Origin of the sequence: Thermodesulfovibrio sp. 3907-1M (assembly GCF_040450955.1) — a bacterium.
Classification (GTDB): domain Bacteria; phylum Nitrospirota; class Thermodesulfovibrionia; order Thermodesulfovibrionales; family Thermodesulfovibrionaceae; genus Thermodesulfovibrio; species Thermodesulfovibrio autotrophicus.
The window spans coordinates 500,001-557,671 of record NZ_CP144373.1 but is presented as its reverse complement, the minus strand read 5'-3'; the positions used below and the strand labels follow the sequence as shown (position 1 = coordinate 557,671).

Sequence of the window (57,671 nt, the reverse complement as noted above, 5' to 3'; positions counted from 1 at the left end):
TGTATGTTTCTTATTTTCTCTGCAATCTCCTCTGTTGCCTTAGCAGTTCTCTCAGCAAGCTTTCTCACTTCATCAGCAACAACCGCAAAGCCCCTACCCTGCTCTCCTGCCCTTGCAGCCTCTATTGCTGCATTTAAAGCAAGAAGATTGGTCTGGTCAGCTATATCCTTTATGGTAAGTACTATCTCTCCAATCTCCTGAGAGCTCTGTCCGAGTTCTTCAATTGTTCCTGCAGCAGATTTAATAGATTTTGCGATTTCAATCATTGCATTTGCAGCCTTTTCTACAGCGTTTTTGCCTTTCTGTGCTGTCTCGTTTGCCTGCTTGGCAGAATCAGAAGCAGAAGCAGCATTTTTTGCAACATCAATTATTGTTTGAGATATCTCTGTTGATGCTGATGCCATGTGATCAATGCGGGAAAGCTGCTCACGGGAATTTTTCTCTAAATTATCAGACTCCTTTGAAAGTGAAGATACTATTGAATTTGTGTTTTTAACAACATTCCTTATTTTACCAATAGTTTCTCTCAGGCTTACTGTAATTCTCTGATATATGTCTCCGATGAGATCACATTTACGGGATTCTTCCTGTCTTAAGTCTCCCTGCTCAAGCTTTGTAAAACATCCAAGGGCAGAGGACATGTTCTTTTCATAGGATTTATAGGAATAATAAAGTAGCGCGCTCAAACCTGCAAGGGCAACAACAAGAATAACTGAATATATAATTGAGTTTCTCTTTCTAACAATATTGACTTCCTCATTTGTTTTTTCAAATTCTTTTTTGTTCCTATCTATTGCTTTTAAGATACTATCCTTAATCTCCCTCCATAACTTTGTTTCTTCAACAATTTTCTGCGCTGCTTCCTCTTTTTTACCTTCCACAGCCAGTTGCTGAATCTCCATTTTCTTTGAATGGTCTTGCTGCCAAATCTGAGCTACTCTTTCCATATCCTTCTTTATTTCTCCTGTAGAAAGCTTTATAGCTTCTTCATTTGCCTTCATAAAATCCTGATGCGCCTTTTGATAATTTTTCTTTGCGGTCTCATCCTTTGGATTTATGAATACATTTCTCGTAGCCTGCCCTGTCTGAAGTCCCTGTGAATACATTTCATTCAATGCAATCAGAAGCATTACATCCTGTTTTGTTAATTTCTCTATTCGTTTCTGAAATCCCTTTTCATTAAAGTAGGAAAGTATAAAAAGCCCTACAAGTGCAATCAAAATCATTATATTAATAAACTGAAGCAGTCGTTTAACATTCATTTTCTGTCACCTCCAATAAAATTTATTAATTATACCATAAAAAATTTTTTACATGATAATACCAGGAATTACTCCAGTAACCAATATTAATCCAGCATTTAGAGCTATTGCCACCTTCAGATTGGAAGGAATTAGATATTTAGACTGAATCTGCTCCTGTGCATTAGAGAAAAACATTTTTACAGCTATCCTGAGATAATAGTAAGCGGATAGTATGCTGAATAGTATTCCAATAACAGCTACCCAGATATAGCCAGAGTGAATTACTGATTTAAAAACTAAAAACTTAGCAATAAATCCTCCAAAAGGCGGAATTCCAGCAAGTGAGAAAAGAAAAGCAAGCATACAGAGAGATAAAGATGGATTAAGGAATGAAATCCCCCTGTATCCTTCAATAGATTCTCCATCTGGAAGAGCTAAAACAACTGCAAAAGCTCCAATATTCATGAACGCATAAATAATCATATAGAAAACTATTGAGTTCAATCCTTCCTGAGAACAGGCAATTACTGCCAGCATTACATAGCCAGCATGGGCAATGGAGGAATATGCAAGAAGTCTTTTTATGTTGTTTTGCCTTAAGGCAAGAATGTTTCCCGTTGCCATTGTAAGAAGAGCAACAAATACAAGGGAAGCAAGCCATAGTTGAGGAGAAAAACTGAAAGATTCAAAAATCACCCTTCCTAATGCTCCTAATGCTGCAGCCTTGGGACCAACAGACATAAAAGCCGTGATTGTTGTTGGTGCACCTTCATAAACATCTGGTGACCACTGATGAAAGGGAGCGCAACCTGCTTTAAAAGCAAGAGCTGTGATTATTGCCACTGTTCCGATGTAGTGATAAATTGTGATACCTGAATTATTCTTCAAAAAATCCGATATACCGTAAAAAGTGGTTGTTCCCGCTACTCCATAAATAGCTGCTATCCCAAAAAGAAATATGGCTGATGCAAAACTTCCCAGAACATAATACTTCAATGAAGCTTCATTGGACTTTAAATCAGAAATAATAAAACCTGAAAGAAGATATAAACAAAGTGACATAAACTCCACTGAAAGAAAAAGAGGAATGAGATCCCTTGAAGAAACAATAAGCATCATGGCAAGTGTGCTTAAAAGCATAAGAAGGGAGTATTCGTAAAAAATACTATCCTTGATTTTTTCATATCTCATGGAAATTAGTGTGCAAAGAAAAAGACTCAAAAGAAAAACTAACTTCAGGCTCTGACTGAAGTTGTCTGCGACAAACATATTTTTAAAAGCAGTGCCATCAGCTCTGAATAAAATAAAAGAGGTGATAAGTGAAATTGTCATTACCATGATGCCTGTTATCTGTCTATTTTTTATGAATAAGCCTATCACAAAGTAGATGAGGAAAAGTATGGTAAAAACTATCTCTGGCAAAAGGGGCAAATATTGAGCCATTCTATTACACCTCCTATTTCATAGTGAGATTAACTGGATTTAGCAAAGAATCCAGTAAATGCTTGATTGATGTGTCTATAAAACTAAGCGGTATTGAGGGTTGAAATCCAATCAACAGCACAAGAAAAACAAGAGGAATAAACATGAGCACTTCCCTTAAGTTTAAATCATGAAGATGTTCTTTTATCTCTGGCTTGACCTCGTTAAGAACAACTCTGTAATAAAGCCATATCATATATGTTGCACCAAGAGCAATTCCCAGTATTAGTGGAGTACCTATATAAAAACTGCTTTTAAAAGCACCGAGCATAATAAGAAATTCTCCTATAAAGGAGTTTGTTCCAGGAAAACCAATTGAGGCTGCTGAAAAGAAGGTATAAAAAAGAACAAAGATGGGAACTGCCTTACCGAGTCCTCCATACTTTATAAGCTCTCTTGTGTGGGTTCTTTCATAAATTACACCTATGCACATAAAGAGTGCTCCAGTTACAATTCCATGATTAATCATCTGAAGTATCCCACCCTGCATGGCTGATGTATTCAGCGAAAAGATTCCGAGAGTGACAAATCCCATGTGGCTAACACTGGAGTAAGCAATGAGTCGTTTAAAATCAGTTTGCATGAGTGTTACAAAAGCTCCGTAAATTATGGCAACAAGCGATAAAACTTGCATAAAAAGCTTTAAACTCAGTGTGGCATCAGGGCAGAAGGGTATAGAAAATCTTACAAATCCGTATCCTCCAATCTTAAGCAAAATTCCTGCAAGGATTACGCTTCCTGCAGTTGGCGCCTCTGTATGGGCATCAGGAAGCCATGTATGGAAGGGAAACATTGGAACCTTGACAGCAAAGGCTGCGAAAAAGGCAAAAAATAACCAGTATTGGAACTCTAACGGAAGTTTGACCTTTGAGAGTTCAACCACATCAAAGGTTTTACCTGCCATAAAGTAAAGGCTTATAATTCCAATAAGCATAAGAACACTGCCTGCAAAGGTAAAAAGAACAAACTTTACAGAGGCATAAATTCTATTAGCACTTCCCCAGATTCCAATAAGTAAAAACATAGGAATTAGCATGGCTTCATAAAATACATAAAAAAGAAGCAAATCCATAGCACAGAAAACACCTATCATTGCAGTTTCCATTATGAGAATCATTGAGTAAAAAAGCTTTACTGTCTCCTGAATAGCACTCCATGAGACTGCTACACACAGAATGCTAATAATAAGAGTGAGCAATACAAAAAGAATGCTTATACCATCAACTCCCACTTTGTAATAAGCGTTTATTGCAGGGATCCAGTTATAAAATTCAACAAACTGAAAAGATGAACTGGATTTATCAAAATTAGTAAATATGGGAATTGATATTAATAAATTCATAACAGTTGTAAAGACTGCTGTGTATCTTACAGCCCTGTCATTTTTAAGCAGAATAATAATGAGAACTCCAATAAGAGGAAAGAATGTAACTATTGAGAGTATTGGATATGAAACTGTCTCAGTCATGCCTTACTCCTTTAAATAACTATTGGAATTAAAATTATCAAAATCAACATTATAACTCCTATAATCATGAAAAAGGCGTAATCATGGGCTTTTCCAGTTTGAATTATCTTGACTGTATCACTGAGTTTTATAGAACCTTTTGCCATTCTATCGTATGTTCCATCAACTCCTGAAGTATCAACAAGTTTTAAAACCCTTGCAATCTTTAACACAGGCTTTATGACCATAAACTCATAAGCCTGCCCGACTATATTATATTCAATCTTTGCAAGCACATTATTTGCAAACTTCATAAAAACTGCTGCTGCCTTTCTATAAAACCAGTCTGCATCAAGATTTATTGACCTTATCTCTGGAGGATAGATTCCTGAAAGCATCAATAAAGTAAAAGCTAATGCTGAAAAAGCAAGAAGTTGTGTCTGATCTATTACATGGGCTGCTGTATATGGCTCATAGTCAACTGAATAGGGAAGGATGGAATAAAGAGGACCTGGCATCACTCCTATACCAATGCATAAAAATGCTGCCAGTCCCATTGCTACAAGCATATGAGTTGGAGCTTCCTTTGTTTTTATCCCTGAGTCATGGCTGAAAAAAGGGAAAAATGAAACCTTCATTGCTGAATAACTAAACACTCCAGCAGATGCAAAAAGCAAAGCAAGCCAGATTATAATCAATTTATTTTCAGCAGCTGCTGAGATTATCATTGATTTACTAACAAAGCCACTGGTAAAAGGGATTCCTGAAATAGATGCTGCTCCCACAATACAGAAAATTGTTGTCAAAGGCATTGATTTGTACAAGCCACCTAAATCTGTAGCATTTATTTTTCCAGTGCGGTACAAAACAGCACCCATTGACATAAAAAGCAAAGCATCATAAAGAATATGACAGAAAGCATGGGCAACTGTGCCATTTAGAGAAAGTTTTGTCCCTATACCTATTCCTACCATCATAAATCCTACCTGATTTATGATGGTATAAGAAAGCACTCTTCTGAGATTATTCTCAATAACAGTATAGAAAAGGGGAAAAATTGCCATTACTGCTCCAACGTAAATTAAAATTTCCGTTCCATAAAAGGCTCTTGCAAGAAAATATACAGCTGTTTTTGTTGTAAAAACTGAGAGAAACACCGTTCCCGTCTCAGTGGACTCTGGATAAGCATCAGGCAGCCACGCATGCAGCAGTGGAAAAGCTGCATTTATTCCAAACCCAAGAAATATAAGCCATGAACTCAATCCATTCAAGCTTACATAATTGAAAAGCAAAGAGCGTGTCTCATGATAATGAATCATAATACCACCAAGAAGGAGTAAGCCTCCAAAAATATGAACCATTAAATACCTCATCCCGGCACCTACAGCTGCTTTGGTCCTTGCAGACCAGACAATATAGGCTGCTGCAAATGCCATGACTTCACAGAATATAAAAAGTGTTATAAAGTCTCCAGCAAAAACCGCACCCTGAGCACCACCTGCATAAACAAAAGCTGAGACCAGATGGAGATTATCCTTTACATGAAGGCTGTATATGGATGAAATAAAAGTTATAATTGCAAAGATATAGCCAAAGGCAAGAGAGAGTCTATCAACCCTGCCAAATATTAGCTCATACTCCAGTATTCTTACTTTCCAGTATATGCCTTCGGAAAGGTTGAAAAGGTATAAAACTATAAGCAATGGTAGAGCAATCATATAGACCTGCCTTGCCCTTCCCTTTAAAAGAGGAACTAAAAGAGAACCCACTATGAGTATCAATGCAGGTGGAATCAAATTAATCATTATAATAATCCTCCCTTCTCATAACAATGGGTCTGAGTATGTATTTTGCAGCCAGAACAAGTAAGATACAAGCAACAAGACCATAGGCTCCATAAAAAGATAGATACTCATCAAAGCCAAAGTAAGAATGTTTGTGAATAAAGGGGTCAATAATTATCAGGAGAAGGAGGAATAAAAAGAAAATAGTGAGAATTTTCTTTAAACCCTTGCTCATTTTTTTGTTTTCCATCACTTAGCACCCAGCATGATTATTGCTGCAAGATATATAGCTCCGAGAGTAAACACTATATAAAAAACCGTTCTATAAGGTGGAATTGGGTCATGCTTAAGAATCTTTTTATCACTTCCATTTAAACTCATTTCAGAACCTCCTTAGCGAGATTTATTATCAAATCTGGATACAATCCACCAATTATGCTGAGTATGGCAGTAATCATGAGAGTTGTAGCTATAAAGGGATTTTCTTTGATCTCATGAGCATGTCCATGGGTATCATCAAACTTTCTAAAATAGGCGCGATAGATTATAGGCAGAAAATATCCAGCATTAAGCAAAGAACTTAAAAGTAAAACTCCTACTATTTCAATGCTGCCCTTTTCAAGGGCTCCCATAAGCAAATACCACTTAGTTATAAATCCACCTACAAGGGGAACTCCTATCATACCCAGTGCACCAATTGTGAAAGCTGCCATGGTCCAGGGCATTTTTTTTGCAATCCCGTCAAGCTGACTGACTTCAGTTTTATGGGCGCATACATAAAGAGAACCTGCACAGAAAAATAGAGTTATCTTAGCAAAGGCGTGATTGGAAATATGAATTATTCCTCCCAGCATTCCATCATAGGTAAGCAGAAGTCCTCCTAAAATGACGTAGGAAAGTTGACTTATTGTGGAAAAAGCAAGCCTTGCTTTAATATTATCTCTTGTGAGTGCTATCATTGAGCCTACTGTTATTGTAAAAGCTGCCATAAAAAGAGCAAAATTTGTCGTAGAAAGTTCTTTAAGAAAATCAGTTCCGTAAACGAAAAATATTACTCTTAAAACAGTGAATACTCCTGTCTTTACAACTGCCACTGCATGTAGCAGTGCACTTACCGGAGTCGGTGCAACCATTGCAGCAGGAAGCCATCCATGAAGCGGCATAATAGCAGCTTTTGCAAATCCATAAAAATACATTAGAAATACTATTCCAAGAATACCCGAGTAGGTATGTCTTACTGCCTCTGTAAAGATGCCTCCCTTTTGGAAATCAAGAGTTCCTGCAATCATATAAGTTATTACAATTGCTGCAACGAGAAACACCTTTGCAGCACCTATTAAATATATGGCATACTTTCTTGCTCCAGCCTTTGCTTCATCTGTTTCATGATGGGCAACAAGTGGATAGGTCACAAAAGTCAGTCCCTCATAAAACAAAAACATGGTAAAAAGATTGCCTGAAAAGGCAACACCCATGGTTGTTGAAAGTGCTGCAGCAAAGCAGGCAAAGTATCTTGTTTGCTTTTTTTCATTGTGTCCTCTCATGTATCCAATGGAATAGAATGTTGTAACTATCCATAAGAAAGACGCACCAAGAGCAAATAGCATTCCAAGAGCATCTGCCCTGAATTTTACCTCAATACCGGGGAAAAGCTTGAAAAGTTTAAACTCCAGCGTTTTTCCTGCCAGGACTGCTGGAAGCATAGAGGCAACCACAGCAAACTTAATAACTCCTGCCAGCACCGACCAGAATTCGCGAAGATTAGGATTTCTCTCACCTGTTGCAACAATTAATGGAATTGCCAGTAAAGAAACAATAACTGGAATTAATGGTAAAATGGATTGCTCTACATTCATCACTCTTCCCTCATCAGATTGAATTCTTCAAGTTTCAATGTAGGCTTATTTTTATATGCCAGTATAATAATTATTAATCCTACAGCAACGGCACCACCCGCAATAGCAATGACAAAGAGAGCAATAATCTGACCTCTTATATCCTGCATGTAATGACTCAGTGCCACAAGAGACACATTTATGGAATTAAGCATAATCTCTATGGAGATAAACATCATTATCAAATTTTTTCTTGTTAAAAATCCTACAAATCCGACAAAAAATAAGACTGTGCTCAACGCTAAATAGTAACTAAGCGGTACCATTTGTCTTCCTCCTTATGGCAGCTATTCCAACACCAATTAAAGGAACTAAGAGAATAAAGCCTAAAATCAGAAAGGGGAAAAGATAGTCATTAAAAAGAACGATCCCGAGCGTTTTTGTATGTCCCTGTTTTTCAATAAGCTCAATGGTGTAGTTGCCTGTGTAATGTTTCTTATAAGTAAAAGCACCAGCAATGGCAAAAAACAAAAGTAAAAGAGAAGCATAAAGCCTTGCCTGCCATGAATGAATAAACACTGACTGTTTTGTTTCCTCTTTCAGGTTAAGCAAAAATACAACGAAAAGAAACATAACAAGAATGGCACCTGCATAAACAATAATCTGCACCATTGCGAGAAATTCTGCATTTAAAAGTAAATAAAGCCCTGCAAGGTGAACAAACATAAGAAGTATCCATAAAAGGCTATGAACAAGATTTTTTCTTGTAATGCCTGCTATACTTGAAAAAAGTATAACAGCAGCAAAGTATGTAAATAAAAGTTCAGGTATCATCCTTCGTCCCTCTAAATAAACTTTTTAACAAAAGCAATAATTAACAAATTCACAACTGCAGCAGGAATAAGCACCTTCCATCCAATATTAAGCAACTGGTCAAATCTGTATCTTGGAAAAGTTGCTCTGACCCATATGTAAAGAAAAATAAAGGCATACACCTTTATAGCAAACCAGATTACTCCTGGAACTTTCTCAAGAAATGGGATAATGTCCGTTACAAATCTGGGTATGGTCCAGCCACCAAGAAAACATAAAGCACAGAGAGATGCCATAATATACATCGCCACATACTCTGCAAGGAAAAAGAGAGCATATCTGAAGGCACTGTATTCAGTGAGATAGCCTGCTACAAGCTCTGTTTCAGCTTCTGGAAGATCAAAGGGTGCTCTGTTTGTTTCTGCGAAAGCTGCAATTACAAATACGATAAATCCAATTATTTGTGGAATGGCATATATCCCTAAAGCAGTGTTATACTGGGCAATTACAATTTCTCTTAAATTAAGTGAGCCAGCAGCAAGAACTACTCCAGCAAGGCTCAAACCAAGAGCAATCTCATAGCTTAAAACCTGACTGGTAGAACGAATTCCTCCAAGGAAAGAATACTTACTGTTTGATGACCATCCAGCAAGAATAATTCCATAAACAGATATGGATGCAGAGGCCAAGATAAAAAGCAATCCTATGTTGAGATCAGCAAGAATAAAGTTTCTGTCAAAGGGTATAACAGTAAGATTTATCATGGTAAAGACAAGCACTATGACCGGGGCAATCTTAAATATGGATTTTTCAGCATTCACTGGCACAATGTCTTCTTTGAAAAATATCTTTATGAAATCTGCAACGGGCTGTAGCAGTCCGTGAGGTCCCACTTCCATTGGTCCCATTCTTGCCTGAGCCCTTCCAATGATTTTCCTCTCTGCATAGGTTGTGTAAGCAACATGGGTGAGAACCACTCCAAAAACAATGGCTGTTTTGATGATCATTATTAACAGTTCAATCATCTATTTAGTCTCCTCATCAATAATCTCTCTAAATCCTCTCCAAAGTTCTCTGCCCCTCAAAGGATAATCCTTTCTCAAAGGATGTCCATCCCAGTCCTCTGGCATGAGTATTCTTCTTAAGTCAGGATGCCCTGTAAATCTTATTCCAAACATATCAAAGCATTCCCTCTCATGCCAGTTTGCACCACTCCATAGCTCAGTAACGCTCTCTATTTCAGGCTCTTTTTCGTAAATTTTCACCTTAATCCTTAAATGCAGCCTTCTGCAGATACTGTAAAGATTATAGACAACCTCAAATCTTGGCTCCGCTGGATAAAGGTCAACTCCGCAGAGATCCTGTATATGATTAAATCCTTGTTCTTCTTTGAGATATCTCAGAATTTCTTTGATTTTTTCCCTTTTTACAGTCACTGAAACCTGTCCTCTGAACTCTTTTATATCAATCACCTCATTGGCAAACTTCTCCTTTAAAAGCTTTGCAATTTTGAGGGAGCTCTCTGTAGCTTTTACACTTTCCATTACTTCTTGTGCCATGTAAGTGCTCCTATGAAAATTTCATAAATGTAGCCCACTAAAATAAGTCCTATAAAAATAATCATCACCCAGAAGCCTTCAAGAGATATTAAATGAAAGGCAACTGCCCATGGATAAAGGAATATGACTTCCACATCAAAGACCACAAAAAGGATGGCAAGAAGAAAGAATCCAATGAAAAATCTTTCTGTTGTATCTCCACTCGGTGGATTACCAGACTCATAGGCAGTGAATTTAATGGGATTGAATTTTTTTGGTGCTAAAATTTTGTTAACAGTAAGTCCCACCAATCCAAAAACAGTGGAAAAAAACATTACAATAAAAACAGGCAAATATTTATATGGAATGTAGCTACCTGGTTCCATCATTGCAGCTCCTATGTGTTTTTAATATTTATTGCCCTTAAAACAGCTATAGGCTGTCTTTTACCTGCAGGAAGTCTATGACGACTGATTCCCTGCAGATACCAGAATTTGTTTATGTAATCCTCTCCTTCATATTGCTTCATGAATTCATCCCAGTTTTTTAGAAGGCTTTCTCTGTTAAAGTAATTGCTCTCTCTGTCATATGAGGCATACTCAAAAAACTCTGTAAGCACAATGGCATTAACAGGACATACTTCCTCACAATAACCACAGAATATGCATCTTAATGCATCTATCTCATACTTTGTAAGAACTCTTGCCCCTGTATCATTGTTAATTGCGTAATCAATGTAAATGCACTGGCTCGGGCAGACCTGGGCACACTTTGTGCAAGCAACGCATTTTTCCTTTCCTGTTTCATGATCTCGAACAAAGGCGTGTCTTCCTCTGAATCCAGGTTCAAGGGCTCTTTTCTGCTTTGGGTAACGAATGGTTACGGGAGTTGTAAACATTGTCTTAAATGTAATGAGCATGCCTTTAAGCAGGTCAATGAAAAGAAGTTTTTTAAGTAGTTTATTCATCTGTCTGCCTCTCCCATAACAATGTCAAGAGTTCCAATAATTGTAATAACATCCGCAAGTAAATGACCTTCACAGAGTTCTGGAATTGCCGAGATATGAATAAAAGAAGGTGCTCTCACCCGCATTCTATAAGGTCTTCCAGAGCCATCGCTCACTATGTAAAAGCCCAGCTCTCCCTTTGGGGCTTCAATGGCTGAATATATCTCTCCCTTTGGCATAATCTCCTGCTTTTCTTCACTGAAGGCAATAAAACCACTCCATAGAGAGTCATCTGGTTCAATTTTTCTTTTTAGCTGATGAGGCATATCCAGATCAGGGGAGCTATTGGAGATGATCTCTCCTTCAGGCATCTTTTCAATGCACTGTTTTACAATCAATGCTGATTGCCTCATTTCACGAATTCTGCATAAATACCTGTCATAGGTATCCCCATTTTCTCCAAGAGGTACTTCAAAATCCACTTCACTGTAAGCATCGTAGGGAAGATGCTTTCTTATGTCATAGTAAACACCTGAGCCACGAAGAGCAGGACCTGTAAGTCCCATTGAAATGGCTTTTTCTGCAGTAATAATACCTATTCCTTTTGTTCTTGCAAGCCATATACGGTTTTCTGTAAGAAGGCTCTCATACTCATCAACTCTTTGAAGCATGACATCCATGAATTTATAAATCTCATCAAGCACATGCTGTTTTACATCAATCCTTACGCCACCAATTCTTGGATAGGATACAGTAAGCCTTGCTCCACATATTTTTTCAAAAAATTGGAGTATCTGCTCCCTTTCTCTGAAGGCATAAAGAAACACTGTCATTGCACCAATGTCAAGGGCATGGGTTGCAAGCCAGAGTAAATGACTGCTCAGCCTTGTTAGCTCTGCAACCATAGTTCTTATAAACTTTGCTCTCGGTGGTGGCTCAATACCCATCAACCTCTCAACTGCAAGGCAGTATCCGATGTTGTTTGTCATGCTTGATATATAATCAAGCCTGTCAGTAAGAGTCATTGCACCAGGATAGGTTTTATTTTCAGAAAGCTTTTCCACTCCTCTGTGAAGATAACCCACATCAGGAGTAATTTTTATCACCCTTTCACCTTCAAACTCACAGAGAAGTTTTAATACTCCATGAGTGGCAGGATGATGGGGTCCCATCTGAAGGACAAAGGTTGTCTCAGTAATCTTTTCTATTTCCAGCTGCCCCATCTTCCATGCTCCTTCATAATTTTCTCCTTTAATTTAAGCAATCCATACATTAAAGCCTCTGGTCTTGGTGGACACCCTGGTATGTAAACATCAACTGGTAAAAACTGGTCTGCACCCTGAACAGTGCTATAGGTATTAAAAATTCCACCTGTACAGGCACAACTTCCCATGGCAACCACATACTTTGGCTCTGGCATCTGATCATAGACTCTTTTTACAATGGGAGCCATTTTGTATGTAACTGTTCCAGCTATAATTATCAAATCTGCCTGGCGGGGTGATGCTCTGAAGAGAATACCAAATCTATCAAGGTCTAAATGGGATGCGCCTGCTGCCATCATCTCTATAGCGCAGCAAGCTAATCCAAAAGTAAGGGGCCAGAGTGAGTTTGACCTGCCCCAGTTTACAACTTTATCAAGGGTAGTAATTATTACATTACTACCCCTTATTATCTTTGTGTCCTCTTCTACTTCTATAATGTTTTCTTTATCAGTATAAAGAGGCATAAGTGTCCTTTACGAATCTCTCTCTCTTAAGTCGTGAAGCCTCATCAGCAGAGACAAACTTCAATGCTTTTGTAGTGCATTTAGTTACACAGGCTGGCTTAAGCCCCTGGTCAACTCTATCCTTGCAGTAATCGCATTTTACAACTTTACCTGTTTCAGGATTCCACTGAGGGACTCCCCATGGACAGGCAGTAATGCAGGACTTGCATCCCACACACAAAGACTGCTCAACAAAAACTATTCCGTCCTTTGGGCGCTTCTGCATTGCTCCTGTTGGACAGGCTTTCACACACCATGGGTCTTCACAGTGAAAACAGGGCATAAAGACAAATCTCTGACGAGGAAGTCCGCCAATTAGCTTAATGTCAGTCTCAATTATTCTACAGAGTCTTGGACCAACAGGAAGCTCATTTTTTGTTTTACAGTGAACCTCACAGGCATAGCAACCAATGCATCTGTCATGGTCCTGATATATGTAATAGATGCTCATTCATTCACCTCCCTACGCCTTTTTAACTTTCACAAAGTTTTCAAAGAGAGCACCAGTATGACTACCATGTGCCATTCTGTCAAAAGCTCCTTTAAGAAGTCTTCCCTCATTTAATCCTTTTCCATAGGAGCGACTCTTCCAGGGCACTTCATTTTCAAAACCTCTGTACATGAATACAGCCTCTTCATGTATAAAGGGTGTAACCTTTGCCCTGATTTTTCCTGAGAAATCACCAGAGGAGACTTCAACCCAGTCACCATTCTTGATACCCAGTCTTGCTGCCACTTTATCATTTATCCATAGTTCATTTTCTGGCACAATCTCATTGAGATATTTATTGTTGTGCGTCTGAACATGGGTATGTACTGCCATTCTTCCGAAAACAAGCCTGAATTCACCATTTTCAGTATCTGGTTTAGAAATTTTCGGAGGTTCGTAGAAAAATGGGACTTCTCTTTCTGCCATCTTGCTGGATAAAATCTCTACTTTGCCTGAGGGTGTCTTAAACTTAAGCTCATCCCTTGAATACATCTTGGCATCTTTGCAGAGGGCAACCTGACCTGTCTTATCAAAATCTTCAATCTTTACTCCTGTTCCATCAAGCTGATAGTTCCATATATCTTCAATGCTCTCATATGGCATGTATTCTCCAGCACCATAGGCAGTAAGAATACCCTTCACGATCTCCCATCTTGCCTTTGTATCATAAAGAGGCTTGACTGCCTGACGCCTCATTACAAAAGCGGGTTTTGCACCTCTCTGCATACCAAGAATATCGCTTCTCTCAAGATAGGTGGACTCTGGCAGAATGACATCAGCATAATAAGATGTATTAGAGTAGTTAACATCAATAGTTACAAGAAGCTCAACTCCATTGAGTATCTCCTCAATATCTTTATGGGGTATTCCTGCAAAGGGATCATATCTTACCACAAAGAGAGCTTTTATAGGATAGGGCTGTCCTGTTTTTATTGCTCTGTAAAGATGAAGAATGTGTCCTGCACCATCATAAAGAAATCCTTTTCCTTCCTCTGCCTCAACTCTTTTTTCCTCTGGTGCGGGAATTCTTTCAAGAAGACTGTTAAGTCCTTTTGCCCCCACCTCTTTGGGTGTCTTGGCAAGTATTAAACCACCTTTTTGCTCAATACTGCCAAGCAGAGCATTCAGTATTATTACAGACCTTGCAAAATAAAAGGCATCCATATATCTTGCAGCAAACCATCCCGGATAGAAAATTACACGGGGTTTATCTGCACCAAGCTGTCTTGCAAAAGAGATGATTTCATAGGCTGGAATACCTGTTTCCTTTTCAGCCCATTGAGGTGTATAGGGTTTTATAAAGTTTTCAAGCTCAGGAAGTCCTGTTACAAATCGGTCAACAAAGTCTCTGTCAAAAAGGTTTTCCTTGACAATTACATGGATAAGGGCAAGATTAAGAGCATAGTCAGTGCCAGGTCTTATCTGAAGATACCTTGTTGCCTTTGTAGCAGTCTTTGATGCTCTTACATCAATGTATGTAAGATTTGCACCGTTCTCAAGCGCTTTTACAATGTTGTTTACCTCTCTTACTGCCAAAGCCTCAACAGCATTTCTTCCGTAAAGAACAATATGCTTTGCATTTGACCAGTCATAGCCAACTTCAGGTCTTCCATACCCAAGCAAACTCTGATAGGCAAGGTCTACATTTTTTCGGCAGAGATCATCATGGTTGAAGTAGTTGGGAGATCCCATCCCTCTCACAATAAGTCTCTGCATCTGACCAAAGAGTCCTGCACCTCTGTCAAGAAGAGCAACGGTTCTTTTACCATACTGGGACTGAAGTGTCTGTACTCTCTCTGCAATATAGGCAAATACCTCATCCCAGCTTGCCCGTTTGTACTGTCCTGCGCCTCTTGGTCCTGTTCTTATCATTGGATACTGAGGTCTTTCAAAGTCATAAAGAAGTGCCAGACCAGCAGAGCCCCTGGCACAGAGGCTACCCTCCATGCCAGGTACATAAGGATTTCCCTCTATCCAGGTAACTCTTCCATCAGTTACTTCAACTCTAATTGGGCACCTTGCTGAACACATTCCGCAAATACTGAATACAGAGGTCTTCATAATGAATCCCCCCTTTTTAAAACACGCCAAGTAGCTGCAGAGCAAGAATTAAAAGTCCAGCACAGGCAACTCTTTTAACGGTTATGGGATCCAGCCTCTTTGCGATCTTTGGCCCAATATATCCACCGAGAATTGCTGCAGGGAACATTATGAGGAAAAATATTAAGTCAAAGTTACCAAACCCATAATGCCTAAAAGTTCCCATGAGTGTATTAAAAAATATAGCAAGAAGAGAGCTACCTACAATGACATATATGGGAAGCCTCAATCCTACTGCCATAAGTGGAACCATAAACGGTCCTCCACCAAATCCAAACATGGAAGACATAATAGCAATCAAAAACGCACCGGGTATTCCAATAGCAAGATTTACTTTAAATTCTTGTCCCCAGAATTCTATTTTCATCTTTACTTACCTCCTTGCTGTTTTTTCTTTGCTGCTTCTTCAGCTCTCTTCTTAAATTCTTTGAGAATTGCCTGCTCTTTCTTATTCTTTTCAAGATACTTTGGTGTTGTCTGCCACAGCATCAAAGCTGAAAGAATTATTAAAACCCAGCCAAACAAGAACTTATACTGGTCAAGAGTTATGAGCTCTGTAAGCTTTGGTCCTATAAATCCACCGACAAGCATGGCAAGTCCGAGTGTTACTCCAAGCTTCCAGCTGATAAATTTAATTTTTGAGTAGTTGTATATACCAGTAGCCTGAGAGAAAAGAACTGTTGGCATAACTGTTCCTGCAACCACTGTATGGGGAAGTCCAAGCATTACAAGAATGGGATTAAGTATAAAACCACCGCCAGCACCCATTAAAACTCCGAATGTGGTAATCGCTGCTGTAAGAAGGAATGGCCATATTACATTAACAGTTCTACCAGCATTTGGTAGATAGACACTGGGAAAGCTGATGGAGTTTTCTACTACCACTGGCTCACTTTTAATATCTTTGTCAACCTTTGCTACTACAAAATATTTACCAGGAGCTGCATTGGATGGAATCTCAACTGTTGCCTTGAAACTGCCATCCTCTTCAATTTTAAGATTAGATGAGAATATTGCACCCACGCTTCTAAATCTTGCCTTCAGAAGTTGCATGGATCTCTTCTTATTCTCCTTTTCATCCATAGGATCAAGCTTTTGTCCTCTTGAACCAATTATGCTTGCCCAGAGAGAGGTCTGATATCTGTCAATCTTTATCTTTGCAGGATATCCATAAACAGCATCTGCACCTGCATCCTTTATAACCTTTGATACACTCCATTTTTTACCTTCCTTTTTTGCCTCTTCAAGCACAGATTTGTATTTTTCTGGAATTATAAGTTTGTAAAAGCCAGGCATTTCATCGGTCATATAAAAGATGTAAGGTCTTTTGCCCGTTTTTGGATCAGGGTCTGCATCAAGTCTTGCAGCTCTCACAGTCCTCTCTGACCATACTTCAATATATACATCTTTTCCTGCTGGTGCTTTACCGGTGATGGTTATCTTGCCACCACCTGAAAGCTGATTTTTGTCCACCTTTACTGTTACTGCTTCAGCTGGTTTAGCCTGCTGTGTTACTTCTGCTGGCTTAGTTTCCACTGGTTTGGCTGGCTGTTTAGTCTCTTCAGGCTTCTGTGCATAAACCATTGAGAAAGATAAAATGACAGCTAAAACTGTAATAACTGTTAAAACTCGTTTCATAAATCCTCCTCCAAAATTTTATTATCTTACGATTAAAACTGATTTAGTAGCATTGGCAGCTACTTTTTGAGTGACACTTCCAAAAAGCGTTCTTTCTGTAGCATCTTTACCTTTTGAGCCAATTACAATTAAATCATAGTTGTTTGCATAGTCAACTATTACATCTGCTGGAGTACCTTCTAAAATAACTGTTTCTCCTTTCATCCCCCTTTCATTAAGAATTTCCTGTGCTCGTCTGAGATTACCTTCAACTTCAGCTTTAAAAATGCTCTCAACAGTTGCACAGTCAATGCCAATTTCAAGAAAGCATACCTTCGGAACTACTGATAAAACAGTAATTTGTGAGCCAAATTTTTGAGCAAGCTTTATAGCTTCCTCAAGTGCCTTCTTTGACCATTCTGAACCATCAAAACATACTAAAATTTTCTCCATAGTTAACCCCCCTTTTTTAAGGATTTTCGAGACTTATCAAAAACTTGCAAACTCTTGAAAATCAAGAATTTACAAACATCCTTAATTTTCAACTGCCTCTGCTCATCTTTCCAGGCATTTCTTATAATTCCAAACCTTTTTTGTCGTTCCGAGCTTTTTTAATATCATTCCAAACTTTCTCCCTGTCGTTCCAATTTCTTTTTCTTTGTCGTTCCGACTTTTTCTTTGTCATTTCCGATCGAAGCGAGGAATCTCCTCCTCTTTCAGCATCGGAACATGTCAAAGATTCCTCGGGTGGAATGCCACCCTCGGAATGACAACAAAAAAGCATCATTTCGTTTCTCTATTGTAATCCCGAACCTTTCTTTGTCATTCCGAGCCTGCTTAGCAGACGAAGAAGCAAATGACTTGCCAGATAATAACTCTTTGAAAAATAAAAGAAAAATTAAAATAAAGATGTGCTTTTTTGGACAAAAGGAAAGGACTGCTGTCCCAAATGGGACAGCAGTTAATTTTTACTGACTGACTTTTTTTCTTACATAGGGAAGAAGTCCTCCGTTGAGTATCAGCTCCTTTTCCCTGTCATTTAAGTTGGAATATACTTCAAAGGAACTATCTTTTGATTCATTGAAAATCACATATTTTTGCGAACCTTTGACTCCCGAAATCAAATCAATGATTTTTAATATATCTCCCTGCTCCACTTTCTCATAATCCTCTGGATTAACAAAGATAAGTGGTAGAATACCAAAGTTAATTAGATTTGCACGGTGAATTCTTGCAAAAGATTTAGCAATAACAGCTTTAATGCCAAGATACATTGGTGCAATTGCTGCATGCTCACGGGATGATCCCTGCCCGTAGTTTTCACCGCCTACAATGATTCCTCCACCTTTGCTTTTAGCATTCATAGCCCTCTCATAAAAGTTTTCATCAAGATTTTTAAAGGTAAACTTTGATATTTCAGGAATATTTGATCTGTAAGGCAGAACCTGAGTACCTGCAGGGAGTATGTCATCGGTTGTTATGTTATCTCCAAGCTTAAGTAGAACCTGAGCATGTATGGTATTTTCAAGAGGCTCTTTTACAGGAACTTCCTTTATATTTGGTCCCTTAATGATTTTAATATCTTTATCTTTTTTGGGTGAAATGAGCATATTGTCGTTTATTTTAAAAGACTCAGGTTCATTGATTTCCTCCACAGAGATGTCTGTTTCAAAGGGGTCAACTATCTCACCTTTAATAGCTGTTAAAGCACAAACCACTGGAGAGGCAAGATACACAAAGGCATCCTTTGTTCCTGATCTTCCTTTAAAGTTTCTGTTATAGGAACGAATAGAGACTTGACCGCTTCCAGGTGCTCCTCCCATTCCAATGCAGGGACCACAGGCAGATTCAAGAATTCTTGCTCCAGCTGCAATCATGTTTTCAATATCTCCTTCATGGGCAAGCATCTCATAAACCTGCTTAGAACCGGGATTTATGAAAAGAGTTACATCCTCGTGAACTGTTCTTCCCCTGAGAATTGATGAAACTGTCTTCATCATCTTGTAGGAAGAGTTTGTACAGGAGCCAATGCATACCTGATGAACCTTTGTTTCTTTAATGTCCTTTACAGGCACCACATTGTCAGGACTGTGTGGCTGTGCTATCATGGGTTGTATTTCTGATAAATCAATTTCTATAATTTCAGCATACTCTGCATCTTCATCAGCTTCAAGAGGTATCCATTGATGCTGTCTTCCCTGAGCTTTGAGAAATCTGAGAGTATTTTCATCACTTGGAAAAATAGAGGTGGTCGCACCAAGTTCTGCACCCATGTTTGTTATCGTTGCTCTCTCAGTTACAGAAAGGTCTTTAACACCTGATCCACCGTATTCAAATATTTTCCCTACTCCTCCTTTAACAGAAAGCATTTTTAACAAGGTTAGAATAACATCCATAGCAGTAACATAGGGTCTTCTGAGCTTTCCTAAAAGATTTATCCGAACAACTTTTGGCATGGTGAACTCAAAAGGCATTCCTGCCATAACAGAGGCTGCCTCAAGACCACCAACTCCTATTGCGATCATTCCTATTCCGCCACCTGTTGGTGTGTGGCTATCTGTGCCAAGGGCAATTAAACCTGGAGCAGCAAATCTTTCAAGATGAACCTGATGACATATACCATTTCCAGGTCTGGAAAAATAGGCACCAAAACGAGCTGCAGCGGTTCTTAAAAATAAATGGTCATCGGCATTCATAAAATTACTCTGAAGCATGTTGTGATCCACATAGGAAACAGCAAGAGGCACTCTTACTCTATCAAGTCCGATTGCTTCAAATTCAAGCCATGTCATTGTGCCTGTGGCATCCTGAGTGTAAACCTGATCAACTCTTACCCCAATGAGGCTTCCCTCCTTTAATTTACCAGATACAAGATGGGATTCCATTATTTTTTCCACAATATTTTTTCCCATTGAATCCTCCTTTCGTATTACAAACCTCTGAAAAATTTAGTATAATATTATACTTCATAAAAATTCAAAAAAGGAGGATGTCGTGCACTTTTTCACCTACAAAAAAGGAGAACTCTTTGTAGAGGATGTGCCTGTTAAAGAGTTAGTAAAAGAGTTTGGAACTCCTCTTTATATTTATAGCTACGGCACTTTAATAAGACACATAAGAGCCTATGAAGAAGCCTTCTGCGAGATATCTCACATTATATGCTATGCTGTAAAAGCGAACTCAAACCTTGCAATACTAAGTCTTTTCGCTGAGCTTGGAATTGGTGCAGATATTGTATCTGGAGGAGAACTTTTCAGGGCATTAAAAGCAGGAATAAAACCTTACAGAATAGTTTTCGCAGGAGTTGGGAAAACCGATGAAGAAATAGAGTATGCGATTAAAAATAATATTCTCATGTTCAATGTGGAATCTGAATTAGAGCTTTACAAAATTAACGAAATAGCTAAAAAACTGAAAAAACAGGCAAGAGTTGCCTTAAGAATAAATCCTGATATTGATCCAAAAACACACAAATACATTGCAACAGGCTTGAAAACAAGCAAATTCGGAATCCCTATATCTAAGGCAGTTGAATACTACAAAGTGGCAAAGTCTCTTGAAAATATAAAAATAATCGGAATCCATAAACATATTGGCTCACAGATTACAGAAACAGACGCTTATGTAGAGGCATTGAGGAAACTCCTTGAACTTTACGAAAAACTTGTTCAGGCAGATGTGGATATAGAATATATTGACATTGGCGGTGGTCTTGGAATTACCTATAAAGATGAAGAACCTCCTCATCCAAAAGATCTTGCAAATGCCTTAATTCCTCTTATTAAAAATCAGAAAGGCAAATTAATAGTTGAACCAGGGCGATCGATTGTTGGAAATGCCGGAATTCTCGTTACAAAGGTTTTATATACAAAACAAACAGACGTAAAGAATTTCATAATCGTTGATGCAGGCATGAACGATCTTATGAGGCCTACTTTATATGGCTCCTATCATGAAATTTTGCCAGTAACCCAGGGAAAAAGACAAAAAATTGTGGCAGACATTGTTGGTCCTATATGCGAGTCAGGCGATTTCCTTGCAAAGGATAGAGAAATTGAAAAACTCTCTCCAGGAGAATATCTTGCTGTAATGAGCGCAGGAGCCTACGGATTCAGTATGTCATCAAACTATAATAGCAGACCAAGAGCTGCGGAAGTGCTTGTAAAAGGAGAACATTATGCTTTAATAAGAAAGCGTGAAACCTATAAAGATTTAATAAAGAATGAAATCATACCGGAGGATTTACTCTAATGGGAACAATTAATTTCGTTAAAATGCATGGACTTGGCAATGATTTTATATTGATTGACTGCCTGAATCAAAGTCTGCCAGAACCTGAAAAGTTTGCAATCAAATACTGTGACAGACGCTTTGGCATTGGTTCTGACCAGCTTTTACTTTTGTATCCTTCTGAGGTTGCGGATTTTAAAATGAGAATCTTTAATGCCGATGGCTCAGAAGTTGAGATGTGCGGAAATGGAATAAGATGTTTTGCAAAATACATATGGGATAGAAAATTAACAGATAAAGAAGTTTTAGAAGTGGAAACACTGGCTGGAATTATTAAACCCAGAAAGATTGGCGAGCTTGTTCAGGTTGATATGGGAAAACCTGAATTCAGTCCTTCAAAAATTCCAGTTGATGTAGAGGGAGATAGGGCTTTTGATCTAATTCTTGAGATCAGTGGATGGCACGCAAGGATAAACTGCGTAAGCATGGGGAATCCTCATGCAGTTATATTTCTTGATGAAGAACCAAAAAATTTTGCTGTTACAAAATATGGTCCTCTTATTGAAAATCATCCAATCTTTCCAAAGAGAACAAATGTAGAATTCGCCTTTGTAAAAAATCCGAATGAAATAGTAATGCGAGTCTGGGAAAGAGGGGCTGGAGAAACCCTTGCCTGTGGAACAGGAGCCTGTGCTACTGCTGTGGTTTCTATGATAAAAGGCATTACAGATAGAAAAGTCACAGTTCATCTTCTTGGTGGAGATTTAATGATTGAATGGGCAGAGGATGGACATGTTTATATGACAGGTCCTGCAGAGGAAGTTTTTGAAGGAATTGTTAAAGTTCCACAAATTGGCTGATAATCGCAGATTCTGCATTTACTCTTAAAATCAAAAGCTGGTAAAAAAGGTATATCTTTATCTTTTATTTCATTAAGAAGCGTTTCTATCACAGTTGATACAGTTCTTATGCATTCTTCTTTGTCATTTTGATTGAAAGGGTCAAATCTCACTGTATCATCATTGAGTAAAGCTTTTCCAAGCAAAAAATAACAACCTTTCAGTTCAAAAACGCTGAGCTTGTGTTTCTGAGCATAAAGTAGCATATAAAGAGGAATTTGAAGACTGCCAATATATTTAGACCAATTTTCTCTTTCGAATATATTAAGTTTGTCAAATTTTATTTTGTAATGCTGTTCAGTTCCTGATATTTTATAATCCACAATAGTGATAGAATCATCTATGCTTTCAACTAAATCTATTCTATATATAAAGCTTGCATTAAAAAGATTTTCTTCTATGAGTTCTTCAACTTCAAGAATTTTTAACCTACGGATTTTACTCAGTTTTTTATAATACTCTATCAATTGAAGAAGTCTTTGAAGTATCTGTAGTTTTATTAAATATACTTTGCCTGTTACTTTACTACCATACTTTTTAGAAAATATATTCTGCACAATGGATTCTATATCGTTTCCAAAATCATCGGGATTGAGTTTTTTATTTTTTCTTAATCTCAAATATTCCTTTAATGATTCATGAACAATCGTACCAATTTCAGAGTGTTCCAGTTCGGCGGAAAGCTCTTTTTTCTTTTTTAGTTTCAATACATAGGAATAATAAAATTTCAATCCACAGTCAAGATAATCATCAATTGAAGATGGTGAAAAACAAAGATTATTAATAACTTCCATTGTTTCATCTGATTTATATATTTCAGCAGGCTTTCTTGTTGTTAAATTTACTGCCCAAGAAAGTGACTTTACAGGTATATCAATTCTCCGAGCTTCGCTTTTTTCTGCCTCCCATATAATTTTTTCAATAAATCGGGATCTCTCGTTTATATCGTTTTTTATGTAGCAAAGATGCGCTTCCTCGGCACCATCTATTAAAAGGGAAAAATAGTAGTAAACAAGCTTTTCTCTCTCATGATAAGTAGGCAAACCGAGAATCTTTCTTACCTTGTAAGGCATCAGATAATCCTCTGAAAGCGGAGGAAAAATACCTTCATTTAAATCAAGAAATATCACTTTTTTAAATTTAATGTTTCTCGTCTCAAGAAATCCCAGTATCTGTAAGCCTTTCAGAGGTGTACCAGCAAAGGGAACATTTTCAAACATTATGAGATTTTTAAAAAAGTTAAAATATGACTCTAAATGCTCAAATTGAAAATTCTTTATCAAAGAGTTGAGAAGTTTATCAAATTGAGCGATAAAAGCCTCAACATAGGGATAAAATAAAGGATGAAATCTTGCTGTAGTCTTCTCATAAACAAAAAGAAGCACATCTCTACAGTTCTTTATAAATTCTTCAATATTTTTAATGGACGTAAACTTTTTTATTGTGTTGTTATGAATCATTTCAATGTGCTGTCTTATATCATCCACTGTAAGAGTGAAATCCTTTAAGTTCGAAGCTACTGCTACTGGTATTTCTTTCTCAATCCATTCAAGCTCCACAAAGGAAATTTCCTTAGATATTAACAAATTCTCAATTTCATGAAAAATAATTCTGCTCAATTCAGCACTGTTTTTAATAAGAACATTTTTTGTATATGGGTGAAGCATAAATTTCAGATACAAAGGAGTATAAAACTGGTTATTCTCAATGGAATTTACAACTTCAAAGAGATTAATAAAAAATCCATAAATTGGTGTTCTGTTCAGGGGATAGCCCATTGAGATGTTATAATTTTCTTCCTTCAGAAATGGGATACCCTGTCTTAAAAGAGGAAAAAGTGTGTCAGATTTTGGTAGAACTATAACTGTTTTTTCATCAATTGCTGATTTTTCCATAATTCTTCCCACTACCTTTACCTCTGCATGCGTATCAGGGCAACTGTAAAGATTGATTTTACTGAAAAGTTTTTCATTAAATTCAGGTTCTTTCTGAAAAATAAAATAAAAGTTTTTAATTTTAGATAGCTTTTCAAGAATTCTTTTTTCAGAGGCTGTAAAAGCAAAAAAACCGGCATAAATCAAGATTTTGAATTCCAGATCTTGCAAACTTATGCAATCTGCTACTTTTCTATATCTTAATCCTCGGGTGCAGAGATTTCTTTGTATCAACTCTTCATAAAAATTCTGATAAATCACTGAAAGAAACCTTAATTTTTCCTGGGATTTTATTGGGATATCAATTAGATTCTCTACTTCTTTAAGCTTGTTTATATGAATTTCTTCAATGTAAAGCTCTTCAAAGAGGTTAAACAGTTTGAAACCAAAGGAGATAAAGTTATCAAACTTCTTAAAAAAAGGGCTCAATAAATTGTGTTTTAAACATATTTCATAGATTATGCCGACAGCTTCAATTGTTTCAATTGGAGAAGCATTGCTCATTTTTCTGAACAAAAACTCTATAAATTCATCTGCTGAAAAAACTCTGGGTGGGATAAAGGATTGTTTTACTTTTTGAGCAAGGTATTTTTTTAAATAATGTGAGGGTCTTTTCCCTGGAAAAACAATAAAATTTGCAGAATAATCATATCCATCAGCATAAATAATATCTACGATTTTTTGAATTATATCTTCAGAGCTATTAATTGCAATAATCTCAGCCTCTTTTAGAAAGCCCAATTCATCCATCGACCTCTTTCACCTCTCGTAAATCAAGATAGTAAAGGTATCCATTAACTGTTTTATCTTTAAAAATGTCTGATAATAATTTCATATAAAGCTTTACCTGCGAGAAATGCTCATCATGTGGATAGCCTGTTTTGTAATCAATTACACTAACCGAGTCTTTATCAACAACAACTCTATCAATTCTGTGGACAATACCTTCTTTATCTACAATCTCAAATTCATTAAGAATTTTTTCATACCCTCGCTTAAAAAATTTTTCCATATCAGGATGATTTATCATATCAACTATCAATGGTTTTATCTGGGAAGCTGAAAAATTTGTATGGCAGTATCTGTTTAATCTTTCTATCTTAAAGTCTATCTCTTCCATAACTCCTTCGTCAAAATATTCAATTTCTTCTAAAATAAAGTGTATAAAATCTCCTCTCTTTTTTTCAGTAAAATGCACTATTTCGTCGGAAACTAAGAAATTAAATGATACAAGATAATGATGAGCATTAATTTCTGAAGACTCTGTGAGTGATAATGATTTATTTTTAACTGATTTATGCCCCATCCCTTTATTGTAGTATTCTGAAAGAATATCAAAAGGTAGTTTATCTTCTTTATCAGTTCTGCATAAAACATACAGTTCATCCTCTGCTCTGGTAAAGGCAACATAAAGAGTATTTAATAAATCTACAATTTCTGATTTTTTTTGTTCTTTTTTTATCTGTAGCAATAATTCATTTTTTTCAGCTATCTGGTTTGTAACTTTTAAAATATGAACTCCCTGTTCAACTTCATGAAAAATATATTTATTTCTTGGTTTTTCATCGTTTTCTAAATAAACAAAAACTATCGGAAACCCTAATCCTTTTGCTTTATGAATAGTCATAACCTGTATGGCATCTATATCAGCTGGAGTGGCTATATTCCATATGTTATCATCCGCAGGACTTTCAAAAAATTTTATTAGTTCTTTGATGTTGTTATATCCTTTTTCTTCAAAGTTCTTAACAAGATCAAGTAATTTAAGAAATGTTGCTTCTTCATCAGGCAGAGTTTCAAATACCTTAAAATTATTTAATGCCACTGAGAGTAAATCATAAACAGGTAAATATCCTGAAAGTTTAAAGAGTTGCTTGAAATACTTTTCCCAGAGTTGTGGAAATTCTTTCTCAAAATGTTTATAAATGGCTGTTTCATCCCTGTATTTAAGGAGAAATTCATCGGGCTTGAAATTTATTGCTTCTCTTTTTACTGTATTTCTGAATATATCGCCAAGTAAGAAACAGCTAAAGGAGAAATCATCTAAGGGAGAATCAAGGAATCGTAACAGACTTAACATCTCTGATGTAACTTTTCTTTTTCTCACATCAAGGCTGCTGTAAGATATAAAAGGCAACTGCAAATCGTTTAACCATTGACTGATAGTTACAACCTGCTCATTTTTAAAAGCGAGTATTGCTATATCTTTCAAAAGATAACCTCTTTGAGTGATATTATTTACACACTCTAAAAGATATTTTTTTATTTCAAACTCTTCCTCTTCATTCTCACTAAAAGCTCTCACTTCCACATAACCTTCTTGCGAGCTTTCTTCTGCAATCTGATGGCACTCACGAAATCCTGCAAATTCAGCTGGTTCGGCATAAACTGGATTATTTAAAACTTTTTCTCTGAAAATATTTACTACAAAATCAACAATTGTTTTTTTGCTTCTGTAGTTTTTATCAAGAGTTTTAACTATTTTGTATGCTGAAGGAAATATATCGCTTTCTTCCAGCTCTTTCATTATCTTGTAATCAGCTCCACGAAAGGAGTAAATTGCCTGTTTTGTATCTCCAACAACAAAAAGACTTCCATTTTCAGCAAGAGCGTTTTCAATTAAAAACTTTAGATTATTCCACTGAAGTGGTGATGTATCCTGATATTCATCAATAAAAAAATGATGTATTTTTTCGCCTAACCTGAAGTATATGTCTGGAACGATTGAGTTATTCAAATACACTGAAAGAATTTTATTAATATCTTCAATGAAAATTTTACATTCCTTTTGTTTTATCTGATTTAATAAAGTTTTAAAGCTTTGATATACTTCAATATATGGCAGATAAAAAGTTAATGCATAATAAAAAGCATACTCTTTAAGTTCTTCAAGAAATTCATTCCACAAATTCAAAACATTTTCGTATTTTTCCAGTAAGTTCTTGTTTTTAGGCTTGTTTACAGGTGGTTTTTTCATTCCCCTTGTTAAAAGTTCTCTAAAATTTTTGTTTTCAATGATCCTGTTGAAATCTTCCAGAATTCTCGTTGAACGATTTATTTCAAGTCCTAATGAAGTGATTTCCCTTAAAAAAGCCATAATTCTACTTTCAAGCTTTGCCTCAATTTTTTCTTTTAATTTTCTGTATTCATCAATAACTATAAATTCTTTATGAGTATTATGAATTTTAAGATGCAAACCCTTAATTTCATCAAAAATTCTTTCTGATGGATTCCAGAGATAGGTGTTACTGTTTGAGCTTATAATCTCTATAATGTTTTTAAAAAACTCACTCTTTAAAGAATTCTCCTGCACATCTTTTAAAAACAGGTCATAACTAAACCTAAGAAGAGATTCATTGTTCATAAGAATCTCAAAATCAGGATTGAAATCAAAATCAAGAGCAGAAGCTTTAAAAATTGAAGCCATAAAACTATCAATTGTCTTTACCTGAAAATCTGAATAATGATTCAGTATCTCATCAATTATCTGCCCAGCTTTAGCTGAGATTTCATCATGGGACAGTCCAGAAATTTTTGAAAATTTACTTAAAGAACTCTCTTCTTTACAATATAAACTTTTAAGCCAATCTATTATTCTTGACTTCATCTCAAAGGCAGCATTATTAGAAAAGGTTATAGCAAGAATATTTCGTAATGAATTATTAGGAATGTTATCGGAAAGTAAAAAATATACAAATCTTTCAGTAAGCGCTGTCGTTTTTCCTGAGCCAGCAGAAGCTTTCAGAATAACATAATGGGGAAGCTTAGTTACCATTCAAAACTCTGGACTATAATAATCCCTCTTGACTTTGCCTTTTTCTGAAATCCTTTAGTAGCATAATGAGTTATTAATACTCTTAAAACATCAACTTTTCCATACTCATCCTGCACTGCTTTAACTTTTTCTTCAAGTTCGTTAAAAACATCTTCAATACTTTGTTCTTTTCTTTCATCAAGCCTTAATTTGGATTCGCCAACTATAAAAACTTCTTTACCATTTTTTCTTGCCTTGCCAAATATATTTATCTCCTTACCTCCAATTTCTGCCCTTATAAGTTTCTCTTTAATTTCAATCCCATAATTTTCTTTTAAAAACTTAGGTAACATTCTATAAGATTCATTTTCAAAGGCATAACTCATTGTGAGACTGAGTCCACCAACCTCTTTCCTTAACTGCCTTAAACCTTTTGCCAGAGTTGCGACCTCCTCTTCTGTTCTTTTCTGTGCATCTGCAAGCTCTTCAAGCCTTTGTTCTGTTCTTTTTTGCGCATCTGCAAGCTCTTCAAGCCTTTGTTCTGTTCTTTTCTGTGCTTCCGTAAGCTCAGCAACAGCTGTTTCAAGTCTGCTAAGTCTGCTCTCTGACTGCTTCTGCGCCTCCGCAAGCTCTTTTTGAGCTTGAGCAAGATCTCTTACTATTTCTTTTAGTTCATTAAAATCCTTTACTTTGACCGTTTCATTTACAATATCAACCACTTCAAGAAGAACAGAGGCTTGCTTAACTGGAAAAACCTTTTTTATTTTGTCTTTTATGTTAGATACAGTAGCCATAGTTTATTATACTTTTTATAGTGTAGCTCTTATCAACTCTGCTCCTTTTTCTTTCAGTTTTGCATGGGCAGCAGCAAGCTTTGCTACTGGAACTCTATAGGGAGAACAACTTACATAATTAAGCCCAATCTTATGGCAAAATTCTATAGATTTTGGATCTCCTCCATGTTCACCACATATCCCGAGTTTAAGATTTTTATTTGTTCTTCTTCCTTTTTTTACTGCTATCTCCATTATCTGACCTACTCCTTCAGTATCAATTGATATGAATGGATCCTCTTCAATTATTTTGTGATCAATGTAAAATGGCAAAAATTTACCTGCATCATCTCTTGAGAGTCCATAAACTGATTGTGTTAAATCATTGGTTCCAAAAGAGAAAAATTCAGCTTCTTCAGCAATCTGGTCAGCTGTTATTGCAGCACGGGCAAGCTCTATCATTGTGCCAACTTTATAATCAATTTTCACTTTATACTGTTTCATAACCTCTTCAGCTGTTTTAACAGTTAAATCTTTCATTATTTTTAATTCATTTACATGAGCAACAAGAGGAATCATTATCTCTGGAATAACCTTAATCTTTTTCCTTGCGAGTTCACAGGCTGCTTCCATAATAGCTTTTACCTGCATTTCATAAACCTCCGGATAGGTTATTCCAAGACGACAGCCTCTATGACCGAGCATTGGATTAAACTCTTCAAGAGTTTTAATTTTACTCTTAATTTTCTTTACTGAGACTCCCATTTCCTTTGAGAGAACTTCTATTTCTTCATCTGTTTTTGGTAAAAATTCATGAAGGGGAGGATCAAGTAGTCTTACGGTAACTGGTAATCCTTTCATTTCTTTAAATATTCCAATAAAATCTTCTTTCTGATAGGGTTTAATTTTTTCAAGAGCTTTTCTTCTTTGTTCAACTGAATCTGAAAGAATCATCTCTCTGAATGCCTTTATTCTTTCTGGATCAAAGAACATATGCTCAGTTCTACAAAGACCAATTCCGACTGCACCAAAATCCCTTGCAACACGAGCATCTTTTGGAGTATCAGCGTTTGCTCTTACCTGAAGTTTGCTGAATTTTTCAGCCCATTTCATTATTGTATAAAACTCTTCAGGAAGAGAAGGCATAACAAGAGGTGCCTGCCCCAGAATAACTTCTCCTGTTGTTCCATTTAATGTAATAAAATCTCCTTCTCTAACTGTAATGTCACCAACAGTAAAGTATTTCTCTTCTTCATGAATATTTATCGCCCCGCATCCCACAACACAGCATTTACCCATTCCTCTTCCAACTACTGCAGCATGAGAAGTCATTCCTCCTCTTGCAGTAAGGATTCCCTGTGCAACTGCCATTCCTCCAATGTCTTCAGGAGAAGTTTCATTTCTTACAAGAATAACTTTTTCTCCTTTTTCTGCCCATTCTTCAGCATCCTGAGCAGAAAACACAACTTTACCAACAGCTGCACCAGGGCTTGCGGGAAGCCCTTTTGCAATTACTTTAACTTCTGCCTTAGGATCAATAGTGGGATGAAGAAGTTGATTAAGCTGTTCAGGCTCTATTCTTAAAAGAGCAGTTTTTTTATCAATCAATTTTTCCTTTACCATGTCAACAGCAATCTTTATCGCAGCCCTGGCTGTTCTTTTGCCAACCCTTGTCTGGAGCATGTAGAGCTTGCCTTCTTGAATTGTAAACTCTATATCCAGCATGTCTTTGTAATGTCTTTCAAGTTTATTACATATCTTTTCAAGTTGAGAATATATCCTGGGCATCCTTTTCTTCAATTCTTCAATCTTTAAAGGCGTTCTGATTCCTGCTACAACATCCTCGCCCTGGGCATTTGGTAAAAACTCTGCAAAAAATCTTTTTTCTCCAGTTGAAGGATCTCTTGTAAATCCCACACCTGTTCCAGAATTCTCACCCATGTTTCCAAATACCATTGCAACAATATTACAGGCAGTACCAAGATCATCGGGTATTCCATGAAGCCTTCTGTATGTTACTGCTCGGTCTCCATACCAGGAGTCAAACACAGCCTTTATTGCCATTTTAAGCTGTTCATAGGGATCTGAGGGAAAATCTTTTCCCGTTTCCTTTTTATAAAGTTTTTTATACTTTTCAACAAGAGCCTTTAAATCTTTTGTATCAAGCTCTGTATCTAAGTTTACTCCCTTTTTATTCTTTACCTCATCAAGTAAATCTTCAAACTTTTTTCTATCTATATCAGTAACAATGCTTCCAAACATTGTAATAAATCTTCTATATGTATCATAAGCAAATCTTTCATTTTTTGTTTTATTTATTAATCCCTTAAGGGTTTCATCGTTTAATCCAAGATTTAAAACAGTATCCATCATTCCTGGCATGGAAAACTTTGCCCCAGACCTTACTGAAACAAGTAGCGGATTTTTTGCATCTCCAAATTTACAACCCATTGATTTTTCAACCATTTTAAGATTTCTTAGGACCTCTTCCCACATTCCCTGAGGAAATTTTTTACCAAGCCTGAAGTATTCCCTGCATGCCTCAGTGGTAATGGTAAATCCAGATGGAACAGGAATTCCGAGATTGGTCATTTCAGCAAGTCCTGCTCCTTTTCCTCCAAGAAGGTCTTTCATCTGTCCTGTCCCTTCTGCTTTTCCATCACCAAAGTAGTAAACATATTTTTTCTCAGGCTTTGATTTTTTAGTTTTTGAAACAACCTTGACTGATTTTTTTTGAATTCTGGTTTTGGGCTTTAAAGCCATCTGTGAGTTCCTCCTACAAAATTTTATTAAATTTTATTAAATAGCTATTCATATTACTATGATGCAAGAGATTTTTTCAAGAAAATTTACAACCCCCTTGACTTTTCAAATTCATTATTTTCAAACTAAGCTTCATGGGAAAAATCTATGTTAAACACTTAAAGAGATACGGTAATTTATGGATTTATAAAAATGAAATAGTCTCTGACATCTCCAGGTTTTCTCCAGGAACTGTGGTGAAAGTATATGAATCAAAAACAAATAAATTTATTGGCACAGGATATATAAATCCGAAATCCACAATTGCCGTAAGACTTCTTAGTTTTCAGGATGAAAACATTGACGAGAGCTTTTTAAGATTTAGAATTTTTCAAAGCATAAAATACAGAGAAGAATTTTTAGGACTTAAAGAAACTTACAGAGTGATTTTCAGCGAATCAGATTTTCTGCCAGGTTTGATAGTTGATAAATACAACTTCTGCCTTGTAATTCAAATATTGACTGCAGGAATGGAACAATTCAAAGATGTAATAATCAAAATACTGGATGAAATATTCTGTCCAGAAGTAATAATTCTTAAAAATGACTCTCAATCAAGACTCAAGGAGGGGCTCCCAATTGAAAAACATATAATTAAAGGTGAGCTAAAGCAGTTTCCTTTAATCATTGAAGAAGATGTTAAGTTTTTATTTGATCCTCTTTATGGGCAGAAAACAGGTTTTTTTCTTGACCAGAGAGAAAATAGAATTTTTCTAAAAAAATTAATCACCGCCGGACAGGCTCTTGACCTATTCTGTTATATTGGCACATGGAGTATTCATATGGCAAAAAAAGGTGCTGTTGTAAAAGGAATTGACAGCTCTCAAAATGCAGTAGAATTAGCCATGGAAAATGCAAAAATAAATAATCTTCTGGAAAGATGTAAGTTTGTCAAAGCTGATGTATTTGACTATCTAAAATGGGAGATAAAGAAAAATAAAAAATACGATTTTATAGTGGTTGATCCTCCAGCATTTGTAAAATCAAAAGCGGAAAAAAAAGATGCTATTGAGGGATATTTAAATCTTAATAGTTTAGCAATAAAACTTTTAAAAAAAGGCGGAATTCTTGTCACCTCATCCTGTTCCCAGCATATTTCTGAAAATGAATTCTATGAGATTGTGAAAGAAGCTTTTTTAAAAAATAGAAAAACGGGAAAGGTAATCTACAAGGGAATCCAGAGCAAAGACCATCCAATTCTGCTCAGTATGCCAGAAACAGCATATTTAAAGTGCTTCATCATTAAAGTATTTGACTGAAATGATGTAATTTAATTATACTTTTAAATTATGCGGACAAAGTTTTTCGTTGCCAACTGGAAGATGCATAAAACTGTTAAAGAAGCATCGCTATTTTTTCAGGATTTTATTCCATTAACTAAAGGAATAAACGACAGAGAAATTGGTATTGCTCCTACATTTGTCTGTCTTGAAACTGCTGAAAAAGCATTAAAAAATACTAACATAAAACTCTGTGCACAGAATGTCTTTTATGAAAAAAAAGGAGCTTACACAGGCGAGATTTCTCCAATTATGCTTAAAGATTTAAATGTTGAATATGTGATAATTGGTCATTCTGAAAGAAGGAAGTATTTTTATGAGACCGACGAAGTAATAAATCGGAAGATTAAAGCATGTATTGATGAAAATTTAAATGTAATTTTCTGTATCGGTGAAACAATTGAAGAAAGACAATCTAATAAAACTTTTGACATTCTGAAAAGACAAATAGAAAAAGGACTTGAAGGTATAGCCAATCCTGAAGCCATAGTTTTAGCCTACGAGCCAGTTTGGGCAATTGGAACAGGTATTGTAGCTTCTCAGGCACAGATTGAACAAGCCCATGCATTTATTCGCTCTCAACTAAAAAAATTTTATCCTGACAAAGCTGACAGAATTAGAATACTTTATGGGGGGAGTGTTAGCCCTGAGAATATTTACTCTATAATGAATACAGAAAATGTTGATGGAGTTCTGGTTGGAGGGGCAAGCCTTGATCCTGTAAAATTTGCAAAAATTGTAAATTACGAAAAGCAAAAGCCATTAAAGGAGGAATCATGAAAACATTGCTTTTAAGTTTTCACATAATTCTATGTATTGTAATGATAGCTGTTGTATTGCTTCACAGAGGCAAAGGTGCAGAACTGGGACCTGCTTTTGGAGGAGGTTCTTCTCAAACGCTTTTTGGACCAAGAGGTGCGACCACATTTCTCAATAAAATAGCAACAATTGTCGCTGTGTTGTTTATGATTTCATCATTTTTTTTGACTTACATTACTACAAAAACCAAATCTGTTGTCTCTGATGTAAAGGTCCCACTTCAGAGTCAACCTGCCCAACCTCCATCAGGAGCACAGCCTCAACAAAATAAATGATAAAAAAATATGCTATTGTAGTTTTATTTTTAATTTTATCCTTTAACATTTCCTGTGAAAAAGCTCCTAAGATAAAAGAACCCTTTAATCTCACAGCTGCTTCCTCTGCTGATGCAAAAAGACTTCTTCCTCTTTTTGCTTCAGACTCTGCCAGTGCAGATATAAGTGGAAGAATTTTTAATGGTCTTACCAAATATGATAAAAATTTAAACATTGTTGGTGATCTTGCTGAAAGATGGCAAATATCAAAGAATGGTAAAGAAATAATTTTTTATTTAAGAAAAGGAGTTAAATGGCACGATGGTGTTGAATTTACAGCAGAAGATGTAGTTTTTACATACAAAGCTATCACTGACCCCAAAAATCCAACACCTTATAGAAGCAACTACGGTCCTGTAAAGGAAGTTAAAGCTCTTGATAAATACACTGTAAAAGTGGTTTATGAAAAACCCTTTGCACCAGCACTTGAGTCCTGGGGAATGGGAATACTACCAAAGCACCTTCTTGAAGGCAAAGACTTATTTAACTCACCATTAAATAGGATGCCTGTTGGCACAGGACCATATAAAATGAAAGAGTGGATTACAGGGCAGAGGGTAATCCTTGAAAGAAATGACAATTATTTTGAAGGAATGCCTTTCTTTGAAAAATTTATAACAAGAATTATTCCGGACCCTTCAACAATGTTTCTTGAATTAAGATTTGGAGGAATTGATTTTATGGCACTTAATCCTGCTCAGTATAAATACTATGGAGAAAAATCATATTTCAGAAAATATTTCAATGTTTATAGATATCCCTCTTTTGGATACACTTACATAGGCTATAATCTTAAGGATTCTTTATTTTCAGACAAAAGGCTGCGAAAGGCAATTGCCCATGCAATAAATAAAAAAGAAATCATTGAAGGAGTTTTACTTGGATATGGAACTCCATGCACAGGACCTTTCCCCCCTTCCTCATGGGCATTCAATCCATATGTAAAGGACATTGAATACAATCCTGAAAAAGCAAGAAAAATTCTTTATGAACTTGGCTGGCGAGCAGGCAGTGATGGAATTTTAATAAAAGATGGAAAAAGGTTCTCATTTGTTTTACTCGTAAATCAGGGCAATGAAGTAAGGCTTAAGACCGCTCAAATCATTAAAGAGCAGCTTAAAAAAGTGGGAATTGAGCTAAACATAAGGGTTCTTGAATGGCAGAGTTTTCTTGAACTCGTTACCAAAAGACAGTTTCAGGCAGTGCTCCTGGGCTGGTCTCTCTCTCGTGATCCTGATTTATATGATATTTTTCATTCATCAAAAACCAGACCAGGAGAGTTTAATTTTGTGAGTTACAGCAATAAAGAAGTTGACAGTCTTATTGAAAAAGCAAGAGAGATTCTTGACAGGGAAAAAAGGAAAAAGCTTTACTGGAGAATTCATGAACTTATCGCAGAAGACCAACCCTATACATTTCTTTATGTTCCTGATACAATAGTGGCTGTAAACAAAAGAATAAAAGGAATTGAGCCAGCTCCAGCAGGAATATGGTATAATTACATTTTCTGGTATGTGCCAAAAAATCGTCTTGACTGGTATAATTAAAATTATGAAAACTTTTGCAGTGCTAAAAATTTTAGCAATTAATCTTTTAATAGTATTTTTTCTATTTAGTTTTTGTTATGCCCAAACTGCGTTATTAAAGCTTGAAAATGCCTATAAAAATATAAATGATGCAGCTGGAAGTTTCATTCAAACAAGCCATATAAAAGAAATAAACAAAGTCCAGCAATTCAGAGGCAGATTTTTTATAAAGGGAGATAAAGTAAGATGGCAATATACAGGAGAGTTCTCTCAAACTATCTATCTCGATAACAAAACTCTCATTATCTATGATAAGAAAAGAAAACAAGCAATAATGAGTGAGTTTAGCGAAGAAAAATATGGTCAACTTCCTCTGGCACTTCTTCGGAGAATGGCAGATTTAAAAAAAGATTTTGAAGTTAACGAAAAATCAGAAAACACTATCATGCTCATCCCAAGAAGCAAAATGGGCAACATAAAAAGCATTGAGATAACAGTTGCAGAGGGTGATTTTCCAATAAAATCAATGAAACTAATAGATATGCTGTCTAATACAGTAAAAATTGATTTCAGCGATGTAAAAATAAATACCTCTCTCAAAAACTCTCTATTCAAATTTACCCCAAAGAAAGATGATACGGTTTTAAAATATTAAAAAGTTCTATTGCTGAGGAGGAATAAAATGGCAAAAAAAAGAGTTGCAATAACAATGGGAGATCCAGCTGGAGTTGGTCCAGAGATTATTGTAAAGGCTTTTGCCCAGGAAGATATCTACAAAATTTGCAATCCCCTTGTCATAGGAGACAGAAGTGTTATAAAAGAAGTAATTAAAACCATCGGAATAGATTTTGACCCAGACAACATAGAAATATTGAATCTAAATGAAATCCAGAATCCAGCAAAACTTTTAAAATGTGCTCCATCAGAGGAATCAGGCAGAGCTTCATTTTCTTATATACGGAAAGCTGTAGAGCTTTACAGACTTGGTATAGTGGAAGCAATTGTTACATGCCCCATTACAAAGTCAGCTTTGCGAATGGCTGGGCTGCACTGGCTTGGGCATACAGACATGCTTGCTGAGCTTACTCACTCAGAGGATTACGCAATGGCTTTTTACAGTGAGTCTTTGAAAGTGATTCTAACAACAATACATCTTCCCTTGAAAGATGTTCCCCATTTAGTTAAGAAAGAAAGAGTAATAAAAACAATATTTTTTGCCCAAAAAGCCTGCGATATGCTTCAGATTGAAACCCCGCGTATTGCAGTATGTGGGCTTAATCCCCATGCAGGAGAAGAAGGTATTATGGGAAGAGAAGAGATTGATGAAATTGCTCCAGCAGTTAAAGAAGCAAAGGCACTGGGAATAAATGTTTCAGGACCGTATCCAGCGGACTCTATTTTCTGGCGTGCCTTCAATGGTGAATTTGACATAGTGGTTGCAATGTATCATGATCAGGCACTTGCACCTTTTAAACTCGTTGCTTTTGATAAGGGAGTAAACTTTACAGTGGGACTTCCATTTATAAGAACATCTCCTGATCATGGAACAGCCTATGACATAGCATGGCAAGGGAAAGCCACACCAACAAGCCTCATTGAGGCTATCAAACTTGCTGCAAGGATGGTGATAAAGTGAAGCTTTTTACGCCCTTTGAAATTAAAACAATTAAAATGCCAAACAGAATTGTCCGTTCTGCAACCTATGAAAAAATGGCAGATGAGGACGGCTTTGTTACAGAACAATTGATAAATCTATACGTAACGCTTGCTAAAGGTGGTGCTGGTTTGATAATTACTGGAAATGCTCTGGTTCATGTGTCTGGAAGAAGTGCTCCGAAGATGCTCTGTATTCACAATGATTTCTACATTGATGGTTTAAAAAGATTAACCTCAGCTGTTCATGAAGCGGGTGGCAGAATTGTAATCCAGCTGAGTCATGGAGGAAGACAGTGTGCTTCGTTGTTTCTTGGAGGAGCTCAACCAGTGGCACCATCAGAAGTTTATGAACCTGTTTACAAAGTAATGCCAAGACAGCTCACCCAGGAAGAAATATGGGAAATTATTGAATCCTTCGGTAAAGCTGCAAGAAGAGCTAAAGAGGCAGATTTTGATGGTGTGCAAATTCATGGTGCTCATGGATATCTTGTAAATCAGTTCCTATCTCCCTATACAAACAGAAGAGATGACTACTGGGGTGGTGATGAGGAAAGAAGATTTCACTTTCTTGAAGAAGTTTACCTAAGTATAAGAGAAAATGTAGGATATGACTGGCCTGTAATGATAAAACTAAATGCCTGTGACTTTATAGAAGGAGGGCTAACATTAGAGGAAAGCCTCAGAATTGCTAAAAAGCTTGAAAATTTGGGTATTGATGCAATAGAGGTCAGTGGCGGAATTGTGGAATCAAAACCAGAGGAAAGGCCTGTGAGAATGAAAATTGACTCCCCTCGGAAAGAAGCTTATTTCAGAGAGTTCTCAAGAGAATTTAAGAAAGAGCTTAAAATTCCTGTTATGCTGGTAGGTGGAATTCGCTCTCGCTTAGTAGCGGAAGAAATCTTACAAAAAAAAGAAGCAGACCTTATTTCCCTTTCAAGACCCTTAATAAGAGAGCCTGATCTACCTAAAAAGTGGATGGAAGGAAAAGAAACCTCAGATTGTATATCCTGTAATGAATGTATGAGATTCATGAGATTAGACCATGTTAAATGTAGTCAGCTTGAAAAAAAGAGATAAATTGCTTTAATTTAATTGATAAAATTGTTTAAAAGGAGGTTTGGTTTGGAGCTTCATAAATTAACAGTTGCTGAGCTTGTAGTAATGATTAATCGTGGAGATGTAAGACCCCATGAGATTTTAATAGATGTTTTTAAACGAATTCAGGAAGTGGAAGAAAAAGTCAAAGCATTTATAACTTTAACTGTTGAAAAAGCCTATAACATGGCAAGAGATGCTGAAAATGCCATATTTGCTGGGAAAAAAAATATTTTGACAGGTATTCCAATAGCTGTTAAGGACAATATCTGCACTAAAGGTATTCTTACCACATGTGCTTCAAAAATACTGTATAATTTTATCCCACCATATGAAAGCACAGTTACATTAAAGTTGCTTAACAATAACTACATTCTTGTTGGAAAAACCAATATGGATGAGTTTGCGATGGGTTCATCCACTGAAAATTCGGGCTTTCATATAACTAAAAATCCCTGGGACTTAGAAAGAGTTCCTGGAGGAAGCTCAGGAGGAAGTGCCGCTGCAGTGGCAGCTGATGAATGCATTGCAGCACTTGGTTCTGACACTGGAGGCAGTATCAGACAGCCAGCATCATTCTGCGGAGTCGTAGGCTTAAAACCTACCTATGGAAGAGTTTCCCGCTTTGGACTTGTTGCATTTGCTTCTTCCTTAGATCAGATAGGTCCGATCACAAAGTGCGTTGCTGATGCTGCCATTCTTATGAATGTTATAGCAGGATACGATGTTATGGATTCCACCTCTGCTCCCATTGAAAAACCTGATTTCACAGAATATCTCGGTAAGGACATTAAAGGATTTAAAATAGGCATTCCTAAGGAGTATTTTATTGAAGGAATAGATAAAGAAGTTGAGGAAAGACTGAATGAGGCAATAAAACACCTTGAATCCCTTGGTTGCATTCCAGTGGAAATCTCTCTTCCCCATACTGAATACGCTGTTGCCACTTATTATTTGATTGCCACTTCAGAGGCTTCTTCAAATCTTGCAAGATATGATGGTGTAAAATACGGTTTGAGAGTAGAAGGTAAAGATTTACTTGACATGTATATGAAGACAAGATCAAGGGGATTTGGAGCTGAAGTAAAAAGAAGAATAATGCTCGGAACATATTCTCTTTCAGCTGGATACTATGAAGCATACTATAAAAAAGCCTTGCAAGTAAGAACCTTAATAAAACAGGACTTTGAAAAAGCTTTTGAAAAAGTTGACTTTATTATCACACCCACTGCACCAACACCCGCGTTTAAAATCGGAGAAAAAATAGATGATCCTCTCCAGATGTATCTGTCTGATATTTTTACAATTTCTGTTAATCTTGCAGGACTTCCTGCCATATCAATACCATGCGGATTCAGTATAAACGGACTTCCTGTAGGACTTCAGATTATTGGTAAACCATTTGATGAAGCTGGAATACTTCAGCTTGCCTATGCCTATGAAAAATCAACTCCATGGCATAAAATGAAACCAATGTTATAAAGGAGCGAAAATGCAATACGAAGCAGTAATAGGGTTAGAAGTTCATGCTCAACTTTTAACAGAAAGTAAAATATTCTGTAGTTGCTCCACTAAGTTTGGAGCAGAACCCAATACACAGGTTTGTCCTGTTTGTCTCGGAATGCCTGGTGTGCTTCCTGTGCTCAATAAAAAAGCTGTTGAATATACAATTAAAACAGGTTTGGCCATGAACTGTAGAATTGCTTCATACAGTAGATTTGCAAGGAAAAATTATTTTTATCCTGACCTTCCGAAGGGTTATCAGATAAGTCAGTATGAGCTTCCACTTTGCGAGGATGGATATCTTGAGATAGTGGTTGATGGAGAAAGAAAAAAAATCCGTATCAAAAGAATCCATCTTGAAGAAGACGCTGGAAAAAACATTCATGATGCTTCAGGATTCAGCTTTGTTGATTTTAACAGAACTGGAGTTCCTTTGATCGAGATTGTTTCAGAACCGGACATCAGATCACCAAAAGAAGCTGCTCTTTATATGAAAAAATTAAGAGCTATTTTAAGATATCTTGGCGTATGCGATGGCAATCTTGAGCAGGGTTCTCTCCGCTGTGATGCCAATGTTTCTGTAAGACCCTTAGGCTCTACTGAGTTTGGAGTAAAGACAGAGATTAAAAATATAAATTCATTCAGATTTGTTGAAAAAGCTCTTGAGTATGAAATAAAAAGACAGATAAAACTGCTGTCAATGGGCGAAAAAATTATTCAGGAGACAAGACTATGGGATGCACAAACCGGTACAACTCAATCAATGCGTTCTAAGGAAGAAGCCCATGATTACAGATACTTTCCTGAGCCAGACCTTGTTCCTGTAGTCGTCTCAGAAGAGTGGATTGAAAAAATTAAAAGAGATATGCCTGAACTACCGGATCATAAATTTGAAAGATTTATCAGAGAATATGGCTTACCACAGTATGATGCAGAAATCTTAACAGAGGAAAGAGCTCTGGCAGAATGGTTTGAAGAAGCGGTAAACTCAGGAGGAAAACCAAAGGAAGTATCAAACTGGATCATGGTTGAACTTTTAAGATTATTAAACGAAGATGGGAAAGATATTACAGAATGTAGTTTAACTCCTTCTAAACTGGTAGAACTCCTCATGTTAATTGAGAAAGGAACGATAAACAGAAACACTGCGAAGGATGTCTTTGAAGAAATGTACAGAACTGGAAAATCAGCAGAAACAATTGTTAAGGAAAAGGGACTTACACAGATTTCTGACAGTTCTGTTATAATTGAAGCAATTAAAGAAGTTATGGAAAAAAATCCTAAAGAAGTGGAAAGATTTCGTGCTGGAGAGGAAAAACTTATTGGATTCTTTGTGGGTCAGGTTATGAAGCTTACAAAAGGTAAAGCTAATCCGAAGTTAGTAAATGAACTTATTTTAAAACTTTTGAAGGAAGAATAACATGCGCATCATATTTTTCATTCTTCTATCTTTTTTCCTGCTCTTCAGTAATGCCTTTGCATTAAAATGCGATAAATGTCACAGGGATGATAAGTCTCTTGATAAAATATTTCAAGAACGAGGAGTAAAAAACAGACAGGAACTTTTTGATAAATTAAGAAAAGGACAAAAAGCAAAATTGCATCAGCATTTAACTGACATTGATATTAATGAAGCAGCAGAGCAGATGAAATTAAGATAAAATCAAACAAAGTCAAGCCAGTGTTGATATTTTGAAACTCTTCCGTTAACTATATCAAAAAACATTTTCTGTATCTTTTCAGTAACTGGACCACGACTACCTGAGCCGATTGTTCTTCCATCAACTTCTCTTATAGGAGTGACCTCTGCTGCTGTGCCTGTAAAGAAAGCCTCATCAGAAATATAAAGCTCATCACGGGTAAATCTTTCTTCTTTAACTTCAATTCCCAGATCCTTTGCAATGGTAATAACAGTATCTCTCGTAATTCCTTCAAGGATTGAAGTCAAAGGCGTTGTTTTAAGAATTCCTTTCCGAACTATAAAAATATTCTCTCCACTTCCTTCAGAAACATATCCTTCTGTATCAAGTAAAACAGCTTCATCATATCCACAGGAAACTGCTTCAATCTTTGCAAGTTGACTGTTAACATAGTATCCGGCAACCTTTCCTCTTGACATGTTTGAATTTACATGATTTCTAATAAAAGATGATGTTTTAACTTTTATTCCCTTCTGAAGTCCTTCTTCGCCAAGATAGGCACCCCAGTTCCATACCGCAATTGCAACCTGAATAGGATTGTTTTTAGGATAAACACCCATATTGCCATAACCTACAAAAACTATTGGTCTGATGTAGCAAGAGCTAATTTTATTAACTCTTATGGTTTCTTTTATTGCATCAAAGATTTGTTCTTCTGTAAAGGGAATGCTTAAAGTAAATATATGAGCAGACTTAAAAAGTCTTTCCACATGATCTTTTAATCTGAATACTGCAGGTCCTTTTTCAGTATTGTAACACCTTATTCCTTCAAATACTGCTAAGCCATAATGAAGGGAGTGAGTGAGAACATGAACCTTAGCATCATCCCAATCTACAAATTTACCATCCATCCATATTTTTTCTGTCTTAGGAACCATGAGATATATTAAACACTATTTATAGTTTATAAGTCAAGTAGCTTTTTGACTTCGGAAATAACTTGACATAAAAAAATTTTTTAAAGTAAAATTTAAATGTCCAACAGAAGTTGGATTTACAAATTTAAAGCCATGAAGGTAAAGGGATGAACCCTGTGAACTTCATGGCTTTTCTTTTTTAGGCTCCCATACATGTCCCGCACCCCTTAGCTGCCCCCTAAGGGGTGTCCCCTCCTTAAAAAGCTTATGATAAAATAATTAATGAGCCATATTGAATCCATTCATACAGCTTTAACAAAAGAGATAGAACAAATATCTTCCTTAATTCAAACAAACAATGAAATTTACAATCTTTCAATAACCTCTCTTGCGCTTTTTCTTTGTTTTGATGAAAACTACATAGTTTTTGAAGAAAATGAAGAGCAGGCTTATAAACTTTATTCAACTATAAAAACTTTCTCTGAGTTTTTCAATAATCATAACGAAGTTGTTTTATTGCCTTCACACAGCACTGAGAGATTGGTAGCAATATTTAAAATTCTTCACGAGAAAAATAAAAAGATAATCACAACAGTTGAATCTGGAAAAATTCCCTCTCATATTGAGACCATTAACCTGAAAAAAGGAATCAGCATTGAAAGAGAGCTATTAAGACAAAATCTTATTGAATCAGGATATACTCAAGCTGAATTAGTAACACAGGAGGGAGAATTCTCGCAACATGGATGGGTTTTTGATATATGGGGAATCGGGGAAGAATATCCAGTTAGAGTGGAATTTTTTGGTGATGAAATAGAGGAAATAAAATTTTTTAATCCTGACACACAACTTACATTTAAAGATAAAAACGAAATATGGATACTACCAGCAAAAGAGAACAATGTTACAACGGAATTACTTGATTTATTTGAATTTGACAGGATTTTTACTGTAGTCAACAAAGTTGAAGATTTAAAAATTAAAACTGAAGAACAAATAATTAAAATCTCCCATTTACCTTTTAAATTTTCTTATCAAGCAATTGATGGAAAAGACAAAACATTTTATGGACTGGGCATTTTACCAGATGAGAGAAAAAATCTCTTTGATTTCCCAGAAAATTTAAAGAAACTCGGAATTCCTATAATCTTCTCTTTAAGCTCTCGCGGAAAAGCTGAAACAGTAAAAGAAATTCTCTTTAATCATGGTATTATTGCACCATTGATTAACAAAACCGAGATTGGGAATTATTCTGGTAAATTTGCCGTTACCATATCTGAACTTCAGGAAGGATTTTATAGAGAAAACTTGATGATTATTACAGATTTTGAACTTTTTAGAGAGAAAGCAATTAAAAAGAAAAAGCTGAGTTTACAGAAAATTCCTGTTGATGGACTGGAAATAAACGAAGGTGATTATGTAGTTCATAAAGATCATGGAATAGGAATATTTCGTGGTATAAAAAGGCAAAAATATGAAGGCACAGAAGAAGATGTTCTTGTAATTGAATACAAAGACAGAGACATTCTTTATGTGCCCACATGGAACATAGGAAAAATTTATAGATATTCTGCCCGAGAGGGCTTTGTTCCACCTCTTGATAAACTTGGAAGTAATCGCTGGCAGAAAGCAAAGGAAATAGAGAGAAAAAAAATACAGGAGATTGCCGATAAACTTTTAAAACTTTATGCTCAAAGAAAAACTCCACGAGGCTTTATTTACTCTGAGGATACAGAAATTCATAAAAATTTTGATGAATTTTTCCCTTATGAAGAAACCGAAGACCAGCAAGCAGCCATAGATGCGATTTTAAGAAAGATGAGAGAAGCTCTGCCAATGGAAGTTCTTTTATGTGGAGATGCAGGATATGGAAAAACAGAAGTAGCAATGAGAGCAGCTTTCAGGGCAGTTTATGATGGTAAACAGGTTGCGGTTCTTGTTCCAACAACTCTTCTGTGCGAGCAGCATTACAGGACCTTTAAAAAAAGATTTGAAGCTTTTCCAATAAGAATTGAATATCTCAGCAGATTTCGCTCAGCAAAAGAGATTAAAAAAACTATTGAAGATGTGAAATCTGGGAATGTTGATATTTTAATCGGAACTCATATTCTTATTTTGAAAGAAGTGGAGTTTTTTGATCTCGGTCTTTTGATCATTGACGAAGAGCAAAAATTTGGTGTAATTCATAAAGAGAAAATAAAAGAAAAATATCCAAAAGTTGACCTTCTCACAATAACAGCCACTCCTATACCACGAACTTTACAGATAGGACTGAGCGGACTGTGGGATATATTTATAATACAAACTCCTCCAAAGGAAAGACTTGCAGTTAAAACATTTGTTATTCATGAAAATGATTCAATAATTAAAGAAGCAATTGAAAAAGAAATTCAGAGAGGAGGTCAGATCTATTTTCTTCATAATAGAATTCATGATATTGAACTGGTTAAATCAAAGCTTCAGAGTCTTGTCCCATTTGCAAAAATAGCAGTTGCTCATGGAAGAATGAAAGAAAAAATGCTTAATAAAGTCATGATTGATTTTCTTGATGGGAAAATAGACATTTTACTCTGTACTTCTATTATAGCCTCAGGACTTGATATCCCGAATGTAAATACAATAATAATTGACCAAGCTCACACCTTTGGAGTAAGTGATCTTTATCAAATAAGGGGAAGAGTTGGTAGAGCATCCATACAAGCCAGTGCTTATTTAATAGTTCCTTCAGACGGTCTCAGTGAAGATGCTAAAAAAAGAATAAAGGCTATTCAGGAAATGAGTTATCTTGGAGCAGGCTTTCACATTGCCCTGAAAGACCTTGAAATAAGAGGTGCTGGAGAGCTTCTTGGAGTTGAGCAATCAGGTATAAATAGGTTGGGCTTTGATCTCTACATAGAAATGCTTAATGAAGCAGTGAAAGAATTAAAAGGTGAAGCTTTACCGAGTTTAAAACTACCTGAAATTAAACTTTCTTTACCTGCCTTTATCCCAGAGGAATATATTAAAGAGACTTCTATGAGAATAAGAATCTATAGAAAACTGAGCCAGATACTGGAAGAAAATGAAATACATAAACTCAGAAATGAAATTTATGACAGATTTGGAATACTACCTCAAGAGGTGGAAAATCTTTTTAAAACAGCACAAATAAGAATTCTTGCATCAAAAATTAAAATTTCTCAGATTAAACAAAATAAAGATAAATTTAGATTTACAATGGAAGAAAATCTTGAAACAGATTTTATAACAACACTTATAAATGTGTTAACAGGATTTAAAAATAAGGGTATAGTAAAAAATTTAAAATTTTTTCCCGATGGTTTTGAAGCGCACATGAAAGGACTAGATGAATTAATTCTCTTTCTTAAACGATTAATTGGAAAGCTTAATGAGAAAAAATGATATACTATAAAACTATGAAGATAATTTTAAGCTTATTGATTTTTCTTCTTGTTGTTGCCTGCACATCAGAAGAAAGGGTAAGGCAAACAAATGAGTCAGATTTTCATACTGAAATAGGATATGCCTATTATATTGAAAAAAATTATCAACTTGCCTTTGTGGAATTTCATAAGGCTTTGCAAATTGACCCTGATAACAAAAACGCACTTCATGGATTAGCCCTTGTTCATATGGAATTTCAGGAATATGAAACAGCAAGGGATTTATTTCTAAAGATTCTCTCAATAGCTCCAGATTATGCTGATGCCTGGTTTAATCTCGGAATTTGTTATCAAAGGTTAAACATGCATAAGGAGGCAATAGAAGCTTTCCAGAAAGCATTAAACAATCCTTTATTTATAACTCAGGATAAAGCTTTTTTGGGACAGGGACTATCCTATTATAGAACGGGACAGTATAAAGAAGCCAGGGATGCTTTTGATAAAGCAATAAAAAGAAATTTTCTTCTTATTCCAGCACATTTTTACATGGCGCTCACCTATCAAAAACTTAATCAGTACTCAGAGGCAGTTAAAACTTTAAGAAATGCTATAAGATTAGATTCGTCTTTTAAGGGTGATGTAGATAAGTTTGCCAAAACTCTTGAAGAACAATTAAAAACTGGGCATTCAACTATGTCAAAGGAAGACATCCTTGACCTTCTTGAAATATTAAAATACTAAAAATGGCAAAAGGTAAAATAGTTAAAGCAGCAGGAGCTATTTCCTTAGCAACTTCCTTTAGCAGAATTCTTGGCTACATAAAAGACATGATTCTTGCTAAGTATTTTGGTGCAACAGGACTGAGCGATGTTTTCTTTGTAGCCTTTAGAATACCTAATTTACTTAGAGAACTCTTTGCTGAAGGCTCCATGTCCTCTGCAGTAATTCCAGTGTTAAAGGAAGCTCAGGTAAAAAATGGAGAAGAAGAAACAAAAAAGATTGTAAAAAGTCTTTTTACTTTTATACTCCTTGTTGTAGGAATAATAGTCCTCGCAGGAATTGTATTTAGTCCATGGATTGTAACATTAATTGCTCCCGGATTTACCACCAATCCAGAAAAATTCAATTTAACTGTTTTACTTACGAGAATAATGTTTCCCTTTTTACTTTTTATAAGTCTTGCCGCCCTTACAATGGGAACACTTAATACAAATAATGTATTTTTTATTCCAGCCCTTGCTCCATGTTTTTTGAATATTGCAATTATTATACTCGTAGTAGGCCTTAGTTCATTTTTCTTTAATCCCATAATCTCTGTTGCAGTAGGAGTTACTCTTGGAGGCATCCTCCAGTGGCTCATACAGATTCCCTCTTTTTATAAAAATGGTTTTAGATTTGGTATAGCTCCATATCATTCTGCTTTAAAAAAAATTGCCATTCTTGTGATTCCTACCACTTTATCAATGACAGTAAATCAAATAAATATCTTTGTAAGCACCATAATAGCAAGTTTTCTTCCTGAAGGAAGTGTTACATATCTTTATTACTCCATGAGACTTATACAGCTACCTATTGGAATTTTTGGAGTTGCTGTAGGCATGGCAGTTTTACCAACACTCTCAGGACATATTGCAGAGGGCAGAAGAGATCTACTTACGAAGGATTTTATTTTTGCTTTAAAATTTCTCTTTTTTCTAACAATACCATCAACAATTGGGCTTATTATGCTTAAAGAACCCATTGTAAATACATTATTTCAAAGAGGTGCCTTTGATTTAAATGCTGCAATTAATACTGCCAGTGCCTTATTCTTCTACAGTCTTGGAATTCTTGGAACAGTTGGTTCAAGAACAATAACAGCAACATTTTATTCTCTTCAGGATACAAAGACTCCTGTGATATGTGCAATCACAGGAATGTTAACAAATATCGGTATTTCTGTTGCATTGATGAAGTCCATGAAACACAATGGATTAGCTCTTGCCTATTCTGTGGCTGCAATTGTACAATTTTTAATGCTTGCAAGCTTCATAAAAAGAAAAATACCAGAAATTGTCTTCTCTTCTATTGCTTCATCTTTTATAAAAAGTACGATTGCTTCCTTTTTAAGCATAAGAATTGCTAAATTAATTTGCGACATTAATCCACACCTCTGGCTTTATAGTGGAAAAATGCTTTTAAAATTCCTCTGGCTTGGGGCTGCAATTGCTGTAGCCATAGTTCTATATTTTGTCTTTTGCTATTTGATGAAACATGAAGAACTGAGTTATATTTTAAAAAAGGTAAGGAGGCAATGATGAAAATAAAAAAATTTGAGGTTGGTCCTCTTTTTGTAAATTGTTATGTTTTGTACGATGAAGATACAAGAGAGACAATTATCATAGACCCCGGGGACGAGCCAGATTTAATTCTTGATTTTATTAAGGAAGAAGGGTTAACTGTGAAATATATTCTCTGTACTCATGGACATTTTGATCACATTGGTGCAGTAAAGGAAATCAAAGATGACACTGGTGCAAAAATATTGCTTCATGAAAAAGATATTGAAATTTATAGAAATTCGCCTCAGGTGGCAGAGCAATTTTTTGGCATAGAAATAGAACCTCAGCCTGAACCTGATGAACTGATTGATGATGGAAAAACTATAAAGATATGCAAAAGCCAGTTAAAGTTTATTCATACTCCCGGACACTCTCCCGGAAGTATGTCTATATACATTGATGGTTATATTTTTACTGGAGATACTCTCTTTGCAGGTTCAGTTGGAAGAACAGACCTGGCTGGAGGAAGTATGAAGGATTTGTTAAATTCTCTTAAAAAGTTAGCTTCTCTACCTGAAGAAACTGTTGTAATGCCCGGTCATGGTCCGAAAACAAAAATTGGTTTAGAAATAAAAACAAATCCTTTTTATCATGAAATTTTTTAAGGTATTAATTTTAGTACTTATTCTGTCTATTTCCTGTAGTAATACAAACAAAGAAAAAGTAAAAACTGATGAGGAAAAACTTCAAGGACAACCAATCACTATTGGAATTCTCTCTGAAGAGTCTCCTAAAACTATATATGAAAAATTTTATCCTCTTAAAAAATTCATAGAAAACATACTGAAAAAGCCTGTTTCAATTGATATTGCAAAAGATTACACAGACCTTGAAAATAAAATAAAACAGAATAAAGTTAATCTTCTCATTGTTGACCCTACCATATATTGTGAACTTAAATGGTTCATGAAGCACAAAATCTTTCCCCTTGTAAAACCTGAAGGAGGAACTGCTGAAACAAGAAGCGTTTTTGTAACAAAAAAAGGGAAAAACATAGATAAAATTTTTGATTCTCTTGGTAAAAAACTGGCTCTTGGAGATGAAAAATCGTCATTTAGCTACTTAATCCCCCTTTCAATGTTAAAGGATGTTGATATCTCACTCAAGGATTTTAAGGCAGTGGATATGTTACAAAAAGAACAAAGAATTGCACTTTCAGTTCTTATTGGCGATCATGATATTGGAGCGATGAGTGAACTGACTGCCAAAAAATATTTGCATGACGGACTTAAAATTGTGAGATACTCCGAATCAACTCCAAGATTTTTAATTGCCTATGTTAACAATTTTCCAACGGAAGAGCTGGAAAAAATTAAAAACTCTATTCTTACCCAATCAAATAGAGAAATGCTCAGATCCCTAAGCATTGAAAAATTCTCTCATGCTGAAGACAGAGATTTTGATTATATAAGAGTATTAATAAGAAACATAAAAGGGAAAAATTACATTGAATATACTCCTCAAACAATAAAAGTTGCAATTCTGCCTCTTTATAGCCCTTTAACTATTTATAAAAGATATGATCCTTTAATGAGATATCTATCCGAAAAAACAGGTTATGAATTTAAGCTTGTAATTCCTAAAAATTTTGAAGAATTTATTCAAATTGTCAGCGAAGGAGAAGTAGATTTTTCTTATCAAAATCCCTATGTTTTTTCTATTATATCAAAAAAATATCCAGTGAAAGCAGTTGCTATCACGATCGGAGAAGACTGTACCCAGGATGATGGTATTTGCGGAGACGAACGGTTTAGAGGAATAATTATTACGAAAAAAGATAGCAATATAAATAAAATAGAAGACCTCAAAGGTAAAAGAATAATGATTGTTTCTCCAACTTCTGCAGGAGGATTTTTATCACAAAAGCTGTATCTTGAAAAAAAGGGATTTAATCTAACGAAAGATTTTAAATTAATTGATGCTAAAAGGCAAGAAAAAGTCATCATAGGAGTTTATAAAGGTGAAGCAGATGCAGGATTTATAAGAGAAGCTGCATTAAGTGTATGGTCTGAGGAAGTGGATCTTTCAAAATTAAAAATTCTGGATTACGGAGAGTATCTTCCAAACTGGCCCTTTGCAGTGGTTAAAAACAAAAACCATGAACTAATAGCAAAGGTTAAAAACTCTCTTCTGGAATTAGACTCTACAATATTAAAAAAAGCCAGAATTAAAGGGTTTAAAGAGGCTACTGATGCAGATATCGCAACACTTAAAAAGCTTAGCAATAAATAAAGTTTTAGATAAATTTCAAAGACTGAGCATTGTCAGAAAAATTTTTCTCTCATTCTTAATTCTTTTTATAATACTTATCCTTGCTGTTAATCTGCTTATCCTTAATTATCAGAAAAATTCTCTCAAAAGCCAGATTAATGAAAACATTACCCTACTGCTGGAAAATCTGTCAAAGGATGCTATAGACCATATTGTTTTTTTTGATCCCCTGGCAATTGATGAAAAAATTACACTTATTATGAACAGTCCAGGCATTGATTACATAATGATTTCTGATAAAAACGGTAGAATTATCGGTCATAGCAATAAAAAAGAACTGGGAAAATTTATAAAAATTGACGAAGAAACCTTTAAAAAATGGCAGTATATTGACAGTGAAGAAATAAGACATTTAAACATTCCAATTATGGCTGCAGATACATTCATTGGAGTTTTAAGAGCAGGAATTTCAGAAAATAAAATAAATCAATATGTCAGTGATGCCATAAAGAACTTGAAAAACTATATTTTTATTCTCAACTTTTTAGCCCTTGGAGTGACTATTCTTATGTCTTTTATGCTATCAAAAACTCTTATAAAACCTCTTCAAAGGCTTAAAGAGAAAATGTCCAATATTCAGGCAGACAAACTTGAAGTCTGTCAAAATCCCTATATTGTTCTCTGCAAAGATATACTTTTATGCACTAAAACTGACTGCCCAGCCTATGGGAAAGAAAGATGCTGGCTAATTACAGAGGCAAAGGAAAATTGTAAACTCTGCCATAATATTGATTGTCAGGACTGTTATGTTTATAAAGTCTCCTGCGGTGATGAAATTGGATATTTGATTGAAACATTCAATGAAATGATAATAAAACTCAAACACTCTCTTGAAGAGCTTGACAAAGCCACAAAAGAGAAATTAAAACTTGAAAAATCATCTGCAATGGCAGAAATGGCAATGACAGTTGCCCATGAGATTAAAAATCCTTTAAATGCTATAAAAGCATCCACAGCATATATAAAATCTAACTTTGAAGGCGAAGTATTAAAAGAGTTTCTATCCATAATTGATAGAGAAACAGAAAGACTTAATGAATTAATAACAGGCTTTCTTTCCTATGCAAGACCAGTACCTTTAAAATATGAAAAAGCTGATCTAAACAGAGCAATTGCAGATGTGATAAAACTTATTGAAACAGAAGTTAAAGAAGAATGTAAAATATTAAATATAGAATTTGACAACTCCATACCTGAATTTTACTTTGACAATCACCAGTTAAAACAGGCAATACTGAATCTTCTGGTTAATGCTATGGATGCAACAAAAAATGGAGACAGTATTACAGTGAAAACATTAAAAAAAGACAGTAAAGTATTAATAACAATAGCTGACACTGGTATGGGAATCCCTGAAGAGCTTTTGAATAAAATATTTGAACCTTTTTTTACTACAAAAACAACAGGTTCAGGTCTCGGACTTGCTTGCGTTGAAAGAATTATAAAGAACCATGATGGCAGTATCACTGTTCACAGTAAAAAAGATGCTGGAACAGAATTTATAATAGAGTTGCCTTTAAAATTTTAAACATGGCAAAGATACTTTATATAGACGATGAAATCAGTGCTTTAAAAGCAATCTCAGCTATTTTAAAAAAAGCAGATTTTAATGTCCTAACAGCAACTACAGCTGAAGAAGGAATTGCCATACTTAAAGAAAATCCTGTTGACTGTCTTTTGCTGGATTATCGTCTTCCTCAGATGGACGGAATAGAACTGCTTAAATGGCTTAAACTGAACGGAATCAATATACCAACAGTAATGCTTACTGCCTACGGTACCATAGAAAAGGCAGTTGAAGCAATGAAATTAGGTGCCTATCATTATTTAATTAAACCTGTTGATACAGAACTTTTAATAAATATCCTGAAGGAAGCAGTTGAAAAATCATCTACGTATCTAAAAGAAACTGAAACATCATTTAGTCCATTCCCTGAAATTATAGGAAAAAGCAAAGCAATGCAGGAAGTTTTCTATATAATGCAAATGGTATCGGAAAGCAATGCAAATGTTTTGATTACAGGTGAATCAGGTACAGGTAAAGAGCTTGTAGCAAGAGCAATTCATAAAAAATCACTAAGAAATACAAAACCTTTTATTATCATAGACTGCACAACAATACCTGAGGCTCTTCTTGAAAGTGAGCTTTTTGGGCATGAAAAAGGAGCATTCACAGGTGCTTTAGATAGAAAAATCGGACTCTTTGAAGTTGCCAATGAAGGCACAGTGTTTCTTGATGAAATTGGAGAACTACCCATGTCTTTACAGAAAAAACTTTTAAGATTTTTACAGGAAAAGGAAATTCAAAGAATCGGTAGTAACACAAGAATAAAAGTTGATGTAAGAGTAATATCTGCTACAAATCGGGATCTTGAAAAACTGGTAAAAGAAGGCACATTTAGAGAAGACCTTTACTGGAGACTCAACGTTGTGAGAATTAACATTCCTCCATTAAGGGAACGAAAGGATGACATACCTCTGCTTATTAATCATTTTTTAAACAAATATTCAAAAGAAAACAATAAACCCATTCCTCAGCTTGAACCTGAAGTTATAAATGCACTGATAAACTATGACTGGCATGGAAATGTTCGTGAACTTGCAAATGTCATAGAAAGAGCTGTTGTACTTTCACCTTCCGGAATAATTTCAATGAAACATTTACCCAGAAGAATTCAAGAACACTCAGGATGGACATTTTTAAAGGAAAACAGTTTAAATCTTTTAGAAATTGAAAAATCATTAATTCTTAAAGCGTTAACCTCTACAGGATGGAATCAAACAAAAGCTGCCCAGATTTTAGGAATTTCAAGGAAACAACTTCGCACTAAAATGAAAAATCACGGTCTTTTACCAGACTCGGAAGAAGAAGAAACCTTCTGATTTTATCAGTTTATTTTTAAAAGTTATTGAAAATAAAACACTTTTACAGTAATGGAGAAAAAATTTGTCACTACAACTGCTTTAAAACTTTGACTGTCAATGATTTGCCTATGATGTAACTTCTTCCTCTGAGACAAAGTTATATGGTTTGGCAGAGAATTAAAGTAATTTACTGAGTTTATTAATGCACTCAACTATTGCTTTTGCAGAAATCTCTTCATAATCTAAGAGTTCTTCAGGTGTGCCACTTTTTGGAGTTTTTCTGCATGCAAGACTGTAAACTCTGTCAGAGCCAACTTCAGATTTAACTGCCTCTCCAATACCGCCAGCTGGATAGTGGTCTTCAACTGTAATAATTGCCTTTGTCTCTGAGAGAGCCTCCTTTAGAGTTTCTACATCCAAAGGCTTTACACTGTATAAATCTATAACTCTGATAAAGATTCCTCTTTTTTTAAGTTCCTCATATGCTTTCAGTGCTTCATGAAGCGTTATTCCTGCTGCTATGACTGTGCATAAATCCTTATCAGACCTTTTGATCACCTTTGAACCACCAATTGGAAACTCTTCATCATAGTTGTAAATAACAGGTGTTGCGGAACGAGTTGTTCTTATATAAACAATTCCTTTATGTTTTGCTGCCTCTCTTACAAGTTTTTCTGTAGAGACCGCATCACTGGGATAAACTACTACGCTGTTTAAAATGCTTCGCATCATTGCAATATCTTCAAGCCCCATCTGACTTGGTCCATCCTGACCAATTGAAACACCTGCATGAGAGCCAACAAATTTTATGTTTGCATCGCTATACTGTGCCATTCTTATATGGTCAAAAGCACGGGTAAGAAAGGCTGCAAATGTTGAAACAAATGGAATCTTACCTCTAAGAGCAAGTCCCACTGCCATTCCAACCATATTCTGCTCTGCAACAAAGCATTCAAAAAATCTTTCTGGATAATGCTTTTTAAATATCTCCGCATATGTAGAATTGCTTACTTCTGCATCAAGAACCACAATATCAGAAAACTCTGGGAATAATTTTACCAGTGCCTCACCATAGGCACGCCTTGTGGCAACCATCTCACCAATGTTATATCTCTTTGTAAACTCGTTTATCTTCAGAGGTTGGGGTTCAGGCTTAAGGCTATCAGGCTTTTTCACTGAAGCTGTAAGCCGTTTTATCTCTCCAAGCTCTTTTAAAGCCTCCTCAAATTCAGCCTCTGAGAGCGCTACACCGTGTCTACCTTCCCTGTCTTCAAGAAATGAAACTCCTTTGCCTTTCACTGTTTTGGCAATTATCATTGAAGGTGAATTGTTTTTCAGTGCTTCTTCGTAGGCTTTAAAAATCTCATTGAAATTATGTCCATCAATACATATTGTTTTCCATCCGAAAGAAGAAACTCTCCTTTCATAGGCAGATAAATCCCATCCATACATTGTCTCGCCACGCTGACCAAGTCTATTTACATCAATTATACCGATGAGATTGTCAAGCTTGTAATATGAAGCAAGCTGAACTGCCTCCCATACAGAGCCTTCAGCCATTTCACTATCACCAAGAAGAACAAAAACGCGATATGGAAGTCTGTCAATATATTTTCCGTTAATTGCCATTCCTACACCTATTGAAAGCCCCTGTCCAAGAGAGCCTGTTGCTGCCTCTGCATATGGAAATGCCCTTACAGGATGACCTTCCAGAGGAGAGCCAAACTTTCTTAGAGTCGTTAGTTCTTCCTCAGTAATTCTGCCTGCTACTGTCCAGAGAGAATAAAGTAGTGGTGCTGCATGCCCTTTTGAAAATATAAGTCTGTCATTGTTTGGATTATCGGGATTGTCTGCGTCAAAATGAAAAAAGCCTCCGAACAGGAGGCTTACCATTAACTCTACTGCTGAAAGACAGGTTGTGGGATGTCCTGAACCTGCTCGGGTTGTTGATAAAAGAATATAGTATCTTACAAGTTTTGATAATTCATAGAAATCTTTCACTTTTTATTTTCTGGAGTTTCGCTTATAAGCATTTTAAGAAGTCTCATTCTGCTTGGATGCTTAAGTTTTCTTAAAGCTTTAGTCTCAATCTGACGCACTCTTTCCCTTGTAATTGAAAGATATCTTCCCACTTCTTCCAGCGTATGATCTCTATCTTCACCTATTCCAAATCTCATTTTTATAACTTTTTCTTCCTTTGGTGTAAGAGTTTTTAAAATTCTCTGAATATGTTCACTGAGTTCTGTTCTTTCAGCTTCTGCAACAGGAGATGGAGATGTTTTATCTCCGATAAAGTCTTCAAGTTCTGTATCCTCATCACCAATGGGTGTTTGAAGTCCTATTGGATCCTGTATAGCTCTGAAAACTTCCTCAACTTTCCTTACAGGAACTCCCAGCTTTTCAGCAATCTCTTCATTGCTTGGCTCTCTTCCCAGTTGCTGTGTAAGTTCACGGGATGCCTTTGTAACTCTGTTGTAAAACTCCATCATATGGACTGGAACTCTTATTGTTTTAGTCTGGTCAATTAAAGCTCTTGTGATCGCCTGCCTTATCCACCATGTTGCATAAGTTGAAAATTTGAATCCTTTTTCATATTTAAATTTATCAACAGCTTTCATTAAACCAATATTGCCTTCTTCTATTAAATCAAGCAGTGGAAGCCCTCTGCCCACATAGTTTTTAGCAATGTTAACCACAAGTCTAAGGTTTCTGGTAATTAATTCATTTTTCGTTTCTTCAACAAGACATTTTGCTTTATATATTTTTTGCCAGATATTTTTTAATTCATCTATCTTGAGTCCTGATTCGTTTTCAATCTTTTTAATTTCTGTATGAACTTCTTTATAAAGACTCTCCAATTGTTTTGTATTTTCACCTAATTTCTTTTTCTCATTTATAAGTTTCCGTAATTCTTTGAAAGAACCATACTCTTTAATTTTTTCTTCAATTTTTCCAATGTCATTAATTAAATTTTCCATGCGAATAATAGTTCTACTTAGTGCCTCTTCTGCTTTATCTTCTTCAGTTAAAGTTTCAGCATCTTCTTCTTTGTTTATTTCACTTAAAATTTTTTGATAAAGAGTTAATCCCATTACTGTCTCTTTAATTATACTCTTTCCTTCTTGAAGTTTTTTAGCAAGTTCAACTTCTTCTTCCTTGGTAAGTATTGGAATATCACCCATTGAGTTAAAATAAGCCTGGACAAGGTCCTCTACATGCTCTTCTTCTTCAAGCTCTTCCTCTTCTTCTAAAAATACTTCCTCCTCATCTTCATCAACAACTCTCACTCCCATATCACTTAAAACATCAATAAGATCCTCAATCTCTTCCGGAGAATAGTATTCCGATGGAAGAGCTTCATTAATTTCATCATATGTAAGTTTTCCTCTTTTTTTGCCGAGATTTACAATTTCTTCAAAAATATCTCTTTCCTTCATATTAATCCTCTACAAAGTAGTTTATATTTAAATCTTATCAATTTTTAAAAAAATTTCAACCCTTTAAAAAATAAAATAAAAAAGAGAAAGGGATTGACCCTTCCTCTTTTTTATAAAAATATTTTTTTGACAAGAAGAAATAAAAGAGTAAGTCAAGACACACGGCCTATTAGTACTGGTAAGCTAAACACCTCACGGTGCTTACACCTCCAGCCTATCAACCTGGTAGTCTACCAGGGGCCTTTAGGTCCTGAGTTTCCCCAGGAACGGGAGACCTGATCTTGGGACGGGCTTCCCGCTTAGATGCCTTCAGCGGTTATCCCTTGCGGACATAGCTACCCAGCATTGCCGCTGGTGCGACAACTGGAACACCAGAGGTCCGCCCACCCCGGTCCTCTCGTACTAGGGGCAGCCTCCCTCAAGTCTCCTACGCCCACAGCAGATAGGGACCGAACTGTCTCACGACGTTCTGAACCCAACTCACGTACCGCTTTAATGGGCGAACAGCCCAACCCTTGGGACCTACTTCAGCCCCAGGATGCGATGAGTCGACATCGAGGTGCCAAACCGGTCCGTCGATGTGAACTCTTGGGACCGATCAGCCTGTTATCCCCGGCGTACCTTTTATCCGTTGAGCGATGGCCCTTCCACACAGAGCCACCGGATCACTAAGCCCGGGTTTCCCCCCTGCTCGGCCCGTCGGCCTCACAGTCAAGCCTCCTTATGCCTTTGCACTCAACGGCTGGTTTCCGTCCAGCCTGAGGAGACCTTTGGACGCCTCCGTTACTCTTTAGGAGGCGACCGCCCCAGTCAAACTACCCGCCAGGCAGTGTCCCGAAGCCGGATAACGGCTCACGGTTAGAGCCCCAACAACACAAGGGTGGTATTTCACCGACGGCTCCACAGGAACTGGCGTCCCTGCTTCATAGCCTCCCACCTATCCTACACATGCATTGCCAGGACTCACTGCCAAGCTGTAGTAAAGGTGCACGGGGTCTTTCCGTCTAGCTGCGGGTAACCGGCGTCTTCACCGGTTGCTTAAGTTCGCCGGGTCCCTCCCCGAGACAGCGGCCCAGTCGTTACGCCATTCATGCAGGTCGGAACTTACCCGACAAGGAATTTCGCTACCTTAGGACCGTTATAGTTACGGCCGCCGTTTACCGGGGCTTCGGTTTGGAGCTTCGGAGT

General features: G+C 36.1%; 47 protein-coding genes and 1 rRNA gene (2 of these 48 cut by a window edge). 19 read left to right on the top strand and 29 right to left on the bottom strand.

Going from position 1 to position 57,671, the window contains the following annotated elements; translation table 11 throughout:
- The 21 genes from V4D30_RS02925 to V4D30_RS02825 form a co-directional block, all read right to left on the bottom strand.
- Positions 1–1,262, bottom strand: the 5' portion of a protein-coding gene (locus V4D30_RS02925; RefSeq protein WP_353684756.1) for a methyl-accepting chemotaxis protein. It extends 322 nt beyond the left edge of the window; only the first 1,262 of its 1,584 coding nucleotides appear in the window; its start codon is at positions 1,260–1,262; the stop codon falls past the left edge of the window.
- A 48-nt stretch (positions 1,263–1,310) separates the two neighbouring features.
- Entirely contained in the window at positions 1,311–2,687 is a 1,377-nt protein-coding gene (locus V4D30_RS02920; RefSeq protein WP_353684755.1) for an NADH-quinone oxidoreductase subunit N, read from the bottom strand.
- A 13-nt stretch (positions 2,688–2,700) separates the two neighbouring features.
- Positions 2,701–4,194, bottom strand: coding sequence for an NADH-quinone oxidoreductase subunit M (locus tag V4D30_RS02915; protein ID WP_353684754.1), 1,494 nt, complete (start codon positions 4,192–4,194; stop codon positions 2,701–2,703).
- Between the two features lie 11 nt (positions 4,195–4,205).
- Entirely contained in the window at positions 4,206–5,978 is a 1,773-nt protein-coding gene (locus V4D30_RS02910; RefSeq protein ID WP_353684753.1) for a Na(+)/H(+) antiporter subunit D, read from the bottom strand.
- A complete protein-coding gene (locus tag V4D30_RS02905; RefSeq protein WP_353684752.1) occupies positions 5,971–6,207 on the bottom strand; it encodes a hypothetical protein in 237 nt (78 codons plus the stop codon). Before V4D30_RS02905 ends, V4D30_RS02910 begins: the two co-directional genes overlap by 8 nt.
- Complete coding sequence (locus V4D30_RS02900) at positions 6,207–6,338, bottom strand: hypothetical protein (RefSeq protein WP_353684751.1); 132 nt, start codon at positions 6,336–6,338, stop codon at positions 6,207–6,209. Before V4D30_RS02900 ends, V4D30_RS02905 begins: the two co-directional genes overlap by 1 nt.
- Positions 6,335–7,813 carry a monovalent cation/H+ antiporter subunit D family protein gene (locus tag V4D30_RS02895; RefSeq protein ID WP_353684750.1) on the bottom strand — a complete coding sequence of 493 codons (1,479 nt, stop codon included), beginning with the start codon at positions 7,811–7,813 and terminating at the stop codon, positions 6,335–6,337. Before V4D30_RS02895 ends, V4D30_RS02900 begins: the two co-directional genes overlap by 4 nt.
- The gene (nuoK, locus tag V4D30_RS02890; RefSeq protein WP_353684749.1) at positions 7,813–8,118 is read right to left on the bottom strand and encodes an NADH-quinone oxidoreductase subunit NuoK; all 306 of its coding nucleotides are present in this window, start codon (positions 8,116–8,118) and stop codon (positions 7,813–7,815) included. The genes V4D30_RS02895 and nuoK overlap by 1 nt, the downstream gene beginning before the upstream one ends.
- Positions 8,105–8,626, bottom strand: coding sequence for an NADH-quinone oxidoreductase subunit J (locus V4D30_RS02885; protein WP_353684748.1), 522 nt, complete (start codon positions 8,624–8,626; stop codon positions 8,105–8,107). Before V4D30_RS02885 ends, nuoK begins: the two co-directional genes overlap by 14 nt.
- Before the next feature lie 11 nt (positions 8,627–8,637).
- The gene (gene nuoH, locus V4D30_RS02880) at positions 8,638–9,630 is read right to left on the bottom strand and encodes an NADH-quinone oxidoreductase subunit NuoH (RefSeq protein WP_353684747.1); all 993 of its coding nucleotides are present in this window, start codon (positions 9,628–9,630) and stop codon (positions 8,638–8,640) included.
- Complete coding sequence (locus V4D30_RS02875; protein ID WP_353684746.1) at positions 9,631–10,164, bottom strand: NADH-quinone oxidoreductase subunit C; 534 nt, start codon at positions 10,162–10,164, stop codon at positions 9,631–9,633. It lies immediately after the preceding gene.
- The gene (gene ndhC, locus V4D30_RS02870; protein WP_353684745.1) at positions 10,149–10,532 is read right to left on the bottom strand and encodes an NADH-quinone oxidoreductase subunit A; all 384 of its coding nucleotides are present in this window, start codon (positions 10,530–10,532) and stop codon (positions 10,149–10,151) included. Before ndhC ends, V4D30_RS02875 begins: the two co-directional genes overlap by 16 nt.
- Positions 10,533–10,540: 8 nt before the next feature.
- Complete coding sequence (nuoI, locus tag V4D30_RS02865) at positions 10,541–11,110, bottom strand: NADH-quinone oxidoreductase subunit NuoI (RefSeq protein ID WP_353684744.1); 570 nt, start codon at positions 11,108–11,110, stop codon at positions 10,541–10,543.
- On the bottom strand, positions 11,107–12,312 hold the full coding sequence (locus V4D30_RS02860; RefSeq protein ID WP_353684743.1) for an NADH-quinone oxidoreductase subunit D: 1,206 nt from the start codon (positions 12,310–12,312) through the stop codon (positions 11,107–11,109). The genes nuoI and V4D30_RS02860 overlap by 4 nt, the downstream gene beginning before the upstream one ends.
- Positions 12,294–12,818: an NADH-quinone oxidoreductase subunit B family protein gene (locus V4D30_RS02855; protein WP_353684742.1), complete on the bottom strand. Its 525-nt coding sequence runs from the start codon at positions 12,816–12,818 to the stop codon at positions 12,294–12,296. Before V4D30_RS02855 ends, V4D30_RS02860 begins: the two co-directional genes overlap by 19 nt.
- Entirely contained in the window at positions 12,802–13,308 is a 507-nt protein-coding gene (locus V4D30_RS02850; RefSeq protein ID WP_353684741.1) for a 4Fe-4S dicluster domain-containing protein, read from the bottom strand. Before V4D30_RS02850 ends, V4D30_RS02855 begins: the two co-directional genes overlap by 17 nt.
- Positions 13,309–13,320: 12 nt before the next feature.
- Complete coding sequence (locus V4D30_RS02845; RefSeq protein ID WP_353684740.1) at positions 13,321–15,408, bottom strand: molybdopterin-dependent oxidoreductase; 2,088 nt, start codon at positions 15,406–15,408, stop codon at positions 13,321–13,323.
- A 16-nt stretch (positions 15,409–15,424) separates the two neighbouring features.
- Complete coding sequence (locus V4D30_RS02840; protein ID WP_353684739.1) at positions 15,425–15,814, bottom strand: sulfite exporter TauE/SafE family protein; 390 nt, start codon at positions 15,812–15,814, stop codon at positions 15,425–15,427.
- Between the two features lie 2 nt (positions 15,815–15,816).
- Positions 15,817–17,085, bottom strand: coding sequence for a sulfite exporter TauE/SafE family protein (locus tag V4D30_RS02835; RefSeq protein WP_353684738.1), 1,269 nt, complete (start codon positions 17,083–17,085; stop codon positions 15,817–15,819).
- A 21-nt stretch (positions 17,086–17,106) separates the two neighbouring features.
- Positions 17,107–17,517, bottom strand: a complete 411-nt coding sequence (locus V4D30_RS02830; protein ID WP_353684737.1) for a universal stress protein — start codon at positions 17,515–17,517, stop codon at positions 17,107–17,109.
- A gap of 515 nt (positions 17,518–18,032) precedes the next feature.
- Entirely contained in the window at positions 18,033–19,976 is a 1,944-nt protein-coding gene (locus V4D30_RS02825) for an aconitate hydratase (protein ID WP_353684736.1), read from the bottom strand.
- A gap of 82 nt (positions 19,977–20,058) precedes the next feature.
- On the opposite strand from V4D30_RS02825, the gene lysA reads away from it, so the two are divergent.
- Together lysA and dapF are read left to right on the top strand one after the other, a co-directional pair.
- Complete coding sequence (gene lysA, locus V4D30_RS02820; protein WP_353684735.1) at positions 20,059–21,315, top strand: diaminopimelate decarboxylase; 1,257 nt, start codon at positions 20,059–20,061, stop codon at positions 21,313–21,315.
- 8 nt (positions 21,316–21,323) lie between these two features.
- Positions 21,324–22,154 (top strand): diaminopimelate epimerase, encoded by an 831-nt coding sequence (dapF, locus tag V4D30_RS02815; RefSeq protein WP_353685149.1) that lies wholly within the window; start codon positions 21,324–21,326, stop codon positions 22,152–22,154.
- On the opposite strand, the gene V4D30_RS02810 is transcribed toward dapF, so the two are convergent.
- Genes V4D30_RS02810 through ppdK form a run of 4 tightly spaced genes read right to left on the bottom strand, consistent with a single transcriptional unit; the run spans position 22,091 to position 31,417 of the window.
- Positions 22,091–24,877, bottom strand: a complete 2,787-nt coding sequence (locus V4D30_RS02810) for a PD-(D/E)XK nuclease family protein (RefSeq protein ID WP_353684734.1) — start codon at positions 24,875–24,877, stop codon at positions 22,091–22,093. The two genes, dapF and V4D30_RS02810, sit on opposite strands and share 64 nt — an antisense overlap.
- Positions 24,870–27,902 carry a UvrD-helicase domain-containing protein gene (locus tag V4D30_RS02805; protein ID WP_353684733.1) on the bottom strand — a complete coding sequence of 1,011 codons (3,033 nt, stop codon included), beginning with the start codon at positions 27,900–27,902 and terminating at the stop codon, positions 24,870–24,872. Before V4D30_RS02805 ends, V4D30_RS02810 begins: the two co-directional genes overlap by 8 nt.
- Entirely contained in the window at positions 27,896–28,675 is a 780-nt protein-coding gene (locus V4D30_RS02800; RefSeq protein WP_353684732.1) for a hypothetical protein, read from the bottom strand. The genes V4D30_RS02805 and V4D30_RS02800 overlap by 7 nt, the downstream gene beginning before the upstream one ends.
- A gap of 15 nt (positions 28,676–28,690) precedes the next feature.
- Positions 28,691–31,417, bottom strand: a complete 2,727-nt coding sequence (ppdK, locus tag V4D30_RS02795; protein ID WP_353684731.1) for a pyruvate, phosphate dikinase — start codon at positions 31,415–31,417, stop codon at positions 28,691–28,693.
- A 134-nt stretch (positions 31,418–31,551) separates the two neighbouring features.
- On the opposite strand from ppdK, the gene V4D30_RS02790 reads away from it, so the two are divergent.
- From V4D30_RS02790 to V4D30_RS02745, 10 genes are read left to right on the top strand one after another with little or no spacing between them, the layout of a single operon-like run.
- Positions 31,552–32,715 (top strand): class I SAM-dependent rRNA methyltransferase, encoded by a 1,164-nt coding sequence (locus tag V4D30_RS02790; RefSeq protein WP_353684730.1) that lies wholly within the window; start codon positions 31,552–31,554, stop codon positions 32,713–32,715.
- A 30-nt stretch (positions 32,716–32,745) separates the two neighbouring features.
- Positions 32,746–33,516 (top strand): triose-phosphate isomerase, encoded by a 771-nt coding sequence (tpiA, locus tag V4D30_RS02785; protein WP_353684729.1) that lies wholly within the window; start codon positions 32,746–32,748, stop codon positions 33,514–33,516.
- Positions 33,513–33,830: a preprotein translocase subunit SecG gene (gene secG, locus V4D30_RS02780; protein WP_353684728.1), complete on the top strand. Its 318-nt coding sequence runs from the start codon at positions 33,513–33,515 to the stop codon at positions 33,828–33,830. Before tpiA ends, secG begins: the two co-directional genes overlap by 4 nt.
- Positions 33,827–35,416 carry a peptide-binding protein gene (locus V4D30_RS02775; protein WP_353684727.1) on the top strand — a complete coding sequence of 530 codons (1,590 nt, stop codon included), beginning with the start codon at positions 33,827–33,829 and terminating at the stop codon, positions 35,414–35,416. The genes secG and V4D30_RS02775 overlap by 4 nt, the downstream gene beginning before the upstream one ends.
- A 4-nt stretch (positions 35,417–35,420) precedes the next feature.
- On the top strand, positions 35,421–36,050 hold the full coding sequence (locus V4D30_RS02770) for an outer membrane lipoprotein carrier protein LolA (protein WP_353684726.1): 630 nt from the start codon (positions 35,421–35,423) through the stop codon (positions 36,048–36,050).
- Between the two features lie 27 nt (positions 36,051–36,077).
- A complete protein-coding gene (pdxA, locus tag V4D30_RS02765; protein WP_353684725.1) occupies positions 36,078–37,031 on the top strand; it encodes a 4-hydroxythreonine-4-phosphate dehydrogenase PdxA in 954 nt (317 codons plus the stop codon).
- On the top strand, positions 37,028–38,128 hold the full coding sequence (locus V4D30_RS02760; protein ID WP_353684724.1) for an NADH:flavin oxidoreductase: 1,101 nt from the start codon (positions 37,028–37,030) through the stop codon (positions 38,126–38,128). The genes pdxA and V4D30_RS02760 overlap by 4 nt, the downstream gene beginning before the upstream one ends.
- Positions 38,129–38,173: 45 nt before the next feature.
- Positions 38,174–39,628 carry an Asp-tRNA(Asn)/Glu-tRNA(Gln) amidotransferase subunit GatA gene (gatA, locus tag V4D30_RS02755; RefSeq protein WP_353684723.1) on the top strand — a complete coding sequence of 485 codons (1,455 nt, stop codon included), beginning with the start codon at positions 38,174–38,176 and terminating at the stop codon, positions 39,626–39,628.
- Between the two features lie 10 nt (positions 39,629–39,638).
- The gene (gene gatB / locus V4D30_RS02750; RefSeq protein ID WP_353684722.1) at positions 39,639–41,069 is read left to right on the top strand and encodes an Asp-tRNA(Asn)/Glu-tRNA(Gln) amidotransferase subunit GatB; all 1,431 of its coding nucleotides are present in this window, start codon (positions 39,639–39,641) and stop codon (positions 41,067–41,069) included.
- 1 nt (position 41,070) lies between these two features.
- Positions 41,071–41,310 (top strand): hypothetical protein, encoded by a 240-nt coding sequence (locus V4D30_RS02745; RefSeq protein ID WP_353684721.1) that lies wholly within the window; start codon positions 41,071–41,073, stop codon positions 41,308–41,310.
- Between the two features lie 2 nt (positions 41,311–41,312).
- Here V4D30_RS02745 and V4D30_RS02740 read toward each other — a convergent pair whose 3' ends face one another.
- Positions 41,313–42,227 (bottom strand): branched-chain amino acid transaminase, encoded by a 915-nt coding sequence (locus V4D30_RS02740; RefSeq protein WP_353684720.1) that lies wholly within the window; start codon positions 42,225–42,227, stop codon positions 41,313–41,315.
- 261 nt (positions 42,228–42,488) lie between these two features.
- Here V4D30_RS02740 and mfd point away from each other — a divergent pair, with 261 nt between their 5' ends.
- The 7 genes from mfd to V4D30_RS02705 are packed head-to-tail and all read left to right on the top strand — an operon-like array spanning position 42,489 to position 53,064.
- Positions 42,489–45,608, top strand: coding sequence for a transcription-repair coupling factor (gene mfd, locus V4D30_RS02735; RefSeq protein WP_353684719.1), 3,120 nt, complete (start codon positions 42,489–42,491; stop codon positions 45,606–45,608).
- A complete protein-coding gene (locus V4D30_RS02730; protein ID WP_353684718.1) occupies positions 45,605–46,330 on the top strand; it encodes a tetratricopeptide repeat protein in 726 nt (241 codons plus the stop codon). The genes mfd and V4D30_RS02730 overlap by 4 nt, the downstream gene beginning before the upstream one ends.
- A 2-nt stretch (positions 46,331–46,332) precedes the next feature.
- Positions 46,333–47,886: a murein biosynthesis integral membrane protein MurJ gene (gene murJ / locus V4D30_RS02725; RefSeq protein WP_353684717.1), complete on the top strand. Its 1,554-nt coding sequence runs from the start codon at positions 46,333–46,335 to the stop codon at positions 47,884–47,886.
- A complete protein-coding gene (locus tag V4D30_RS02720) occupies positions 47,886–48,515 on the top strand; it encodes an MBL fold metallo-hydrolase (RefSeq protein WP_353684716.1) in 630 nt (209 codons plus the stop codon). The genes murJ and V4D30_RS02720 overlap by 1 nt, the downstream gene beginning before the upstream one ends.
- Positions 48,502–50,142 (top strand): phosphate/phosphite/phosphonate ABC transporter substrate-binding protein, encoded by a 1,641-nt coding sequence (phnD, locus tag V4D30_RS02715; RefSeq protein WP_353684715.1) that lies wholly within the window; start codon positions 48,502–48,504, stop codon positions 50,140–50,142. The genes V4D30_RS02720 and phnD overlap by 14 nt, the downstream gene beginning before the upstream one ends.
- Entirely contained in the window at positions 50,102–51,709 is a 1,608-nt protein-coding gene (locus tag V4D30_RS02710; protein ID WP_353684714.1) for an ATP-binding protein, read from the top strand. Before phnD ends, V4D30_RS02710 begins: the two co-directional genes overlap by 41 nt.
- Positions 51,710–51,711: 2 nt before the next feature.
- Entirely contained in the window at positions 51,712–53,064 is a 1,353-nt protein-coding gene (locus tag V4D30_RS02705; RefSeq protein ID WP_353684713.1) for a sigma-54 dependent transcriptional regulator, read from the top strand.
- 159 nt (positions 53,065–53,223) lie between these two features.
- Here V4D30_RS02705 and V4D30_RS02700 read toward each other — a convergent pair whose 3' ends face one another.
- The 3 genes from V4D30_RS02700 to V4D30_RS02690 form a co-directional block, all read right to left on the bottom strand.
- Entirely contained in the window at positions 53,224–55,047 is a 1,824-nt protein-coding gene (locus V4D30_RS02700) for a transketolase (RefSeq protein WP_353684712.1), read from the bottom strand.
- Positions 55,044–56,483 (bottom strand): sigma-70 family RNA polymerase sigma factor, encoded by a 1,440-nt coding sequence (locus V4D30_RS02695; RefSeq protein WP_353684711.1) that lies wholly within the window; start codon positions 56,481–56,483, stop codon positions 55,044–55,046. The genes V4D30_RS02700 and V4D30_RS02695 overlap by 4 nt, the downstream gene beginning before the upstream one ends.
- Before the next feature lie 148 nt (positions 56,484–56,631).
- Positions 56,632–57,671 (bottom strand): 23S ribosomal RNA (locus tag V4D30_RS02690) (it continues 1,916 nt past the right edge of the window).

What these genes read in the sequence shown, in the direction of transcription:
- V4D30_RS02920 (WP_353684755.1), bottom strand. Translation starts at nt 2,687, where the DNA reads ATGGCTCAATATTTGCCCCTTTTGCCAGAGATAGTTTTTACCATACTT.
- V4D30_RS02915 (WP_353684754.1), bottom strand. Translation starts at nt 4,194, where the DNA reads ATGACTGAGACAGTTTCATATCCAATACTCTCAATAGTTACATTCTTT.
- V4D30_RS02910 (WP_353684753.1), bottom strand. Translation starts at nt 5,978, where the DNA reads ATGATTAATTTGATTCCACCTGCATTGATACTCATAGTGGGTTCTCTT.
- V4D30_RS02905 (WP_353684752.1), bottom strand. Translation starts at nt 6,207, where the DNA reads ATGGAAAACAAAAAAATGAGCAAGGGTTTAAAGAAAATTCTCACTATT.
- V4D30_RS02900 (WP_353684751.1), bottom strand. Translation starts at nt 6,338, where the DNA reads ATGAGTTTAAATGGAAGTGATAAAAAGATTCTTAAGCATGACCCAATT.
- V4D30_RS02895 (WP_353684750.1), bottom strand. Translation starts at nt 7,813, where the DNA reads ATGAATGTAGAGCAATCCATTTTACCATTAATTCCAGTTATTGTTTCT.
- nuoK (WP_353684749.1), bottom strand. Translation starts at nt 8,118, where the DNA reads ATGGTACCGCTTAGTTACTATTTAGCGTTGAGCACAGTCTTATTTTTT.
- V4D30_RS02885 (WP_353684748.1), bottom strand. Translation starts at nt 8,626, where the DNA reads ATGATACCTGAACTTTTATTTACATACTTTGCTGCTGTTATACTTTTT.
- nuoH (WP_353684747.1), bottom strand. Translation starts at nt 9,630, where the DNA reads ATGATTGAACTGTTAATAATGATCATCAAAACAGCCATTGTTTTTGGA.
- V4D30_RS02875 (WP_353684746.1), bottom strand. Translation starts at nt 10,164, where the DNA reads ATGGCACAAGAAGTAATGGAAAGTGTAAAAGCTACAGAGAGCTCCCTC.
- ndhC (WP_353684745.1), bottom strand. Translation starts at nt 10,532, where the DNA reads ATGATGGAACCAGGTAGCTACATTCCATATAAATATTTGCCTGTTTTT.
- nuoI (WP_353684744.1), bottom strand. Translation starts at nt 11,110, where the DNA reads ATGAATAAACTACTTAAAAAACTTCTTTTCATTGACCTGCTTAAAGGC.
- V4D30_RS02860 (WP_353684743.1), bottom strand. Translation starts at nt 12,312, where the DNA reads ATGGGGCAGCTGGAAATAGAAAAGATTACTGAGACAACCTTTGTCCTT.
- V4D30_RS02855 (WP_353684742.1), bottom strand. Translation starts at nt 12,818, where the DNA reads ATGCCTCTTTATACTGATAAAGAAAACATTATAGAAGTAGAAGAGGAC.
- V4D30_RS02850 (WP_353684741.1), bottom strand. Translation starts at nt 13,308, where the DNA reads ATGAGCATCTATTACATATATCAGGACCATGACAGATGCATTGGTTGC.
- V4D30_RS02845 (WP_353684740.1), bottom strand. Translation starts at nt 15,408, where the DNA reads ATGAAGACCTCTGTATTCAGTATTTGCGGAATGTGTTCAGCAAGGTGC.
- V4D30_RS02840 (WP_353684739.1), bottom strand. Translation starts at nt 15,814, where the DNA reads ATGAAAATAGAATTCTGGGGACAAGAATTTAAAGTAAATCTTGCTATT.
- V4D30_RS02835 (WP_353684738.1), bottom strand. Translation starts at nt 17,085, where the DNA reads ATGAAACGAGTTTTAACAGTTATTACAGTTTTAGCTGTCATTTTATCT.
- V4D30_RS02830 (WP_353684737.1), bottom strand. Translation starts at nt 17,517, where the DNA reads ATGGAGAAAATTTTAGTATGTTTTGATGGTTCAGAATGGTCAAAGAAG.
- V4D30_RS02825 (WP_353684736.1), bottom strand. Translation starts at nt 19,976, where the DNA reads ATGGGAAAAAATATTGTGGAAAAAATAATGGAATCCCATCTTGTATCT.
- V4D30_RS02810 (WP_353684734.1), bottom strand. Translation starts at nt 24,877, where the DNA reads ATGGATGAATTGGGCTTTCTAAAAGAGGCTGAGATTATTGCAATTAAT.
- V4D30_RS02805 (WP_353684733.1), bottom strand. Translation starts at nt 27,902, where the DNA reads ATGGTAACTAAGCTTCCCCATTATGTTATTCTGAAAGCTTCTGCTGGC.
- V4D30_RS02800 (WP_353684732.1), bottom strand. Translation starts at nt 28,675, where the DNA reads ATGGCTACTGTATCTAACATAAAAGACAAAATAAAAAAGGTTTTTCCA.
- ppdK (WP_353684731.1), bottom strand. Translation starts at nt 31,417, where the DNA reads ATGGCTTTAAAGCCCAAAACCAGAATTCAAAAAAAATCAGTCAAGGTT.
- V4D30_RS02790 (WP_353684730.1), top strand. Translation starts at nt 31,552, where the DNA reads ATGGGAAAAATCTATGTTAAACACTTAAAGAGATACGGTAATTTATGG.
- tpiA (WP_353684729.1), top strand. Translation starts at nt 32,746, where the DNA reads ATGCGGACAAAGTTTTTCGTTGCCAACTGGAAGATGCATAAAACTGTT.
- secG (WP_353684728.1), top strand. Translation starts at nt 33,513, where the DNA reads ATGAAAACATTGCTTTTAAGTTTTCACATAATTCTATGTATTGTAATG.
- V4D30_RS02775 (WP_353684727.1), top strand. Translation starts at nt 33,827, where the DNA reads ATGATAAAAAAATATGCTATTGTAGTTTTATTTTTAATTTTATCCTTT.
- V4D30_RS02770 (WP_353684726.1), top strand. Translation starts at nt 35,421, where the DNA reads ATGAAAACTTTTGCAGTGCTAAAAATTTTAGCAATTAATCTTTTAATA.
- pdxA (WP_353684725.1), top strand. Translation starts at nt 36,078, where the DNA reads ATGGCAAAAAAAAGAGTTGCAATAACAATGGGAGATCCAGCTGGAGTT.
- gatB (WP_353684722.1), top strand. Translation starts at nt 39,639, where the DNA reads ATGCAATACGAAGCAGTAATAGGGTTAGAAGTTCATGCTCAACTTTTA.
- V4D30_RS02745 (WP_353684721.1), top strand. Translation starts at nt 41,071, where the DNA reads ATGCGCATCATATTTTTCATTCTTCTATCTTTTTTCCTGCTCTTCAGT.
- V4D30_RS02740 (WP_353684720.1), bottom strand. Translation starts at nt 42,227, where the DNA reads ATGGTTCCTAAGACAGAAAAAATATGGATGGATGGTAAATTTGTAGAT.
- mfd (WP_353684719.1), top strand. Translation starts at nt 42,489, where the DNA reads ATGAGCCATATTGAATCCATTCATACAGCTTTAACAAAAGAGATAGAA.
- V4D30_RS02730 (WP_353684718.1), top strand. Translation starts at nt 45,605, where the DNA reads ATGATATACTATAAAACTATGAAGATAATTTTAAGCTTATTGATTTTT.
- murJ (WP_353684717.1), top strand. Translation starts at nt 46,333, where the DNA reads ATGGCAAAAGGTAAAATAGTTAAAGCAGCAGGAGCTATTTCCTTAGCA.
- V4D30_RS02720 (WP_353684716.1), top strand. Translation starts at nt 47,886, where the DNA reads ATGAAAATAAAAAAATTTGAGGTTGGTCCTCTTTTTGTAAATTGTTAT.
- phnD (WP_353684715.1), top strand. Translation starts at nt 48,502, where the DNA reads ATGAAATTTTTTAAGGTATTAATTTTAGTACTTATTCTGTCTATTTCC.
- V4D30_RS02710 (WP_353684714.1), top strand. Translation starts at nt 50,102, where the DNA reads ATGCAGATATCGCAACACTTAAAAAGCTTAGCAATAAATAAAGTTTTA.
- V4D30_RS02705 (WP_353684713.1), top strand. Translation starts at nt 51,712, where the DNA reads ATGGCAAAGATACTTTATATAGACGATGAAATCAGTGCTTTAAAAGCA.
- V4D30_RS02695 (WP_353684711.1), bottom strand. Translation starts at nt 56,483, where the DNA reads ATGAAGGAAAGAGATATTTTTGAAGAAATTGTAAATCTCGGCAAAAAA.